General features: G+C 71.8%; 50 protein-coding genes, 1 tRNA gene and 1 pseudogene (1 of these 52 running past the window's edge). 24 read left to right on the forward strand and 28 right to left on the reverse strand.

What is annotated here, in order from left to right; genetic code table 11:
• Positions 1-257: homocysteine S-methyltransferase family protein (locus tag ACIP89_RS31190; RefSeq protein WP_402117830.1), on the reverse strand; the 257-nt coding region annotated here is incomplete at its 3' end.
• Positions 258-496: 239 nt separating this feature from the next.
• Here ACIP89_RS31190 and ACIP89_RS31195 point away from each other — a divergent pair.
• From ACIP89_RS31195 to ACIP89_RS31215, 5 genes are all read left to right on the forward strand, one after another.
• Positions 497-1,261 carry an IclR family transcriptional regulator gene (locus ACIP89_RS31195; RefSeq protein WP_401930780.1) on the forward strand — a complete coding sequence of 255 codons (765 nt, stop codon included), beginning with the start codon at positions 497-499 and terminating at the stop codon, positions 1,259-1,261.
• A 237-nt stretch (positions 1,262-1,498) separates the two neighbouring features.
• Positions 1,499-2,290, forward strand: coding sequence for an MIP/aquaporin family protein (locus ACIP89_RS31200; RefSeq protein ID WP_402117832.1), 792 nt, complete (start codon positions 1,499-1,501; stop codon positions 2,288-2,290).
• 56 nt (positions 2,291-2,346) lie between these two features.
• Complete coding sequence (gene glpK, locus ACIP89_RS31205) at positions 2,347-3,888, forward strand: glycerol kinase GlpK (protein ID WP_401930775.1); 1,542 nt, start codon at positions 2,347-2,349, stop codon at positions 3,886-3,888.
• A gap of 5 nt (positions 3,889-3,893) precedes the next feature.
• Complete coding sequence (locus ACIP89_RS31210; RefSeq protein ID WP_402117834.1) at positions 3,894-5,507, forward strand: FAD-dependent oxidoreductase; 1,614 nt, start codon at positions 3,894-3,896, stop codon at positions 5,505-5,507.
• A 205-nt stretch (positions 5,508-5,712) separates the two neighbouring features.
• Positions 5,713-6,384, forward strand: a complete 672-nt coding sequence (locus ACIP89_RS31215) for a FadR/GntR family transcriptional regulator (RefSeq protein WP_207315104.1) — start codon at positions 5,713-5,715, stop codon at positions 6,382-6,384.
• 99 nt (positions 6,385-6,483) lie between these two features.
• Here the strand turns inward: ACIP89_RS31215 and ACIP89_RS31220 are convergent, their stop codons facing one another.
• The 5 genes from ACIP89_RS31220 to ACIP89_RS31240 form a co-directional block, all read right to left on the reverse strand.
• Positions 6,484-7,536, reverse strand: coding sequence for an ABC transporter permease (locus ACIP89_RS31220; RefSeq protein ID WP_401930742.1), 1,053 nt, complete (start codon positions 7,534-7,536; stop codon positions 6,484-6,486).
• Entirely contained in the window at positions 7,533-9,053 is a 1,521-nt protein-coding gene (locus tag ACIP89_RS31225; protein WP_401930739.1) for a sugar ABC transporter ATP-binding protein, read from the reverse strand. Before ACIP89_RS31225 ends, ACIP89_RS31220 begins: the two co-directional genes overlap by 4 nt.
• Before the next feature lie 2 nt (positions 9,054-9,055).
• Positions 9,056-10,096 carry a sugar ABC transporter substrate-binding protein gene (locus ACIP89_RS31230; RefSeq protein WP_390092743.1) on the reverse strand — a complete coding sequence of 347 codons (1,041 nt, stop codon included), beginning with the start codon at positions 10,094-10,096 and terminating at the stop codon, positions 9,056-9,058.
• 115 nt (positions 10,097-10,211) lie between these two features.
• On the reverse strand, positions 10,212-10,991 hold the full coding sequence (locus ACIP89_RS31235; RefSeq protein WP_401930735.1) for an SDR family NAD(P)-dependent oxidoreductase: 780 nt from the start codon (positions 10,989-10,991) through the stop codon (positions 10,212-10,214).
• On the reverse strand, positions 10,988-12,325 hold the full coding sequence (locus ACIP89_RS31240; protein ID WP_402117835.1) for an L-fuconate dehydratase: 1,338 nt from the start codon (positions 12,323-12,325) through the stop codon (positions 10,988-10,990). The genes ACIP89_RS31235 and ACIP89_RS31240 overlap by 4 nt, the downstream gene beginning before the upstream one ends.
• Before the next feature lie 257 nt (positions 12,326-12,582).
• Between ACIP89_RS31240 and ACIP89_RS31245 the strand changes: the two genes are divergently transcribed.
• The gene (locus tag ACIP89_RS31245; RefSeq protein WP_402117837.1) at positions 12,583-13,695 is read left to right on the forward strand and encodes a PAC2 family protein; all 1,113 of its coding nucleotides are present in this window, start codon (positions 12,583-12,585) and stop codon (positions 13,693-13,695) included.
• Positions 13,696-13,770: 75 nt separating this feature from the next.
• Here ACIP89_RS31245 and ACIP89_RS31250 read toward each other — a convergent pair whose 3' ends face one another.
• The 5 genes from ACIP89_RS31250 to ACIP89_RS31270 all read right to left on the reverse strand — a co-directional run bounded on the left by ACIP89_RS31250 (position 13,771) and on the right by ACIP89_RS31270 (position 20,544).
• Positions 13,771-16,815, reverse strand: coding sequence for an NPCBM/NEW2 domain-containing protein (locus ACIP89_RS31250; protein ID WP_402117838.1), 3,045 nt, complete (start codon positions 16,813-16,815; stop codon positions 13,771-13,773).
• Between the two features lie 109 nt (positions 16,816-16,924).
• Entirely contained in the window at positions 16,925-18,154 is a 1,230-nt protein-coding gene (mshC, locus tag ACIP89_RS31255) for a cysteine--1-D-myo-inosityl 2-amino-2-deoxy-alpha-D-glucopyranoside ligase (RefSeq protein ID WP_402117839.1), read from the reverse strand.
• 178 nt (positions 18,155-18,332) lie between these two features.
• Positions 18,333-19,172 (reverse strand): SCO1664 family protein, encoded by an 840-nt coding sequence (locus tag ACIP89_RS31260; RefSeq protein WP_402117841.1) that lies wholly within the window; start codon positions 19,170-19,172, stop codon positions 18,333-18,335.
• Positions 19,136-19,726: a DUF3090 domain-containing protein gene (locus ACIP89_RS31265; protein WP_123528141.1), complete on the reverse strand. Its 591-nt coding sequence runs from the start codon at positions 19,724-19,726 to the stop codon at positions 19,136-19,138. Before ACIP89_RS31265 ends, ACIP89_RS31260 begins: the two co-directional genes overlap by 37 nt.
• A gap of 107 nt (positions 19,727-19,833) precedes the next feature.
• Positions 19,834-20,544, reverse strand: coding sequence for a histidine phosphatase family protein (locus ACIP89_RS31270; protein ID WP_402117842.1), 711 nt, complete (start codon positions 20,542-20,544; stop codon positions 19,834-19,836).
• A 60-nt stretch (positions 20,545-20,604) separates the two neighbouring features.
• On the opposite strand from ACIP89_RS31270, the gene corA reads away from it, so the two are divergent.
• Positions 20,605-21,600, forward strand: a complete 996-nt coding sequence (corA, locus tag ACIP89_RS31275; RefSeq protein WP_401930808.1) for a magnesium/cobalt transporter CorA — start codon at positions 20,605-20,607, stop codon at positions 21,598-21,600.
• A 13-nt stretch (positions 21,601-21,613) separates the two neighbouring features.
• Here corA and ACIP89_RS31280 read toward each other — a convergent pair whose 3' ends face one another.
• Together ACIP89_RS31280 and ACIP89_RS31285 are read right to left on the reverse strand one after the other, a co-directional pair.
• Positions 21,614-22,402: a ferritin-like domain-containing protein gene (locus ACIP89_RS31280; RefSeq protein ID WP_402117843.1), complete on the reverse strand. Its 789-nt coding sequence runs from the start codon at positions 22,400-22,402 to the stop codon at positions 21,614-21,616.
• 245 nt (positions 22,403-22,647) lie between these two features.
• Positions 22,648-23,697 carry an LLM class F420-dependent oxidoreductase gene (locus ACIP89_RS31285; RefSeq protein ID WP_401930714.1) on the reverse strand — a complete coding sequence of 350 codons (1,050 nt, stop codon included), beginning with the start codon at positions 23,695-23,697 and terminating at the stop codon, positions 22,648-22,650.
• Between the two features lie 140 nt (positions 23,698-23,837).
• Between ACIP89_RS31285 and ACIP89_RS31290 the strand changes: the two genes are divergently transcribed.
• Together ACIP89_RS31290 and ACIP89_RS31295 are read left to right on the forward strand one after the other, a co-directional pair.
• On the forward strand, positions 23,838-24,821 hold the full coding sequence (locus tag ACIP89_RS31290; RefSeq protein ID WP_401930711.1) for an aldo/keto reductase: 984 nt from the start codon (positions 23,838-23,840) through the stop codon (positions 24,819-24,821).
• Positions 24,818-27,133, forward strand: coding sequence for an ATP-dependent RecD-like DNA helicase (locus ACIP89_RS31295; RefSeq protein ID WP_402117844.1), 2,316 nt, complete (start codon positions 24,818-24,820; stop codon positions 27,131-27,133). Before ACIP89_RS31290 ends, ACIP89_RS31295 begins: the two co-directional genes overlap by 4 nt.
• A gap of 65 nt (positions 27,134-27,198) precedes the next feature.
• Here the strand turns inward: ACIP89_RS31295 and ACIP89_RS31300 are convergent, their stop codons facing one another.
• Complete coding sequence (locus ACIP89_RS31300; protein WP_402117846.1) at positions 27,199-27,858, reverse strand: hypothetical protein; 660 nt, start codon at positions 27,856-27,858, stop codon at positions 27,199-27,201.
• A 47-nt stretch (positions 27,859-27,905) separates the two neighbouring features.
• Here ACIP89_RS31300 and ACIP89_RS31305 point away from each other — a divergent pair, with 47 nt between their 5' ends.
• Positions 27,906-28,094, forward strand: a complete 189-nt coding sequence (locus ACIP89_RS31305) for a DUF5703 family protein (protein ID WP_024493806.1) — start codon at positions 27,906-27,908, stop codon at positions 28,092-28,094.
• Positions 28,095-28,160: 66 nt separating this feature from the next.
• Here ACIP89_RS31305 and ACIP89_RS31310 read toward each other — a convergent pair whose 3' ends face one another.
• From ACIP89_RS31310 to ACIP89_RS31320, 3 genes are all read right to left on the reverse strand, one after another.
• Positions 28,161-28,970 (reverse strand): chaplin, encoded by an 810-nt coding sequence (locus ACIP89_RS31310; RefSeq protein WP_402117847.1) that lies wholly within the window; start codon positions 28,968-28,970, stop codon positions 28,161-28,163.
• Positions 28,971-29,108: 138 nt separating this feature from the next.
• Positions 29,109-29,342 (reverse strand): chaplin, encoded by a 234-nt coding sequence (locus ACIP89_RS31315; protein ID WP_401930701.1) that lies wholly within the window; start codon positions 29,340-29,342, stop codon positions 29,109-29,111.
• A 141-nt stretch (positions 29,343-29,483) separates the two neighbouring features.
• Positions 29,484-30,818 (reverse strand): M20/M25/M40 family metallo-hydrolase, encoded by a 1,335-nt coding sequence (locus tag ACIP89_RS31320; RefSeq protein ID WP_401930699.1) that lies wholly within the window; start codon positions 30,816-30,818, stop codon positions 29,484-29,486.
• A gap of 183 nt (positions 30,819-31,001) precedes the next feature.
• On the opposite strand from ACIP89_RS31320, the gene ACIP89_RS31325 reads away from it, so the two are divergent.
• A tRNA-Leu gene (locus ACIP89_RS31325) sits at positions 31,002-31,089 on the forward strand.
• A 155-nt stretch (positions 31,090-31,244) separates the two neighbouring features.
• Here the strand turns inward: ACIP89_RS31325 and ACIP89_RS31330 are convergent.
• Together ACIP89_RS31330 and ACIP89_RS31335 are read right to left on the reverse strand one after the other, a co-directional pair.
• Complete coding sequence (locus tag ACIP89_RS31330; RefSeq protein ID WP_402117849.1) at positions 31,245-35,207, reverse strand: AAA domain-containing protein; 3,963 nt, start codon at positions 35,205-35,207, stop codon at positions 31,245-31,247.
• A gap of 292 nt (positions 35,208-35,499) precedes the next feature.
• A pseudogene (locus tag ACIP89_RS31335) lies at positions 35,500-36,231 on the reverse strand (dienelactone hydrolase family protein); the annotation flags it as partial.
• Positions 36,232-36,639: 408 nt separating this feature from the next.
• On the opposite strand from ACIP89_RS31335, the gene ACIP89_RS31340 reads away from it, so the two are divergent.
• From ACIP89_RS31340 to ACIP89_RS31350, 3 genes are all read left to right on the forward strand, one after another.
• Complete coding sequence (locus ACIP89_RS31340) at positions 36,640-37,707, forward strand: hypothetical protein (RefSeq protein ID WP_402117850.1); 1,068 nt, start codon at positions 36,640-36,642, stop codon at positions 37,705-37,707.
• The gene (locus ACIP89_RS31345; RefSeq protein ID WP_402117852.1) at positions 37,704-38,873 is read left to right on the forward strand and encodes a hypothetical protein; all 1,170 of its coding nucleotides are present in this window, start codon (positions 37,704-37,706) and stop codon (positions 38,871-38,873) included. The genes ACIP89_RS31340 and ACIP89_RS31345 overlap by 4 nt, the downstream gene beginning before the upstream one ends.
• Positions 38,874-39,027: 154 nt before the next feature.
• Entirely contained in the window at positions 39,028-39,963 is a 936-nt protein-coding gene (locus ACIP89_RS31350; RefSeq protein ID WP_402117853.1) for a pseudouridine synthase, read from the forward strand.
• 7 nt (positions 39,964-39,970) lie between these two features.
• Here the strand turns inward: ACIP89_RS31350 and ACIP89_RS31355 are convergent, their stop codons facing one another.
• The 3 genes from ACIP89_RS31355 to ACIP89_RS31365 all read right to left on the reverse strand — a co-directional run bounded on the left by ACIP89_RS31355 (position 39,971) and on the right by ACIP89_RS31365 (position 42,514).
• On the reverse strand, positions 39,971-40,600 hold the full coding sequence (locus ACIP89_RS31355) for an MBL fold metallo-hydrolase (protein WP_402117855.1): 630 nt from the start codon (positions 40,598-40,600) through the stop codon (positions 39,971-39,973).
• On the reverse strand, positions 40,600-41,685 hold the full coding sequence (locus tag ACIP89_RS31360; RefSeq protein WP_401930682.1) for an S-(hydroxymethyl)mycothiol dehydrogenase: 1,086 nt from the start codon (positions 41,683-41,685) through the stop codon (positions 40,600-40,602). Before ACIP89_RS31360 ends, ACIP89_RS31355 begins: the two co-directional genes overlap by 1 nt.
• A gap of 127 nt (positions 41,686-41,812) precedes the next feature.
• Positions 41,813-42,514 carry a FadR/GntR family transcriptional regulator gene (locus tag ACIP89_RS31365; protein WP_401930679.1) on the reverse strand — a complete coding sequence of 234 codons (702 nt, stop codon included), beginning with the start codon at positions 42,512-42,514 and terminating at the stop codon, positions 41,813-41,815.
• A gap of 143 nt (positions 42,515-42,657) precedes the next feature.
• On the opposite strand from ACIP89_RS31365, the gene ACIP89_RS31370 reads away from it, so the two are divergent.
• Both ACIP89_RS31370 and ACIP89_RS31375 read left to right on the forward strand, forming a co-directional pair.
• Positions 42,658-43,167 carry a gluconokinase gene (locus ACIP89_RS31370; protein WP_401931965.1) on the forward strand — a complete coding sequence of 170 codons (510 nt, stop codon included), beginning with the start codon at positions 42,658-42,660 and terminating at the stop codon, positions 43,165-43,167.
• Positions 43,168-43,178: 11 nt separating this feature from the next.
• Positions 43,179-44,576: a gluconate:H+ symporter gene (locus ACIP89_RS31375; protein WP_401930674.1), complete on the forward strand. Its 1,398-nt coding sequence runs from the start codon at positions 43,179-43,181 to the stop codon at positions 44,574-44,576.
• Positions 44,577-44,596: 20 nt separating this feature from the next.
• Here ACIP89_RS31375 and ACIP89_RS31380 read toward each other — a convergent pair whose 3' ends face one another.
• Both ACIP89_RS31380 and ACIP89_RS31385 read right to left on the reverse strand, forming a co-directional pair.
• A complete protein-coding gene (locus tag ACIP89_RS31380) occupies positions 44,597-45,298 on the reverse strand; it encodes a cytochrome b/b6 domain-containing protein (RefSeq protein WP_401931962.1) in 702 nt (233 codons plus the stop codon).
• Positions 45,240-45,905, reverse strand: a complete 666-nt coding sequence (locus tag ACIP89_RS31385) for a molybdopterin-dependent oxidoreductase (RefSeq protein WP_402117916.1) — start codon at positions 45,903-45,905, stop codon at positions 45,240-45,242. The genes ACIP89_RS31380 and ACIP89_RS31385 overlap by 59 nt, the downstream gene beginning before the upstream one ends.
• A 188-nt stretch (positions 45,906-46,093) precedes the next feature.
• Here ACIP89_RS31385 and ACIP89_RS31390 point away from each other — a divergent pair, with 188 nt between their 5' ends.
• Positions 46,094-46,537, forward strand: a complete 444-nt coding sequence (locus ACIP89_RS31390; RefSeq protein ID WP_401930668.1) for an ASCH domain-containing protein — start codon at positions 46,094-46,096, stop codon at positions 46,535-46,537.
• Positions 46,538-46,558: 21 nt separating this feature from the next.
• On the opposite strand, the gene ACIP89_RS31395 is transcribed toward ACIP89_RS31390, so the two are convergent.
• Both ACIP89_RS31395 and ACIP89_RS31400 read right to left on the reverse strand, forming a co-directional pair.
• Positions 46,559-47,809 carry an aromatic acid exporter family protein gene (locus tag ACIP89_RS31395; RefSeq protein ID WP_401930665.1) on the reverse strand — a complete coding sequence of 417 codons (1,251 nt, stop codon included), beginning with the start codon at positions 47,807-47,809 and terminating at the stop codon, positions 46,559-46,561.
• 102 nt (positions 47,810-47,911) lie between these two features.
• Positions 47,912-49,567, reverse strand: a complete 1,656-nt coding sequence (locus ACIP89_RS31400; protein WP_401930662.1) for an FAD-binding dehydrogenase — start codon at positions 49,565-49,567, stop codon at positions 47,912-47,914.
• Between the two features lie 216 nt (positions 49,568-49,783).
• Here ACIP89_RS31400 and ACIP89_RS31405 point away from each other — a divergent pair, with 216 nt between their 5' ends.
• From ACIP89_RS31405 to ACIP89_RS31430, 6 genes are all read left to right on the forward strand, one after another.
• The gene (locus tag ACIP89_RS31405; RefSeq protein ID WP_401930660.1) at positions 49,784-50,677 is read left to right on the forward strand and encodes a DMT family transporter; all 894 of its coding nucleotides are present in this window, start codon (positions 49,784-49,786) and stop codon (positions 50,675-50,677) included.
• 110 nt (positions 50,678-50,787) lie between these two features.
• The gene (locus tag ACIP89_RS31410) at positions 50,788-51,417 is read left to right on the forward strand and encodes a TetR/AcrR family transcriptional regulator (protein WP_402117857.1); all 630 of its coding nucleotides are present in this window, start codon (positions 50,788-50,790) and stop codon (positions 51,415-51,417) included.
• Positions 51,418-51,462: 45 nt separating this feature from the next.
• Positions 51,463-52,236 (forward strand): glucose 1-dehydrogenase, encoded by a 774-nt coding sequence (locus ACIP89_RS31415; protein WP_401930654.1) that lies wholly within the window; start codon positions 51,463-51,465, stop codon positions 52,234-52,236.
• A gap of 34 nt (positions 52,237-52,270) precedes the next feature.
• On the forward strand, positions 52,271-52,783 hold the full coding sequence (locus ACIP89_RS31420; protein ID WP_402117859.1) for an NUDIX hydrolase: 513 nt from the start codon (positions 52,271-52,273) through the stop codon (positions 52,781-52,783).
• A gap of 33 nt (positions 52,784-52,816) precedes the next feature.
• Positions 52,817-53,212, forward strand: a complete 396-nt coding sequence (locus ACIP89_RS31425; protein WP_123528100.1) for a YidH family protein — start codon at positions 52,817-52,819, stop codon at positions 53,210-53,212.
• Positions 53,209-53,520: a DUF202 domain-containing protein gene (locus ACIP89_RS31430; protein ID WP_401930650.1), complete on the forward strand. Its 312-nt coding sequence runs from the start codon at positions 53,209-53,211 to the stop codon at positions 53,518-53,520. Before ACIP89_RS31425 ends, ACIP89_RS31430 begins: the two co-directional genes overlap by 4 nt.
• Positions 53,521-53,567: 47 nt before the next feature.
• Here ACIP89_RS31430 and ACIP89_RS31435 read toward each other — a convergent pair whose 3' ends face one another.
• Together ACIP89_RS31435 and ACIP89_RS31440 are read right to left on the reverse strand one after the other, a co-directional pair.
• Positions 53,568-54,503, reverse strand: coding sequence for an NADP-dependent oxidoreductase (locus tag ACIP89_RS31435; protein ID WP_401930647.1), 936 nt, complete (start codon positions 54,501-54,503; stop codon positions 53,568-53,570).
• A 58-nt stretch (positions 54,504-54,561) separates the two neighbouring features.
• Positions 54,562-55,851 (reverse strand): glucarate dehydratase family protein, encoded by a 1,290-nt coding sequence (locus ACIP89_RS31440; protein WP_401930644.1) that lies wholly within the window; start codon positions 55,849-55,851, stop codon positions 54,562-54,564.
• A gap of 155 nt (positions 55,852-56,006) precedes the next feature.
• On the opposite strand from ACIP89_RS31440, the gene ACIP89_RS31445 reads away from it, so the two are divergent.
• A protein-coding gene (locus ACIP89_RS31445; protein WP_402117860.1) for a phosphotransferase family protein crosses the window boundary here: on the forward strand, positions 56,007-56,180 show its 5' portion. 855 nt of this gene lie beyond the right edge of the window; 174 of the gene's 1,029 nt are visible here — the first part of the coding sequence; it begins with the start codon at positions 56,007-56,009; its stop codon lies off the right edge, out of view.

Here is a 56,180-nt window from a genome sequence, read left to right on the forward strand (position 1 = left end):
CCGAAGGTGTTCGTCTCCACGCAGTCCACGCCGACCGCGAAGTACTCCTCGTGCACGGAGCGCACGATGTCCGGCCGGGTGAGGTTCAGGATCTCATTGCAGCCCTCAAGGTTCTCGAAGTCCTCAAGCGTCGGGTCCTGGGCCTGGAGCATGGTGCCCATGGCACCGTCGGCCACCACCACCCGGGTGGCGAGCGCCTCACGGAGTGCTGCGGATCGGGTCCTGCTGTCGGCGGAAGGGGTCGGCGACGGGGCCATGGATGTACTCCCTGGGATGCGACGGCTGTCGGCTTTGCGGCTTCGGCGGAAGGCGCACCTGGCCAGCCTAGCCGGGCGGCGTCCTGAGCCGTCACTCTGTCCCACGAATCGGACTGCATGCTGTTCCGGGGGCTGTCCGGACCGGCGGGGTGCCGCAGACTTCTCCTGCGATCGAGCACCGGTCGGCATCGACCGATAGTGTTCAGCATTGTCGAACCACAGTGGAGGAGTACGGCGCGATGGCCAAGAACATCCAGTCGCTGGAGCGGGCGGCCGCGATGCTGCGGCTGCTGGCGGGCGGCGAGCGGCGACTGGGACTCTCCGACATCGCCTCCTCGCTGGGCCTGGCCAAGGGCACCGCCCACGGCATCCTGCGCACGCTCCAGCACGAGGGCTTCGTCGAGCAGGACGACACCTCCGGCCGCTACCAGCTCGGCGCCGAGCTGCTGCGGCTCGGCAACAGCTATCTGGACGTCCACGAGCTGCGGGCCCGCGCCCTGGTCTGGACGGACGACCTGGCCCGGTCCAGCGGCGAGAGCGCCCATCTGGGCGTACTGCACCAGCAGGGCGTCCTCGTCGTCCACCACGTCTTCCGCCCCGACGACAGCCGGCAGGTCCTGGAGGTCGGGGCCATGCAGCCGCTGCACTCCACGGCCCTGGGGAAGGTGCTGTGCGCCTACGACCCCGTCGCCCACACGGAGGCCATGGAGTCCGAGCGGCAGTCGTTCACGCCCCGCACCGTCACCGATCCGGAGGAGTTCGAGTCGATGCTCGACCTGATCCGGGCGCGCGGCTGGGCGGCCGACATGGAGGAGACGTGGGAGGGCGTGGCCTCGGTGGCCGCCCCGATCCACGACCGGCGCCGGATGCCGGTCGGCGCGGTGGCCGTGACCGGTGCGGTGGAGCGGGTCTGCGCTGACGGCGACCTGCGGCCCGACCTGATCGCGGCGGTGCGCGACTGCGCCCGTGCGGTCTCCCGGGATCTGGGCGCCAGGCGCTTCTGAGCCGCGTACGCGATCATCGGATACGGGTCACCGATCGAGTTGTAGGCCACAGACCCCTTGACGCCCCCTTCACCTGGGGGAACACTGCCGTGCATCGGTCGGCATTGTCGAACGTCTAACGGAAACAAGCGTTAGGGTGTGACAGTGCTCAGGGCCGGCAACGCCCTCACATGAGGGCGCGGACCACCGGAGGGACCCGGGGTTCGGCTTCCTGGACGAAGGACAAAGGAGTCGCGGGTGTCCAGCTCCGACATCTTCATCGGCGAGACCATCGGTACCGCCGTACTCATTCTGCTCGGCGCCGGCGTCTGTGCCGCCGTCACCCTCAAGCACTCGAAGGCACAGAACGCCGGCTGGCTGGCGATCACGTTCGGCTGGGGTTTCGCGGTCCTGACCGGCGCGTATATCGCGGGCGGCGTCTCCGGTGCCCACCTCAACCCGGCGGTCACCATCGGTCTGGCGATCGAGGGAGGCACCAAGTGGAGCGACGTACCGCTCTACCTGGCGTCCCAGCTCCTCGGCGCGATGATCGGTGCGGTGCTGGTCTGGCTGACGTACTACGGCCAGTTCCGGGCGCATCTGACGGATCCGGCGGTCCTGAAGGCGCATCTGGGTGACGAGGGCATGGTCGACCAGGCTTCGGCCCCCAAGGCCGGACCGGTTCTCGGCGTGTTCTCGACCGGTCCCGAGATCCGCAACGCGGTGCAGAACGTCGTCACCGAGATCATCGGAACGGTCGTTCTGGTCCTGGCGATCCTGACCCAGGGCCTCAATGACAACGGCAACGGCCTCGGCGCGCTCGGCGCACTGATCACCGCTCTGGTCGTCGTCGCCATCGGCCTCTCGCTCGGCGGGCCGACGGGTTACGCGATCAACCCGGTTCGCGACCTCGGTCCGCGTATCGTGCACGCGCTGCTTCCGCTGCCGAACAAGGGCGGTTCCGACTGGGGCTACGCATGGATCCCGGTCGTCGGCCCCCTCGTCGGCGGCGCGCTCGCGGGCGGGCTCTACAACCTCGCCTTCGCGTGAGACACCGGGCCCAGAGCCGTAACCCCAAGACCCCCACAGACCTCCGGGAGCACACCGTGACCGACGCACCTACCACCGGCACCCACGGAACCGGGCCGTTCATCGCGGCCATCGACCAGGGCACCACGTCCAGCCGCTGCATCGTCTTCGACAAGGACGGCCGGATCGTCTCGGTCGACCAGAAGGAGCACGAGCAGATCCTGCCGAGGCCGGGCTGGGTCGAGCACGACGCGACCGAGATCTGGGAGAACGTCCAAGAGGTCGTGGCCGGTGCCATCGTCAAGGCCGGCATCACCGCCGCGGACGTGAAGGCCATCGGCATCACCAACCAGCGCGAGACCACCCTGCTCTGGGACAAGAACACCGGTGAGCCCGTCCACAACGCCCTCGTCTGGCAGGACACCCGCACCGACGCGCTCTGCAGGGAGCTCGGCCGCAACGTGGGCCAGGACCGCTTCCGCCGCGAGACGGGACTGCCGCTCGCCTCGTACTTCGCCGGGCCCAAGGTCCGCTGGCTGCTCGACAACGTCGAGGGGCTGCGCGAGCGGGCCGAGCGCGGCGACATCCTCTTCGGCACCATGGACTCCTGGGTCATCTGGAACCTGACCGGCGGCACCGAGGGCGGTGTGCACGTCACCGACGTCACCAACGCCTCGCGCACCCTCCTGATGAACCTGCACCGCATGGAGTGGGACGACAAGATCCTCTCGTCCATCGGCATCCCGGCCGCGGTGCTGCCCGAGATCCGGTCCTCGGCCGAGGTCTACGGCCACACCAAGGGCGGGGTGCTCGACGGCGTGCCGGTCGCCTCCGCGCTCGGTGACCAGCAGGCCGCGCTGTTCGGCCAGACGTGTTACGCCAAGGGCGAGGCCAAGTCCACGTACGGCACCGGCACCTTCATGCTGATGAACACCGGCGAGACGCCCGTCAACTCCTACAACGGGCTGCTGACCACGGTCGGCTACCAGATCGGCGACCAGAAGCCGGTCTACGCCCTGGAGGGGTCGATCGCCGTCACCGGTTCGCTGGTGCAGTGGATGCGCGACCAGATGGGCCTGATCCAGTCCGCGGCCGAGATCGAGACCCTGGCCCTGTCGGTCGAGGACAACGGCGGCGCGTACTTCGTGCCCGCCTTCTCCGGACTGTTCGCCCCGTACTGGCGCCCCGACGCCCGCGGTGTCATCGCCGGTCTCACCCGCTACGTCACCAAGGCGCACATCGCCCGTGCCGTACTGGAGGCCACCGCCTGGCAGACCCGCGAGATCAGCGACGCCATGACCAAGGACTCCGGCGTCGAGCTGACCGCGCTGAAGGTCGACGGCGGCATGACCTCCAACAACCTGCTGATGCAGACCCTCGCCGACTTCCTGGACGCACCCGTGGTGCGGCCCATGGTCGCCGAGACCACCTGCCTCGGCGCCGCCTACGCCGCCGGCCTCGCCGTCGGCTTCTGGCCGGACACCGACGCGCTGCGCGCCAACTGGCGCCGGGCCGCCGAGTGGACCCCCCGCATGGACGCGGACACCCGCGACCGCGAGTACAAGAGCTGGCTCAAGGCCGTACAGCGGACCATGGACTGGCTCGAAGACGAGGAGTAGAGAACATGACCACCCTGCAGAGCGTCCCCGCCCTCGGGACGCATCCGGCCTCCGGCTCCCTTCTGAGCCGCGCCGAGACCCGGGAGCAGCTTTCCAAGGCGACGTACGACCTCCTGGTGATCGGCGGCGGCATCCTGGGCATCTCCACCGCCTGGCACGCCGCGCAGTCCGGACTGCGGGTGGCTCTGGTGGACGCCGGCGACTTCGCCGGCGCCACCTCCTCCGCCTCCTCCAAGCTGCTCCACGGCGGTCTGCGCTACCTGCAGACCGGCGCGGTGAAGCTGGTCGCGGAGAACCACTTCGAGCGGCGTGCGGTGTCCCGTCAGGTGGCCCCGCACCTCGCCAACCCGCTCACCTTCTACCTGCCCGTCTACAAGGGCGGGCCGCACGGCGCCGCCAAGCTCGGCGCGGGCGTGTTCGCGTACTCGGCGCTCTCCGCCTTCGGTGACGGCGTCGGCCACGTGATCAGCCCGGCGAAGGCGCGGCGCGACGTCCCGGAGCTGCGGACCGACAACCTGAAGGCCGTCGCGGTCTACGGCGACGACCAGATGAACGACGCGCGGATGGCGCTGATGACGGTCCGCGCGGCCGTGGAGGCGGGCGCCGCCGTGCTCAACCACGCCGCCGTGACCGGCCTCCGCTTCACCAGGGGCCGGGTGACCGGTGCCGATCTGCGGGACGCCGTGGACGGTACGGAGTTCGGGATCAACGCCCGTCTGGTGCTGAACGCCACCGGGCCGTGGGTCGACCACCTGCGCAGGATGGAGAACCCGGACGCGGCGCCTTCCATACGCCTGTCCAAGGGCGCGCACCTGGTGCTCAAGCGGACCCGGCCGTGGAAGGCCGCGCTCGCCACCCCGATCGACAAGTACCGCATCACGTTCGCCCTGCCGTGGGAGGACATGCTGCTGCTCGGTACGACGGACGAGGAGTACGAGGGCGATCCGGCGGATGTCGCGGTGACCGAGAAGGACACCGCGCAGATCCTGGACGAGGCGGCGTTCTCGGTCCGGGACCAGCAGCTGTCGCGGGATCTGATCACGTACTCCTTCGCGGGTCTGCGGGTGCTGCCGGGCGGTCCCGGCGGCACGGCCAAGGCCAAGCGCGAGACCGTCGTGACGGAGGGCCGCGGCGGGATGCTGTCGGTCGCGGGCGGCAAGTGGACGACGTTCCGTCACATCGGCCGGACGGTGATGAACAAGCTGGCCGCGCTCCCCGGCCACCCGTTGGCCGAGGACATGGAGCCGATGGCCCGGCTGCCGAAGAAGCTGCCGCTGCCGGGGATCGCCAACCCCAACGCGGTCGCGCACCGGCTGCTGGCCGACGGCGGCGTGCCGGGTCCGCGGATGTCCGCCGACACGGCACGGCACCTGGCCACGCACTACGGTTCGCTGTCCTTCGACATCGCCCGGCTGGCCGACGAGGACCCGGTGCTCGCCGAGCGCATCCACCCGGACGCGCCGGAGATCTGGGCGCAGGTCGCCTACGCACGCGACCACGAGTGGGCCGAGACGGCGGACGACGTGCTGCGGCGCCGGACGACGCTGACCATCAGGGGTCTGGCCACGGACGAGATCCGGGCCGGCGTCGAGTCCGTGCTCGGCGACCGCAGGAGCTGACCGGCCGGGAGGGGGCGGCGTCCATCCGTGGACGCCGCCCCCTCCCGCATGCGCACGAAGCTCACGCGCACGAGGCTCATGCGGACGAAACCGGGCTAATCCCCGCGCCTCGGGGCCGGGCGTCGCACCGGTTGTCCCGAAGGGCCGGTGGGCCGCCGTCGGGGACGCATAATGGAGCGATACATCGGATGTCTGGAGGTCGCCCATGGCTGTCACTGACGAGGCCATCGAGAAGATCAAGGGAATGATCGTCTCGGGTGCGCTACGGCCCGGCGATCGTCTCCCCAAGGAGAGCGAACTCGCCGCGGAGCTCGGCCTGTCCCGCAACTCACTGCGGGAGGCGGTGCGCGCCCTGTCGCTCATCCGCATTCTCGACGTGCGCCAGGGCGACGGCACCTACGTCACCAGTCTGGATCCGCAGCTGCTGCTGGAGGCGCTGAGCTTCGTGGTGGACTTCCACCGCGACGACACGGTGCTGGAGTTCCTGGCGGTCCGCCGGATCCTGGAGCCGGCCGCGACCGCGATGGCGGCGAGCCGGATCACCGAGGAGCAACTGGACCTGCTGAGCTCCCAGCTGGACGCCCTGGGCAGCCGCCCCTCGGTCGAGGAGCTGGTGGCCTGCGATCTGGAGTTCCACCGGGGCATCGTGCAGTCGTCCGGCAACTCGGTGCTCTGCTCACTGCTCGACGGGCTCTCGGGCCCGACGACTCGGGCCCGGGTCTGGCGCGGTCTGACCCAGGAGGACGCGGTGAGCCGCACGCTGCACGAGCACCGGGCGATCGTCTCGGCACTGCGGGACCGCGACGCGGAGGCCGCGCGGGCGTGGGCGACGGTGCATGTGGCGAGCGTGGAGCAGTGGCTGCGGTCGACGCTTTAGCCGGGGCGCGGGTCCGGGGCGCCGCCCCGGACCCGGGTACTCGAACGCCGGCGGGGCTGGAAAGATCAGCCCCGCCGGCGTTCTCTGGACGTGCGACGCTCAGTCCTGCTTCTCACCGCTCGCGAAGCGGGAGATGACCAGGGCGACGATGATGATCGCGCCGTTGAGGAACTGGTTCCAGAGGGCCGGGACGCCGCCGAGGGTCATCACGTTGACCACCAGCTGGAGCGTCAGGACACCGGTCAGCGCACCGAACAGGGTGCCTCGGCCGCCCTTGAGGCTGATACCGCCGATCACCGCCGCCGCGAACACCTGGAAGATCCAGCCGTTGCCCTGCGTCGCGGCGACCGCGCCGTAGTGGCCGGTGTAGAGGATGCCCGCGAAGGCCGCCAGCAGGCCGCCGATGGCGAGCACGATCCAGGTGACCCGGTCGACCCGGATACCGGCGGCGCGCGCCGCTTCCGGGTTGCCGCCGATCGCGTACAGCGAGCGTCCGTGGCGCAGCCAGGCCAGGGCCGCGCCGCCGACCGCGAAGAGGAACAGGCAGATCCAGACCGCGGCCGGCGCACCGAGCCATGAGGTCTTGCCGAGGTAGCGGAAGGACTCCGGGACGTCGGTGATGGACTTGCCCTCGGTGATGCCGATGTGGAGTCCGCGCAGCATGGTCAGCATGCCGAGCGTGGCGATGAAGCCGTTGACCCGCAGTTTCAGCATCAGGAAGCCGTTGATCGCGCCGATGACGAGACCCACCAGCAGGCAGAGCGGAATCGCCATCCAGGTGGGGAGGATTCCCAGGCCGGCGAAGCGGCCGTCGTCGCCGGGCAGCACCAGCCACATGGCGACGACGGGCGCGATGCCGATCGTCGACTCCAGCGACAGGTCCATCCGCCCGCAGATCAGGATCAGGGCCTGGCCCAGGACCAGCAGACTGAGTTCGGAGGACTGCTGGACGACGCTGATCAGGTTGTCCGAGGTGAGGAAGACCGGCGACACGATGAAGCCGATCACCATCAGCACCAGGATCACCGGTACCAGCGAGAAGTCGCTCCACCGGATCAGCTTGAGCCGGCTCAGCGGGCTGCCGTCCCGGAGTCCGCCCTTCGGTCCCGCCTCGATGTCGTCGGCCGTGGACGGCCGTATCGTGCCGGTCATTCCCTTTCCCCCACACCTTCCATGGCGGCGACGAGTTCCCCGTCGGTCCACCCGCTTGCGAACGTGGCGACCACTCGCCCGTGGAACAGGGCCAGCACCCGGTCGCAGACCCGCAGATCATCCAGCTCGTCGGAGACGACGACCGCGGCGTTGCCCTCGTCGGCCACCCGCCGGACGACCCCGAGGAGCGAGTCCTTGGACTTGACGTCCACGCCCGCGGTGGGCCGGACCGCCACCAGCACGCTGGGCCTGCGGGCCAGCGCGCGGGCAACGACCACCTTCTGCTGGTTGCCGCCGGAGAGCCCGGCGACGGGCTGCTCGGGGCCCTGGGTCTTGATGTCCAGTGAGTCGATCATGCCCCGGGCGAACTCCCGCGTACGGGAGGGCAGTACGGTCCCCCACGGTCCGAGCTGGTCGGCGACCGTGAGGGTGGCGTTCTCCGCGACGCTGCGCTGCAGGACCAGTCCCTGGTCGTGCCGGTCCTCCGGGATGTAGCCGATCCCGGCGGCCAGCGCGTGCGGCACGCTCCCCGGGCGCACGGTCTCGCCGTGCACCCGGACCGTGCCGCCGCCCTGTTTGCGCATTCCCGCCAGCACCTCGCCCAGCGCGGTGTTGCCGCTGGCCGCGGAGCCGGCCAGGCCGAGCACCTCGCCGGGGCGCACCTGGAGGTCCAGCGGTTCGAACCGGTCCTCCAGGGTGAGCCCCTCGACGCTCAGGACGGGCTCCGCGGCGGCGTCGGGCGGTGTGGTGGTGCCGGCCGCGTGCCAGGCGACGGCGCCGCCGGACTTCTCGCCCGTCATCGCCGCCACCAGCTCCGTCTTCACCACGTCCGCCACCGGGGCGGTCAGTACGTGCCGGGCGTCGCGGTAGACGGTGACCGCGGTGCAGAGCTCGTACACCTCCTGGAGGTGGTGGGAGATGAAGAGGAACGCCACTCCCTGGCTCTGCAGTTCCCGGAGCTTGTCGAAGAGCCGCCCGATACCGCGGGCGTCGAGCTGGGCGGTCGGCTCGTCGAGGATGATCAGCCGCGCGCCGAAGGACAGCGCGCGGGCGATCTCGACGAACTGCCGCTGCTCGACGGCGAGATCGCGGGCCCGGGTGTCCGGGTCGACCTGGACGCCGTAGTCGGCCAGGAGCCGCTCCGCGCGCTTGCGCAGCCGCCCCCAGCTGATCCAGCGGGCGTTGTCGTCGAACCGGTTGAGGAAGAGGTTCTCCGCGACGGTCAGGTCGGGGACGACCATGGACTTCTGGTAGACGCAGGCGACCTTCGACTGCCAGGCCGTGGTGTCCCCGAAGGCGGGCGCGGGCTCCCCGCCGAAGGTGACCGTGCCCGCGTCCGCCTTGTGGAGTCCGGTCAACACGCTGACCAGGGTCGACTTGCCCGCGCCGTTGCGGCCGACGAGCGCGTGCGACTCGCCCGGCTGCACGGTGAGCTTCACCCCGTCGAGCGCGACGGTCGGTCCGAAGCGTTTGACGACGCCTTCCGCCTGTACGGCAGGTGGTGGTGCCTGGTCCATGACTACTTCTTCTTCTCCAGCTGGTTGGCCCACAGCTTCGGGTCGTCGACGTTGTCCTTGGTCACCAGCGGGGCGGGCAGCTGGTCCTCGAAGCCGTTCGGGATCTTGATGATGGTGGAGTCGTGGTCGGTCGGGCCCTCCTTGAAGGTCTTCCCGTCCAGCGCCGCCTTGGCGTAGTACAGCGCGTACTTCGCGTACAGGTCGGCGGGCTGGGAGATCGTCGCGTCGATCTTCCCGGCCTTGATCGCGTCGAACTCCTCCGGGATGCCGTCGTTGGAGATGATGGTGATGTGGCCCGGCGAACCGGCCGGCTTCAGCAGCTTCTTCTGCTCCAGGAGCGCGAGGGTCGGCTGCAGGAAGACACCGCCGGCCTGCATGTAGATGCCGTTGATGTCGGGGTGCGCGGCCAGCGTCGACTGGAGCTTCGCGGAGGCGACGTCGCCCTTCCAGTCGGTGGCCAGCTCGAACACCTTGATGCCCGGGAAGTCCTTGTCCATGCAGGACTTGAAGGCCTCGGAGCGGTCGCGGCCGTTGATCGAGGACAGGTCGCCCTGGAACTCGACGACCTTGCCCTTGCCCTTCAGCTGCTCGCCGAGGTACTTGCAGGCGTTCGTCCCGTACGCCTTGTTGTCGGCGCGCACCACCATGTAGATGTCGCCCTTGTCCGGGCGGGTGTCGACGCTGATGACCGGGATCTTCTTCTCGTTCAGCGTGTTCAGCGACTCGGCTATCGCGCCGGTGTCCTGCGGGGCCATCACCACGGCCTTGGCGCCCTGGTCGGCGAAGGTCTGGACGTTGGCGACCAGCTTGCCGATGTCGTTCTGCGAGTTGGTCAGCGGCAGCGCCTTGACCTCGCCGCCCTTGACCCCCTTCTGGATGTAGTTCTGGTAGGAGTTCCAGAAGTCGCTGTCGCTGCGCGGCAGGTCGATGCCGACCTTCCCGCCACCCGCCCCGTCGTCCGACGATTCTCGGTTGCAGCCCGCGAGGGCAGTGACGGCCAGCAGTACGGCGCAGGCTGCCGCACTCGTCGTACGCACTCTCATTGGTGTCCCGTTCCTTTGTGGAGTACCGGCTCGTAGATCTCTTGGCATGTGCTGGGGTGCGGGTGGTACGGGGCGGGCGGCCCCGGTGGTCCGGCTCGGGCCGCCCGTCCTGCGGTCAGCTCCCGGCGGGGCGCAGGCGCAGGCCCTGCATTCCGCCGTCGACGGCCAGCGCGGTGCCCGTCACGGAGGCGGCGGCCGGGCTGGCGAGGTACACGATCGCGGCGGCCACTTCGTCGGCGGAGACCAGCCGGCCCAGCGGCTGCCGGGCGTTGAGGGCCGCGCGTTCGGCGGCCGGGTCGCCGGCCTGGCCGAGCAGCCGCCCGATCCACGGGGTGTCCGCGGTGCCGGGGTTGACGCAGTTGACGCGGACGCCCTCGCGGACGTGGTCGGCGGCCATCGCCAGGGTCAGCGAGAGGACCGCGCCCTTGCTCGCGCTGTACAGGGCGCGCTGCGGCAGCCCGGCGGTCGCGGCGATCGAACAGGTCTGGGTGATCGAGACGGCGCCGGGGCGCTCGGCGGCGGCGCGCCGCAGGTGCGGCAGGGCGTGCCGGGCGGTGCGGACCATGCCGAGGACGTTGATGTCCAGGACCCGGGTCCACTCGTCGTCGTCGTTGTCCTCGACGGAGCCGATGGACCCGATGCCCGCGTTCGAGACGAGCGTGTGCAGGGAGCCCAGTTCGGCCGCCGCCCGGTCGACCGCCTCGCGCACGGCCGCGTCGTCGGTGACGTCCGCCTTGACGGCGAGGGTGCCCGCCGGGGCGCCGGCGGTCTCCCGGTCGAGGACGGCCACCCGGGCGCCCCGCTCCAGGAGCATGGTCGCGACGGCGGCCCCGATGCCGGAGGCGCCGCCCGTCACCAGAGCGTTCATCCCCTCGAAGTCGCGTGTGCCGGTCATCGGCTGTCCTCCTCAGTGGTGCGGCGGGCCTGCCATACGGGGCCCTCCGGATAACGGTGTGCGGCGATCGACTCGGGAAGCATCCGGGCGGAGAAGCCCGGGGAGGCCGGGGCCCGGTAGCGGCCCGATTCGATCACGGTGGGGTCCGCGAAGTGTTCGTGCAGATGGTCGACGTACTCGATCACCCGGTCCTCCCAAGTCCCGGAGACCGCCACATAGTCGAACATCGAGAGGTGCTGCACCAGCTCGCACAGGCCGACGCCGCCCGCGTGCGGGCAGACCGGTACGCCGTACTTGGCGGCGAGCAGCAGGATCGCCAGGTTCTCGTTGACGCCCGCGACCCGTGCGGCGTCGATCTGGACGAAGTCGACCGCGCCGGCCTGGAGCAGCTGCTTGAACACGACCCGGTTGGCGACGTGTTCACCGGTGGCGACCTTGACCGGCTGTCCGGCCCGCACGGCGGCGTGGCCGAGGATGTCGTCGGGGCTGGTCGGCTCCTCGATCCAGTGCGGGTCGTACGGTGCGAGCGCGTTCATCCAATCGACCGCGTCCGCGACGTCCCAGCGCTGGTTGGCGTCGACCGCGATCCGCACATCGGCGCCGACCGCCTGCCGGGCGAGCCCGAGCCTGCGGACATCGTCGGCGAGATCGCCGCCGACCTTCAGCTTGATCTGGGTGAAGCCGTCCGCGACGGCCTCCTTCGCCAGTCCGACCAGCTTGTCGTCGGAGTAGCCGAGCCAGCCGGGCGAGGTGGTGTAGGCGGGGTATCCCTCGGCGCGCAGCCGCTCGGCCCGCTCGGCCCGGCCCGGTTCGGCGGCGCGCAGGATCGCGAGCGCCTCCTCGGGGGTGAGGGCATCGCTGAGGTAGCGGAAGTCGACGAGGGAGACGAGCTCCTCTGGCGTCATCTCGGCCAGGAACTGCCAGACGGGTCTGTCCGCCCGCTTCGCCGCCAGGTCCCAGGCCGCGTTGACGACCGCGCCGGCCGCCATGTGCATCACGCCCTTCTCGGGCCCCAGCCAGCGCAGTTGGGAGTCATGGGTGAGGTCCCGGTACAGCGCGCCCAGGTCGGCCGCGGTGCGGGGTACGGGACGGCCCACGACATAGGGCCGCAACGCCTGGATGGCGGCCGCCATCACCTCGTTGCCGCGCCCGATGGTGAAACAGAAGCCATGCCCCTCGATACCGCCGCCGTCATGGTCCGCGGCGTCGGTGCGCAGTACGACATAGGCGGCCGAGTAGTCGGGATCGGGGTTCATGGCGTCCGAGCCGTCCAGTTGCTCCGAGGTCGGAAAACGGATGTCGTGAACCTCGAAGTCCGTGACGGTCTGACTCATGTGCGCCCCCAGGGGTAATAACATCGGACCTCTGCTCTGGTCATCCGATGTATAGCGTCCCGAAGGGGCCAACGTCCAGGGTTGAGCCGAAATTGCCCCCACACAGCTCGGATGTATGACGGGCTCGATGCCCTGATTCGACCGGTGATGCACCCCCGTGGCCCGGGTTCGCCCGGCCGTGCGCGGGGGCTGCGGCGAGAGCGGCCGGACGCCGTAAGGTTGTTCCGTACGCAAGGGAACTTCGGAAGGAGGCCTGGGTGATCGAGCTCGACGGGGTTCCCGAGCTGGTCGACCCGGTCATGGTGGCCGCGTTCGAGGGGTGGAACGACGCGGGTGACGCGGCTTCCACGGCGGTCGCGCACCTGGACCGGGAGTGGAAGGGAGAGGTGTTCGCGGCGCTGGACGCCGAGGACTACTACGACTTCCAGGTCAACCGCCCGACCGTCTTCCTGGAAGGCGGGGCACGCAAGATCACCTGGCCGACGACCCGGCTCTCCGTGGTCCGCGTCGGCGGGGACAAGCCCCGCGATCTCGTCCTGGTCCGGGGCATCGAGCCGTCGATGCGCTGGCGCTCGTTCTGCAACGAGATCCTGGGCTTCGCCCACGAACTGGGCGTCGAGATGGTGGTGGTGCTCGGGGCGCTGCTCGGCGACACCCCGCACACCCGTCCGGTGCCGGTCAGCGGTGTGACCTCCGATCCGGACCTGGCACGGACCATGGACCTGGAGGAGACCAGGTACGAGGGGCCGACCGGCATCGTCGGCATCCTCCAGGAGGCGTGCACCCACGCGGGCGTGCCCGCGGTGAGCCTGTGGGCGGCGGTGCCGCACTACGTGTCGCAGCCGCCCAACCCGAAGGCCACCCTGGCCCTGCTGAACCGGCTGGAGGACCTGATCGGGCTGCGCATCCCGCTGGGCGAACTGGCCGAGGACGCACGTGCCTGGCAGCTCGGGGTGGACCAGCTGGCCGCGGAGGACAGCGAGGTCGCGGAGTACGTGCAGACGCTGGAGGAGGCCCGCGACACCGCGGAGCTTCCCGAGGCCAGCGGTGAGGCCATCGCCCGGGAGTTCGAGCGCTATCTGCGGCGCCGGGACCCGGGTCCGGCCGGCGGACCCGGTGGACACGCGACGGAGAGCGGCGACAGCTCGTACCTGCGCGATACGTCGAGCGGCCGGACCAGGCCGCCGAAGCCGCCCCGGCCGGATACCGGTCCGGGTCCGGTGAGCGGGTCCGCCGGCGGTCCCGCACGCGGCACGGGTCCGGGCTCCGGTTCGGGTCCGAAGCCGGGCGAGGCGCCGAAGGACACCCCCAGGGACGCTCCGGGGGACGACGCGCCGGGCGATTCATCGGAGGATTCGTCGGAGGACTGATCCGGACAGCCGGGAGCCGGGCGGGTGGACACCCGCCCGGCTCCCGGCTTTCGCCGCTGACGCCGCCGCTGCGACTCAGGAGCAGGTGAAGCGCGCGGCACCCCAGTCGGCGTGGTCGCCGGTCTTGGACCCGTTGGTGTCCGTGACCTTCAGCCGCACATGGCGCGCGCCGTCCAGCGGTACGTCGACCGGTACGGCCGCCGACGCGCCGGTCACCTTCGGCGAGGTCCAGAGCACCTTGCCGTCGGCCTCGACGGAGAACGCCACCTCGCCGTATCCGTCGATCTCGTCATCGATCCCGGCGTCCGCGGTGAACTTCGAGCACTGTCCGCCGGTGTAGAACTCGATGTCGGAGTCGGCGTGGGTGCCGATCCCCTTCTCGTACGTCTTCCCGGCCAGCGTGAGGGGCTTGCCGTCCTCCGCGCCCGACTCGCCGTTGCTGCGGTCGCGTTCCGCCGGACCGTAGCCGTTGACCGAGCTCAGCCACTCCAGATCGCTCGCCCAGGCCTCACCGGCGGGCGGCGGCGGCATCACGGAGACGGCGATCCGCTGGGCCGCCGTACGGGATTCGCCCGCCGAGCGGTAGCGGGCCAGCGCGGTGATCCGCGCCTCGCCCACGGTCGCGTCCTTCGACGGGGTCACCGACACCTCGACCCGCCGGGTGGTGCCCGCCGGGATGCGGCGCACGGCGGCTGCCGGGGTGGCCTTCCAGCCCTGGGGGACGTCGAGCGAGACGGCCGCGTCCGTGATGTCGCTCCGGCCCGCGGTGACATCGACGGCGACGGTGGCCGGGGCGCCCGCCCCGGTCTCCTGGCCCCGGGGGGCGGAGACGGCGGCCGTGGCACCCGGGTTCCGTCCGCCGACCGCGCTGGCGTTCTCCAGCTTCACGGAGAACTTCTTGCCCGTGGACAGCGGAGCGGTCTTGATCTTCACCACGCCGCCCCGGTCGTCGCGGTCGTACCACCAGCCCTGCTTCGCCCTGTCGTACGCGGCGGCAGAGCCGAGCCGGGGCAGCTTGCCGGTGAGCTTCACCGCGCTCGGCTCAGAGCCGGTGTGCACGCTGAACTCGTACGGGCGGCTGCTCTGCTTGCCGGTGAACTTCCCCTTGCTCGCGCCGATGTCCACGGTGATGTCACCCGCGCCCCTGGCCGGTGCGCGGACTTCGGCGGTCTGGGTGGCGTACGCGCCGTCGCGGTGCTCGCGGGTCACGCCGTCGTCCTCGTAGAGCGTGAACGAGGAGGTGCCCTGCGGGTAGATGTCCCAGGCGAGCGGGGAGCCGGCCGTGCGGTCCTTGTACGAGCGGATGCCCGGCCACATCGGCACGCCGGCGCCGCCCCTGACGAACAGCGGCAGGGTGTCGAGCGGGGCACTGTAGTCGTCGACGGTCGTCGGGCCCTGGTAGGTCCGCCCGGTCCAGTAGTCGGTCCAGGTGCCCTTCGGCAGGTAGATGCCGTCGCGCTCGGTGCTGTCCTGGTAGACCGGGGCGACGAGGAAGTCCTCGCCGGACATGAACTCGTACTTCGCCGCGTCCGTCGCGGCCTTCGGGTCGTCCGGGTACTCCAGCACCAGCGGGCGGACCATGCCGACGCCGGTCTTCGTCGCCTCGTGCGCGTAGGAGTACTGGTAGGGCAGCAGCGACTCCTTGAGCTTCAGGTAGTCGCGGTTGATGGAGGTGTACGGCTCCCCGTAGCGGAAGGGCTGCTTGTCGCTGGCCGCCCAGCCGTCCATGGTCATCGTGGTCCCCAGGAACATCTTCCACTGGAGGTCACGGGTGTACGTCTTGGCGCTGCCGCCGAAGATGCCGTCGACGTCGCCCGTGGTGTAGGCGAGGCCGGACATCGTGGCGCCCGCGTAGGTCGGGATCTGCCAGCGGATGTAGTCCCAGGTGCCGGACTGGTCGCCGGACCACTGGACTCCGCAGCGCTGGGCGCCCGACCAGCTCTCGGGGGCGTAGGTGAAGCCCCGGGCGTCGCTGTTGTCCTCGATTCCCTTGTAGGCGTCCTTGCAGCCGTCCAGGGCGAACTTGTAGCCGTCGCCGACCCAGGCCACGTCCAGCTTGGCGACGCGCTGGCCCGCCTTGACCTGGTCACCGAGCTTGTCGATGCCGTCCTCCGTCCACAGTCCGAGCTGCATGTCGCGGTCCTGGAGGCCCTTGGCGGTCTCCGCGAGGTCCTCGTAGCCGCAGCCGTAGCCGTCGTTGACGAGCATCCAGCCGTTCGGCATGTCGTTCTCGACGTAGCCGTCCGCGACCTTCAGCGAGTCCTTGGTGCGGCGCTCGCCGCGGTTGGCGTTGTGCAGGTAGCAGTCGGAGTCGCCGATCTCCATGCCGTACACCGGCGGCAGGAACGGCTTGCCGGTGAGCTCGGTGTACTGGCCTATGACGTCCTTGGCGTCGCCCGCGAAGTAGTAGGCGTCGAAGCGCTGTTCCTCGGCGCTGGTGGTCACCGGCTCGTTGAAGGCGTAGGTGTTCGGCGCGAAGGTGTTGCGGAACACGCCGTAGCCTGCCGAGGAGAGGTAGAAAGGCACCGAGTTGGGGTGCCCGCCGTCGTCCCAGTTGTAGTCGACGCCGACCTCGACGGTCTTGCCCCGGTGCGAGGTGTTGCCGCGGCCGTTCTGCATTCCGGCGCCGTAGAACTGCTCGTCGCCGCCGCGCGCGAGGGTCTGGGTGGTCTTCTCGCCGTCCCAGCTGAGCCCCTTCGCCTCCGACCACACCCGGGTGCCGTCGGCCCGGTACAGGGCGAACCGCAGGGGCGACTTGTAGGCACGCAGCGTGACATCGCCGGTGGAGAGGTCGTAACGGTCGCTCCGCTCCTTCCAGTGGGTGCGGGGCGGGGTTCCCTGGGGCAGCACGATGGCGTCGCCCGCCGGGTCGGTGAACGTGCCGTCCGGGGCGAGTTCGATCCGGAAGGTCTCGTCGGACACGAAGCTGACCCGGGCCTGTGCGGTGCCCGCCCGCAGGTGGTAGACGGATCCGTCGGCCGAGAAGCCGGTGAGATCGCCGACCGTCGACTCGGTGGGGGCGGCCGAATCCGCCTGGGCACCACCCGGTCCCGAGACGACGGCGAACAGTCCCAGCAGCGCTGCAACTACTGCCGCTCTGATGCGCGTTGATGATTGCATAGAGCGCTTTTAGCGCAGCACCAAGCATTTGACCATGGACAAAACGGAACCGGCCCCGAACTTCATCAAGAAGTTCGGGGCCGGTGAACGGACGTAACGCGGCGGGCAGTTACAGCGCGACACCGAGGAGCGCGTCGACGGTGCGCGAGACGAGTCCCGGCGCCCCCTCGTCCTGGCCGCCCGCGGCGCTCTGCCGCTCGGCCCAGCGGTCCACGGCGGCCAGGGCGGCCGGGGTGTCCAGATCGTCCGCGAGGGCCTCGCGGACCTCCTCGACCAGCGCGTCGGCCGCGAGCCCGTCGGGGCGCGAGACGGCGGCGCGCCAGCGGGCGAGCCGCTCCACCGCGTCGGCGAGAACCTGGTCGGTCCACTCCCAGTCGGAGCGGTAGTGGTGCGAGAGCAGGGCCAGGCGGATCGCCGCCGGGTCCACGCCGTCGCGGCGGAGCGCCGAGACGAAGACCAGGTTCCCCTTGGACTTGGACATCTTCTCGCCGTCCAGGCCGACCATTCCGGCGTGCACGTACGCCTGGGCGAACGGATGCTCGCCGGTCAGCACCTGGGCGTGCGAGGCGCCCATCTCGTGGTGCGGGAAGGCGAGGTCGGAGCCGCCGCCCTGGACGTCGAAGCCCATGCCGAGGTGGTCCAGGGCGATGGCGACGCACTCGATGTGCCAGCCGGGCCGGCCGGCGCCGAGCGAGGCGCCGTCCCAGCTCGGCTCGCCCTCGCGGGCGGCCATCCAGAGCATCGGGTCGAGGGGGTTCTTCTTGCCGGGGCGCTCCGGGTCCCCGCCGCGCTCGGCGGAGAGCAGCCGCATCGCCTTCGCGTCCAGGTTGGAGACCTGTCCGAAGTGCGGGTCGGTGTCGACGGAGAAGTACACGTCGCCGTCGAGGTCGTAGGCGGCGCCCGCGTCCCGGAGACGTTCGACGAGCGGCACGATGCCGGGTATCGCCTCGACGGCTCCGATGTAGTGCTGCGGCGGGAGCATGCGCAGGGCGGTCATGTCCTCACGGAACAGGGCCGTCTCGCGCTCGGCGAGCTCGGTCCAGTCCTGACCGTCGCGCACGGCCCGCTCCAGCAGCGGGTCGTCCACGTCCGTCACGTTCTGGACATAGTGAACCTGCCGCTTGGTGTCGAGCCACACGCGCTGGACGAGGTCGAACGCGTTGTAGGTCGCCGCATGACCCATGTGGGTCGCGTCGTACGGCGTGATGCCGCAGACATAGATGCGGGCGACGGGACCGGGGTCAAGGGTGATCCGTCCGCCGGTCGCGGTGTCGTGGATCCGAAGGTCGCGGCCCTTGCCAGGAAGGGCGGGGACCTCAGAAGCGGGCCAGGCATGCATGCGACGAGCGTAACCGGACGCGGCTTCCGGATACGAACCGGAGGGCCGATCCTGTCCGAAGAGGCGCTCTTGCGCCCGGCTCCGGAAAGTGCTCGCGCCCCGGACGCGGACACCGGAACCGGACCCGGGCGGGCGCGGTCCGGGCGGCCGGGCCGGGGCGCCGCCCGCCGGGCCCCGCCTACACCGGCGGCCACGGAATGGCCGGCCAGCCCCCGCTCGGCTCCCGGTGGAGCCCGGTGGACCGCAGCCCCGCCACCCGGGCCCGCAGCGCCTCGATCTCGGCCGCGGTGATCAGTTCCTCCAGCCGGGTGACCAGGGCCGCCCCCGGCTCCAGCTCCCCGGCCAGCCGGTCCAGCACCTCGACCGCCTCTGCGGGCAGCGGCTCGCCCGCCCAGCCCCAGAGCAGGGTGCGCAGCTTGTCCTCTGCGTTGAAGGTCACACCGTGGTCGATGCCGTACAGCCGGCCGTCGGGCGCGGGCAGCAGGTGGCCGCCCTTGCGGTCGCCGTTGTTGATCACCGCGTCGAGCACGGCGAGCCGCCGCAGCCGGGGGTCGTCCGCGTGCACCAGCAGCGCGGTCTTCCCCTCCGCCACCTCGGCGAGGGCCACGGCCTTCCAGCCCTCGCCCGGCTCCTCGTCCTCGACGAGCGCGAGCAGTCCCGGATCGTCCTCGCCCTGCGGAGCCGCCTCGATCCACAGCTGGCACATGCCCTGGCCGTACGGACCGTCCCGCAGCACGGTCGGCGGCACCAGGCCCCACCCGGTCGCCTCCGAGACCTCGTAGGCGGCCACCTCGCGCTGGGCGAGCGTGCCGTCGGGGAAGTCCCACAGGGGCTGCTCACCCGCGACCGGCTTGTACACGCAGTGCGCCTCTTCGCCCTCGTACGCGACCGAGCAGTACAGCACCGCGTTGGATGCTCCGCGGACCTGTCCGAGGACGGTGAGCTCGCCCTTGCCGAGCAGGGCCAGCCGCCCGGCGTCGGTCAGGCCCCGCGGCGGTATCCGTTCTGGCGCGGGCATACGTGTCCTTCCGGATCGAGCGGGAGGCTGCACAGCGGGCACGGCGGGCGGCCGGCGTTCACGACATCCAGGGCCCGTTTGGCGAAGGCGCGGGCCTGGGCTCCGCTGAGCCGGACCCGGAGCATCGGCGGGCCGTTCTCCTCGTCCTGGAGCAGCCGCTCCTCGGCCTCCGCGAGATCCTCGACGGATTCCGCGTCCAGCTCGACCAGGGCCTGCGCCTCGACGATCATGCGCTGTTCCTCGCCGTCCCAGGCGAGTGCCATCGTGCCGACCCGGAACTCCTCCTCGACGGGGACGTCGAGCGGAGCGGTGTCGGTGACGTCCATCGGGGCCACGGCCGGCACCGGGGAATTGCCCCCGGTGCGGCGGACCACTTCGTCGAGCAGTTCGTCCACCCGCTCTGCGAGTGCGGCGACTTGGGTCTTCTCCAGGGCAACGCTGGTGACACGTCCGCCTGAGGATGCCTGCAGGAAGAACGTACGACGTCCAGGCAGCCCGACCGTACCGGCCACGAAACGGTCCGGGGGGTCGTAGAGGAACACCTGACGGGACACGTCCTGTCTCCCTTGTGATTTGACGCGGATGAGGGGTCGGCCGGGGCCCGGGAGAGAGTCCTCCCGGTACGGCGCCTACGGCGCGTCCACCCTACTGCGCGGAGCGATCACGGCGCCCCAGCGCCGCCCCCGACCGCGGCATCGGCGCCCGTACCGGCCGCCTTCGTCTCGTCGGGAGACGGTTCGCGCGGCGCCAGCGGGGCGAGATCGCCGGTGTCGCCCAGCCTCAGCAGGAAGGGCCGCAGCCTGGTGTAACGGATCGCGGTGACCGAGCACGGGTCGGCGTGCACCCGCTGGAAGAGGTCCAGGTGCATGCCGAGCGCGTCGGCCACAAGGGACTTGATGATGTCCCCGTGCGAGCACATCAGGTAGACGGCGCTCTCGCCGTGCTCCGCCTCGATCCTCGCGTTCCACTCCCGGACCGCGTCGACGGCGCGTGCCTGCATCGCCCGCATGGACTCGCCGCCGGGGAAGGCCGCCGCCGACGGGTGCTGCTGCACGACCGTCATCAGCGGCTCGTCGGTGAGCTCGGCGAGCTTGCGGCCGGCCCAGTCACCGTAGTCGCACTCGCTGATGCGCTCCTCGGTGTGCAGCGGCAGTTCCGGCCGCGCGTCGAGCAGGGGGCGCAGGGTCTCGCGGCAGCGCTGGAGGGGACTGCTGACGGCCGCGACGAGCGGCAGCGAGGCCAGCCTGCCGGGGAGCGCGGCGGCCTGCTCGGTGCCGCGCTCGTCGAGCGCGACGCCGGGGGTCCGGCCCGCGAGCACCCCGGCCGTGTTGGCGGTGGAACGTCCGTGGCGTACGAGGATCAGGGTGGGCATACCGGCCAGGGTAGGCCGACGCCCCGGCAAAGGTGCGCCCGGGACCCGGAGCAGGGCACAATACGCGCCGTGATTGTGGACTGCGCCATCTACCGGGACGGGCACCGCACCGACGGCCCCGCCGACTTCTCCGACGCCCTCGACGAGGCGCGGGCCAGCGGCGACGCGTTCCTGTGGATCGGTCTGCACGAGCCCACCGAGAAGGAGTTCGCGCTGGTCAGCAGCGAGTTCGGGCTGCACCCGCTAGCGGTGGAGGACGCGCTGGCCGCGCACCAGCGGCCGAAGCTGGAGGTGTACGACGACTCGCTGTTCGCGGTCATAAAGCCGGTCGTGTACGACCACGAGAGCGACACGGTCTCCGCGGACGAGCTGATGGTCTTCATAGGCGACTCGTTCGTCGTGACGGTCAGGCACGGCGAGGGTGCTCCGCTCGCCGCCGTACGCCGTCGGCTGGAGGCCGAGACCGATGTGCTCAAGCACGGTCCGACCGCGGTGCTGTACGCGATCAGCGACGCGATCGTGGACCACTACATCGATGTCGCGGGCGAGCTCCAGGTCGACCTGGAGGAGCTGGAGACCGAGGTCTTCGCCCCGACCGCGAACGGCGACTCGAAGAACACCGCGGCCCGCATCTACACCTTCAAGCGCCAGGTGCTGGAGTTCCGCAGGGCGACCGTTCCGCTGGGCGCTCCGATGGCCCGGCTGGCGAGCGCTGGGGTGCCCTTCGTCTATGAACAGTCGCAGCCCTTCTTCCGGGACGTCCAGGACCACCTGACGCGCGCCAACGAGCAGGTGGAGGGCCTCGACCGGCTGCTCTCCGACATCCTGTCCGCGCATCTCGCGCAGATGGGGGTGCGGCAGAACGACGACATGCGCAAGATCTCGGCCTGGGCGGCGATGGCGGCGGTGCCGACCATGGTCGCGGGGATCTACGGCATGAACTTCGAGCACATGCCGGAGCTGAAGTGGGTGTGGGCGTATCCGGCGGTGATCCTGCTGATGGCGGGCGCGGTCCTCGGCCTGTACCGCCAGTTCAAGCGGCGCGGCTGGCTCTGACCGGTCTCTCCGCTCAGCCGTACTCGGGCGCCGGGACGGCCGGACCGCCCAGCGCGTCCCGCCGCTCCGGCGGCGCCAGACTGACCATCCGCCGCCAGCCCACGAGGCGCTCGTACGCGTAGACGGCGTGGATTCCGGCGGCCAGGAGCGCGGCCTTGGCCCTCGGCCAGCCCAGGATGCGGCCCATGTGGTCCATCACGGCGAGGCTGACGTCGCGGTAGACCCGGATCTCCCCGAGCGCGCACTCGCGCAGGACGCTCTGGATCGTGCGGCCGTGTCCGGACCGGGCGAGGCGCAGCAGTTCCTCGTGGCAGTACGCCAGGTGGTTGTCCTCGTCGTCCGAGATCATCCTGACCGCGCGGCCCAGCTCCGGATGGTCCGCGAAGTACTTCCGCAGCAGCCGCATCTGCTCGGAGGCGCGCTGTTCGGTCACCCGGCTGTGGGCGAGGTAGGTGATGATGTCGCGCTCGGCGAGCGGCTCCTCGCGCCCCAGCTGCTCATGGGGGAGGCCGATGCCGTACCGCTCCAGCAGCATCGTGTAGTCGGTCTCGCGGGGGACCTCGACGGGGGTCAGACCGCGCTTCCTCAGGAGGGCGTCGAAGATCCGGCCGTGCTTGTCCTCGTCGGCCCCGTGCCGGGCGATCTTGGGGGCCAGGGCGCGCTGGCTCACGGGGACGAGGGCCGCGATGCGGCCGTTCTCCCAGCCTCCCTGAGACTCTCCGCCGGCGGCGATGGAGCAGAACAGCCGGAACGACTCGTCGTCGTCGAGGATCTCCTGGAACAGGTTCTTTGCCGAGAGCATCACTGCCACCTCCGTGCCGGCATCCGCCGAGCGACAGTCAAATGCTCCCGGCCCCGGCGGGCAACACGAAGGGCCCCGTACTGGGCCGAACGTGCGCCCCGCGCGGGCCCGACAGCGACCCCGGCGAACCGTTTCCGCACAGGCCCCGTAACCCAACCGTCCCGGCCGCGTTGTTCCGCGTGACGGCCGTGGCGGGGAGGCCCCCGAGCCCCCACCACGGCCGTAGTGCTGCCCGGACGGGGCCGCTACGCGAGCCCGGAGCGCTCCAGGGCGTCCGTACCGGCGCGCAGCGCGGCGATCCGCTCGTCGAGCGTGAAACCGGCCGGGGCCAGGGTCAGGGTGGTGACGCCCGCGGCCGCGTAGGCCTGCATCCGGTCGGAGATCCGCTCCACCGGGCCGAGCAGCGTGGTCTGGTCGATCAGCTGGTGCGGAACGGCGGTGGCGGCACCGCTCTTGTCGCCGGACAGGTACTTCTCCTGGATCTCGGCGGCTTCCTTCTCGTACCCCATGCGCTGGGCGAGCTGGTTGTAGAAGTTCTGCTTGGGGCTGCCCATGCCGCCGACGTACAGCGCGGTGTACGGCCGGAACATGTCGGCGAGGCCCTTGACGTCGTCGCCGACCGCGAGCGGCAGGGTCGGACAGACGTCGAAGCCCTCCATGGTCTTGCCGGCCTTCTCCCGGCCGGCCCGCAGGTGCCTGACCGCGGTGTCCTCCAGGTGGTCCGCGGAGGGGAAGATCAGCAGCGCCCCGTCGGCGATCTCACCGGTCTGCTCCAGGTTCTTCGGACCGATCGCGGCGATGTACACCGGAATGTGCTCGCGCTCCGGGTGGATGGTCAGCTTGATCGGCTTGCCCGGCCCGTCCGGCAGCGGGAGCGTCCAGTGCTGTCCCTCGTACGACAGCCGCTCGCGGGTCATCGCCTTGCGGACGATCTCGACGTACTCGCGGGTGCGGGCCAGCGGCTTGTCGAACTTGACGCCGTACCAGCCCTCGGAGACCTGCGGCCCCGACACCCCGAGACCGAGCCGGAAGCGGCCGCCGGAGAGCGAGTCGAGGGTGGCGGCCGTCATCGCCGTCATGGCGGGCTGACGGGCCGGGATCTGCATGATCGCGGAGCCGATGTCGATGGACTCGGTCTGCGCGGCCACCCAGCTCAGCACGGTCGGGGCGTCGGAGCCGTAGGCCTCGGCCGCCCAGCAGACGTCGTAGCCGAGCCGGTCGGCCTCCTGCGCGACGGCGAGGTTGTCCCCGTCCATGCCCGCGCCCCAGTAGCCGAGATTGATGCCGAGCCGCATAACCGCTCCTCTTACTGATCAGTAACGTCCCTGTGCTCCGGACTCTAGCGCGCGGGAACACGATCCGGCAGGGGTGAGCCGGGCCCCGGTTGTCCACAGCCCGGCACCGAGTGGAGCCGTGGCCAGTAATCTCAGCGCCCATGGAGCAGAGGCATCTCGGCCGCACCGGCCTTCGAGTGTCCAGGATCGGGCTCGGCACCCTCACCTGGGGCCGGGACACCGACGAGCACGACGCTGCCGAGCAGCTCAAGGCCTTCTGGGAGGTGGGCGGCACCCTGGTCGACACGGCGGACGTGTACGGCGGCGGCGAGTCCGAGTACCTGCTCGGGCGCCTCGTCGAGGGGCTGGTGCCGAGGCGCGATCTGATCATCGCCACCAAGGCCGGCAGTGTGCCCGACCCGTACCGCAGGTTCGACGGTTCGCGCGGGCATCTGCTGGCCGCCCTCGACGCCTCGCTGGCCCGGCTCGGCACGGATTACGTGGACCTGTGGCAGGTGCACGCCTTCGACCCGGTGACGCCGCTGGACGAGACGCTCCAGGCACTGGACCTGGCGGTGTCCAGCGGACGCGCCCGCTACGCGGGAGTGTCGAACTTCTGCGGCTGGCAGCTGGCCAAGGCCGCGACCTGGCAGCTGGCCGCGCCGGGCGTGCGGACCCGGCTGGCCAGTACGCAGATGGAGTACTCGCTGCTGCAACGGGGCGTGGAGCGCGAGGTGTTGCCGGCGGCGCTCGACCTCGGGGTGGGGCTGCTGCCGTCCTCGCCGCTGGGCCGGGGCGTGCTGACCGCCAAGTACCGCACCGGCACCCCGGCGGACTCGCGCGGCGCCTCCGAACTGCTGGCCCCGTTCGTGGAGCCGTACCTGGACGACTCGGCGAGCCGCATCGTGGACGCCGTGGCGACCGCCGCCGACGGGCTGGCCACCACGCCGCTGCAGGTGGCGCTCGCCTGGGTGCGGGACCGTCCGGGCGTGGTCGCCCCGATCGTCGGCGCGCGCAACGCGCACCAGCTCACGGAGGCGTTGTCAGTGGAAACGCTTAGTCTTCCTGACGAGATCTGCCGCGCGCTCGACGATGTGTCGGCGCCCGTGCACCGCTATCCCGACCAGGACTGGAGCACGCTGTGACTGCGCTTCCCCGGGGGGAAACCCCCGGCTCCCCGGCCACCGACGACGAAGACGTCGTCGCGGACGTCTCCGCCCCCTCCCCCGCCGAGGAGGCCGCCGCCGGGACCGAAGAAGCGACCGAAGGCGCGGCCGACGACCCGGCCGACGAGGCCCCCGGCGGCGCGGCTGACGACTCGACGGCCGCGACGGCCGGCGAACCGGCCGACGACGGTACCGACAGCGGGCCGGCCGACGACGAGGGAACGGCCGCCGGGGCTGACGCGAGCGCCGGGGGCGGCACCGCCGCCGCCCCGGTCCTCTCCGAGGCGGAGGCGGAGCTGGCGGCCCAGCGCGAGCTGCTGGAGCGGATCGAGAGGCGCAAGGCCGAGAAGGACGGCCCCATCCCCGCCGGTACGAAGCTGAGCGGACCGGCCGCCGACCTGCTGGCGGCCGTACGCGCCGTGGAGAGCGGCGAGAAGCCCGGAGCAGCGTTCTTCGACGCCCCCGCGCCCGCCGCCCCCCGCAAGCCCGCCCCCGCCCCGGTCCGGGAGCGGGCCCCCGAGCCCGTCGGCGCGGACCGGGAGGCCGCCCCAGAGGCGGTCGCCGCCGTGGCCGCCGTACTAGCCGCCGGCGGCGCCCCCGGGAGCCTGGCCGCCCCGGCGGCCGGCACGCTCGGCGCGCACGCGGCCGACACCCTGCGCGCGGACCCCTGGCAGCTGCTCGCCCTCCCCGGCGTCGCTCCCGAGCAGGCCGACGGCTTCGCACGGGCGCTGCTGGGCGCGGAGTGCGGCCCGGACGACGAGCGGCGCACCGACGCCCTGATCGGCTGGCTGCTGGAGCGCGCGGCGTTGCAGGGGCACACCGCGCTGGACGCCGCGGAGGTGCGGGCCGCGCTCACCGGACGGGCGGTGACCGACCCGGACGCCGCCGTACAGCACGCCGTCGCCGAGGGCGTCGTCCTGGTCTTCCAGGACGGCGCGGAGGACGGGACGGAGGAGGAAGCGCGGGAGGAGGCGCCGGAAGCCGCCGACGCGCCCGCCGAGGACCGGGAGGAGGGCCCGCGGGAGCCGGTGCGGGTGTTCCTCGGCCTCGACCGCTACGCCCTGGCGGAGGAGAGCCTCGCGGACGGGCTGGCCCGGCTGGTGAACGCGGTCGGGAAGGACGCCGACTGGTCGGAGGCCGCCGCCTCCGCACCCTCCTCCTCGGCCGGAGAGCTGATCCGTGTCGCCGCGGCCCACGGACTCGTCGCGCACACCGGCGGCGAGGCGGCGAGGGCCGAGCCCGCCGCACTGATCGCCGCGGCGGGCGGCCTCGGCCTGCGGGCCCTGGGCACCGCCCACAGCGCGGACGGCGCACGGCGGCTGGCCGAGGCGTTGGGCGACCCCTCCGCAGCCGTCACGCTGGCCGGGCTGCTCTCCGGCGCCGAGGGCCCGGGACGGGACGAGGAGGGGGCCCTCGCCGTCGACCTGCTCGTCGTGCTGGACGCCCCGCAGGTCGACGTCGAGACCGGCGCCATGCTGGTGGAGGCCCTCGCGGACGGGACCCGGCTGGTGCTCAGCGGCGATCCGGGCGTGCTGGGCTCGGCGGGTGCGGGCCGGGTGTTCGCCGATGTGCTGGCCGCCCGCGCCTGCCCGCAGGTCGTCTCCCGTACGCCGGATCCCGGTCCGATCGGGGAGCTGGTCTCCGGCATCGGCATCGGGGAGCTGAACCAGGTGGCGGCGCCGGGCAGGGAAGTGGTGATCGTGCCCGTGCGGGACGCGGGCGAGGCGGTACACCGCACGGTTCAGCTGGTGGCCGACTCGGTGCCGCGCGCCATCGGCGTCCCGTCGTCCGACACCCAGGTGATCACCGTGGGCCACGGCGGCTCCGCGGGCACCCGGGCACTGAACGAAGCGCTCAAACAGCGGCTCAACCCCGGCCCCGGCCGGTTCGGCGGCTTCGATCCCGGCGACCGGGTCGCCCATGTCCCCGCACCGGGCAGGACGGTGCCGGGCGTGGTCGTCTCGGCCGACGCGGAGGGCCTGCACCTGGACTGTGCGGGGAGCCCGGTCGTCGTGCCGCAGGAGCGGGTGGAGGCGTCCGTGCGCCACGCCTGGGCGCTCAGCGCCCACCAGGCGGCCGGTATGCGGTGGCCCGCGGTGGTCGTCGTACTGCCGGGTGACGCCGCGCAGGGGCTCAGCCGCCCCTGGGTCTACACCGCCTTCGGCCGGGGCGAGCGGCATCTGTCCGTGGTGCACGGGGTGGATCAGGCGCTGCCACGCGCGGTCGCCCAGTCCCCCGCGCAGGAGCGCAGCACCCGGCTGCGCACCCTGCTGGAGGCGTCAGAGGGGTGAGACTCGGCGGGGGCCTGGCGGACGCGTGACGCGTCCGCCAGGCCCCCGGGCACGGGACGGACCGGTCAGGAGCCGTCCCGCGCCAGACCGTCGAGTTCGCCGCCCAGCTCGTCCTCGTCGAAGACGGCACTGACGTCGAACCGGCAGACCACCAGTTCCGGATCCGCGTCGTCGAAGGGCGCGCCCAGCCACTCCCCCGGCTCCGGCAGTTCCTCCGCCGCCGCGACCCAGAGGGTCGAGTCGCCCTCCTCAAGACCGAATTCCATGTGCCGGGACGCGATCTCGTCCGCCTCGTACTCCCCGAAGAGCACCCCGAGCGCCGCGTGGACGCTGCTGCCGGCCGCGGCCGTGCTCTCGCTGTCGCGGGCGTCCGGGTCCAGGTCGGCGAGGCGCTGTGCCTGGGCGAGCAGCCGCTGCGGCTCCACCACCGCGTAGTCGCGGCGGATCAGCACGCTGAGCGCGTTCGGCTCCTCCGGACCGCTGTAGGGCGGCAGGGAGTCCCCCGCGCCCGGAATCTCGAAGGGGGTGACCTCGTCGTGGCGGTCGTAGAGGAGTTCGTCATAGACCTCGGCCGCAGCGGCCAGTGCGTTGAACGCGTCGTAGACAGCGGGGTCGTCGTCCCCGGACCGGCGTTCGACCGCGTCGAGGTGACGGTCGAGCGCGACCTTGACCGCATCAGCGGCGGCGCGTACCTCGGCAGCGGATGGCTGCGCAGCATCAGACATAGAGCAGACGCTATCCGTACCGGGGGTCTGCCCGCACAATAGATGCGATGCCGGAATACGAATTTGTCGACGTGTACGTGCCTCGCGGGCTGTCCCGGAAGGAGACGACCCGCCTGCTGACCGACCATGCCGAGTACGGGCACTGGGAGTTGGACCGACTGACGCTGCGCCTGGACGGCAGCCGCCGGGTGCGGCTGCGCCGGCGGATCATCCGCCAGCTACGGGCCACCTGGTGAAACGAAAACGGGCCCCGCTGCTCGCGGGGCCCGCTCTCCGATCCAGCCTGATCCAGACGAAAGAACCTAGGCGGCGGCCTTGGCGCGGCGGTACAGCACCGTGCCCGCGCCTGCGAGCAGCAGTCCCGCGCCGGCCGGGATCAGCAGGTCGAGCCCGCCCGATCCGGTGTGTGCGAGCTGCGGAGTGCCCTCGGGCATGCTCTGCGGCTCCGGCGCGTTCGGGATGGTGCGGGGTCCGGGTGCCGGCGGTGCCTCGTGGTGGGTGACCGGTGGAGTCACCGGCGGCTTGACCGGCGGGGTGACCTGCGGCGTGCTCTCGTTCTCGCAGTCGTTGCCGAAGCTGGGGTTCAGCAGCCCGACGACGTCGATGCTGTTCCCGCAGACGTTCACCGGGATGTCGATGGGGGCCTGAATCTGGTTGCCCGAGAGCAGACCGGGCGAGCCCTGCGCGTAGCCCTGTGCCGTTGCCCCGCCCCCGTTGGCCGTGGGGACGGCACGGTGCTTGCCCGTGCCCGTCGGGGCCCCCTGGCTGCGGTCCTGCGACGCGCGGCTGCCGGAGGCCCGGCTGTCCGCGGCGTGGCTGCCCGACGCCGTACCCGTGGACGATCCGGTCCGGCCTGCGGCCGCACCCCCAGAACCGTTTCCGCAGGCGTTCCCGAAGGTCGGGTTGATCAGTCCGACGACGCTCACGGAGTTACCGCAGACGTTCACCGGAACCTCGACCGGGATCTGTACCGAATTCCCTGAAAGCACCCCCGGGGAATTCGAGGCACCGCCGGACGCTCCCGCGTCGGCGTGCGCGTAACCGCCACTGAGCGCGAGTACGCCGCCCGCGGCCGCCATGGTGATCAGGCCTTTACGCGTGACCTGTCGCATAGGTTATTTCCTGCCTTCTACCTTCCGGAATACCCCCGGACTTGAGCGTGCGGAGGCAAAGGACCCGGCGGCCCCGGAGCACATGGCGCGCACTCCGAGGCCGACCGGGCTCAAACCCTTGCGGGTTGACGTGCAACGTCAGGCGTTGACGCAGGTGTTGCCGAAGGACGGGTTCAGCAGACCGATGACGTTAACGGTGTTGCCGCAGAGGTTGACCGGGACGTGGACCGGAACCTGGACGACGTTGCCCGAGAGCACGCCGGGGCTGCCGATGGCGGCACCCTGGGCGCCCGAGTCGGCGACGGCCATACCGGCGCCCGCGAGCACCAGACCACCGGTGACAGCCGCAGCGGCGGCAATCTTCTTGATCATTGTTCCTCCTAGTTGGCAAATGCGGTCCCAGCCGCGGACCGCATCACCTGTAACGAGGAGAAGGCAATCGGGCTACGAGCAGAAAGCCCCTTTCACTCGTTCCGGTCTGTGCGTACACGCTGTCGAATTACTCGGCTCGGGTCAGCTGTTGTCGATGAAACGGTCGAGAACCCGGACGCCGAACTTCAGGCCGTCGACCGGTACCCGCTCGTCCACGCCGTGGAACATGCCCGCGAAATCCAGCTCCGGGGGGAGCTTCAGCGGGGCGAACCCGAAGCAGCGGATGCCCAGGTCGTCGAAGGACTTGGCGTCCGTACCGCCCGAGAGCATGTACGGGACCGCGCGGGCGATCGGGTCCTCCGCCTTGAGCGCGATCTGCATCGCGTCCACCAGGGAGCCGTCGAAGTCGGTCTCCAGCGCCTTGTCGCCGTGCACGTCCTCGCGCCTGACGCGCGGGCCGAGGATCCGGTCGAGGTCGGCCAGGAACTCCTGCTCGTACCCCGGCAGGAAGCGGCCGTCGACATGCGCGGTGGCCTGCCCGGGGATCACGTTCACCTTGTAGCCCGCGCCCAGCATGGTGGGGGCGGCGGAGTTGCGCAGGGTGGCGCCGACCATCTTGGCGATGCCGCCCAGCTTGGCCAGCGTGGCGTCCATGTCCTCGGGGTCCAGCGGAGTGCCGAGCGCGTCGGACAGCTCGTCCAGGAAGGACCGCACGGTCTTGGTCACCCGTACCGGCCACGTGTGCCGCCCGAGCCGCCCGACCGCCTCGCACAGCTCGGTGATCGCGTTGTCGTCGTTGGTCATGGACCCGTGCCCGGCCGTGCCGTCCACGGTCAGCCGCATCCAGTGCATGCCCTTCTGCGCGGTCTCCACGAGGTAGAGGCGCAGGTTCTCGTTGACCGTGAAGGAGAAGCCGCCGACCTCGCCGATCGCCTCGGTGACGCCCTCGAACAGGTCGGGGTGCTTGTCGACGAGATACCGGGCCCCGTAGGTGCCGCCCGCCTCCTCGTCCGCGAGGAAGGCGAGCACGATGTCCCGCGGGGGCTTGCGGCCGCTGCGCATCCGCTCGCGCACGACCGCGAGGGTCATCGCGTCCATGTCCTTCATGTCGACCGCGCCGCGGCCCCACACGCAGCCGTCCGCGATCTCGCCCGAGAAGGGGTGGTGCGTCCAGTCGTCGGCGTTCGCCGGGACGACGTCGGTGTGGCCGTGGATCAGCAGGGCCGGCTTGGAGGAGTCCTCGCCCTCGATCCGCGCCACCGTGGAGGCACGGCCCTTGTGGGACTCGAAGATCTGCGGCTCCAGCCCGACCTCCGCGAGCTTCTCGGCCACGTACTCGGCGGCCAGCCGCTCACCTGGCCCCGAGTGGTCCCCGTAGTTACTGGTGTCGATCCGGATCAGATCGCGACAGAGGTCCACGACCTCGTTCTCGGCGGTCTCACCCGAGCCCGTCCGGGCCGCATTGGTCTCGCTCACGCTGGTTCCTTCCACTGTCGCTGTGGTGCTCCCCCTCATCCTCCCGCGCCGGGCCCGCACACCCAAGGCCCCCCACCCCTCGTCATCCGCCCTTCACACAGACCGGGGCGTGATCGAGCACCTCCCAATGTTTGCTATGGTTTTCCACGTCGGAACGGGCCGGGCCCGCGAGACAGACACCTTGTCCGGGTGGCGGAATGGCAGACGCGCTAGCTTGAGGTGCTAGTGCCCTTTATCGGGCGTGGGGGTTCAAGTCCCCCCTCGGACACCATGGTCGATCGACCGAACAGAGCCGGTGAAAGCGATGCGATGTCGCTTTGACCGGCTCTGTTGTGTGCACCGGACCGTGATCCTCGGTTCGCCGGCGTCGGTTCCGTTCGTGCTGCTCAGAGATCCGTGCTGCTCGGAGATGAGGGCCGGCGCCGGTCACTCTCCGTCCGGCGGCCAGGTCGCGCGGTCACTGACGTAGTCGAATTCCGCCAGTTCGCGAGCGAGGACGTCGAAGTGGGCGAGTGGGGCCCACAGACCCCGCTCACCGATGACGTAGAGGCGGCGCTTGGCGCGGCTCGCGGCCACGTTGAGCAGGTGGGGGCTGTTGGCCGCCCACTCGCGTGCTCCGCGACGGCCGCCGCCGAGCACGAGGACGACGACATCGGCTTCCCTGCCCTGAGCCCGGTGGACAGTGGCGCAGCGTTCGTCCAGGAGTTCAGCGGTCCAGCCCTCGCGGCCGCGGCAGACCTTCTTGCACTCGGCGACGAGGGCACGGAACGGGGCGATGACCCGTATGCGCTCGACGCCGACGCCGTGCCGCTCCAGGTGATCGAGGACGAACTCGAACGCACGGCGGTCGCGTACCCCCCACGGGGCGTCGGCCGGGCGGCCGGGGTCATCGGTGTTGAGCCAGCGGCTGGGCAGCAGCCCGTTCCGTTCGGCGTCGGGGAACGGCTGTCGCGCGGTGCCGTGGACCATGAGACCGCCGTACGCGACCTCGTTGCTGACGGTGAACATCGGCTCCTCGCAGCGGCGGTGGACGCGCAGCGGTGAACCCACCCAGACGTGGCCGTCGTCGCTGTCCGGTGCCGGCAGGTAGGTGCCGTAGCGGTTGGTCCGGTCGGCCACCGCCTGGGCCGAGGTGGCGGAGGGCAGCCACCGCTCGTCGACGCCGTAGGCGCGCAGCAGCCGGCGTTGCAGGGCCGCGGGCATGGTGACGACGGGCTCCAGCTGGAGCGGATCGCCGACCAGCACGGCACGGCGGGCACGCCACAGCGCGCCCACGGCGGCCTGTGGCGTGGCCTGCCCGGCCTCGTCGACGAGCAGCCAGCCGATCGACTCCCGGCCGAGGCGCGCGAACATGCTGCCTACGGAGGAGAACGTGGTGGACACTACGGGCACCACGAGGAAGAGGGTCTGCCAGGCGTGCTCGACCTCCTCGTCGGGCAGTGGTCCGTTGGTGCCCGCCATCAGCTCCATGAGTACCTGGAGATTGCCGCGGACCTTCTGCGCGGCCCCGGCCACGAAGGCGCGGTGCAGGTCGAGAGCGCGCAGGAACAGGTCGCTGCGGGCGGTGGACCACGCCTCGTCCGACCAAGGGGAGCCGAGTTCCTGGGCGGCCTCGTCGTCATGCTGCCAGCCGAGCGGCAGTGAGGGCAGAGCCGAGGCCGCCCGTCGCAAGGCGTTGTGGCGCCGGTTGAGCCCGGTCGTGGCGGCCCGCAGTTCGTCAAGGGCTGTGGAGACGGCCTGCCGGGCCTGCCGCAGGGCGGTGTCCGCAGCGGCCTGCCGGGCGCGTGCGGTCCGTTCACGCTCGCGGGCGGCGCTGAGACCGGCGGCCGCCTCGTCGGCCGCGGCGGCGGACCGCGAGATCCGGCCTGCGGCCAGGGACTCGGCGTGGACGGCTGCGGCGACCTGCGCGACGGAGTCGTCGAGGGCGGCGCGGTGCTGGACGAGCAGTTCCGTGATCTCGGCCTGGGTACGCTCCTGCCGGCGTTGGGCGGCCTGCCGGTCGGCAGAGCTCTGGAGCAGGCGCCGCAGCCCGCCTCGCAGGCCCGGCTCGACGGTCTGTGGTGCGTCCTGGCGGGAAGTGAGCGCGGTGACGTAGTCGCGGTGGTGCGCGGCCAGTTCGCGGGCGGCCGACACATCAGCACGGGCAGCGCCCAGCTCCTGCCGGGCTCGTGGCACGTGCTCGGTGGCCGCCCGGTGCCGGGCCTCGGCGGCCCCGGTGGCCCGCCGGGCTTCTTCGGTGACGGCGGCGGCCCGCTCCACGGCGGTCGTCGCGGCGGTGACCTGCCGGTCCGCGCGGGGTACGGCGGCTTCCAGGTCTGCGATCCGCCGCCCGGCCGCCGGGGAGTCGACGGCTGCCAGTTCCGAGGCCAGCCGGGCACGCTCGGCACGCAGGCGCTCGACCTCGGTCCGGGCGGTGCGGAACGCGGCGACGGCGTCGGACCACAACGGCACAGGCTCGGCGGTCCCGCCCGGTGCACCTGCGTCCGCCGGGCCGGCCGGGCGCCGGCCGGCGGGCGGTGTCCTCTGCGGGATCCAGTCGGTCAGAACAGCCCGCATACCGCGCAGTGGCGGCTGTCCTGCCGCGGACCGGGCCTCGGCCTCCCTCTCGGGGAGCCTGCCCCACCAGAACCGGTCGCCGAACTCCTTGCGGTTGGTCTTGTTTCCGAGCACCGCCGCGACCAACCCCCACGCGGGGCCGCCGAGGAGGGCCGAGGCGAGGTCGGAGAAGTGGTCGGGTCCGCCGTGCCAGTGCTCATCGAGCGCGCTGACGCCGGGCAGTTCAGCGGTGATGTTCTCGACCGCACCGTTGTTGGAGGAGGCGACCACGATCTCGAATCCGGTCAGCCGGGGGTCGAGCCGCGACACGAACCGCGGGTGCGCACCCTGGCGGTCCTTGCCCCGCCACGCCGGGCCGGAAAATGCCTGTGCGGGCCGGTCGAACGTCGCCAGCACCGCCGCCCGCTCGACCACCAGCGCGGCGACCAGGTCACGCAGCATTGTCGTCTTGCCCGTGCCGGGCGGGCCGTTCACGGAGAACATCCCGCCCCCGGTACCCGCGCGGTCCGCGAGCATCCGGTCGACCGCGAACTGCTGGCTCAGCGCGAGCGGGAACCGCGCCGGTGAGGGCCACCGCCCCGACGGAACCAGCTCCGGATCCACCCCGGCCAGGACGGCCCCGCGGTCCTGGCGCACATCCGTCCGCGCTCCCACCGCAAGGCCATCGTGGTCGGTCAGATACGCGTCCAGAGCCGGGCCGATCCCCTTGCTGACCGCCCCGGCCACCCGGTCGAGATCAGGGGGAAGCAGGCTGTTCAGGAACGGGGCCGCGGCGGCCACCTTCGTCTGTGGGTCCCTGGGCCGGCGGACAAGCCTGCTGCGCACCCGGACCACATCGGCCGGCAGGCGGTCCCGCACCCCGCACAGGTCGGCGATCTGCGCGGTCAGGGCAACGAGATCGGCGACCCCGAGCGCGCGGGGACCGGACCCGTCCTCGTGTGTATCCGGTGTGCCCGCGTTCCCGGCCCGCGCCGGCCCGGAAACGGTTCCCTCCGGATCCCCGGGGCCCCCTCCGTTCGCTGCCAGCCGACGGGCCGCCGCCCAGTCGGCGGCGCGACTCACCAGGGGTTCGGCCGCGCTCTGCACGGCGGCGCCGACGACCTCGCCGAACAGCGCCTCGACCGCGCCGACGGCGGCGCCGCCCAGGATTTCGCCGAGCAGCCGCTGCCAGCTCCGGCCATCGGCTCCGGCCGCGGTCCCCGTCGCCCGGCCGGAGCCGGGCCACTGCCCGCCCGCCGTGCCAGGGGGTGGGACGGCCTGGCCGTAGGGAATCGAGGTGGCCGTCAGTTCGTCGATCGCCGCGCCGAACGCGTCGTCGAGATCCTCGAAGCCGTCCAGCCAACCCCGTGCGGAGGGCCCCGGGTCGAAGAGGCGGCCGGTCGCCCAGGCGCAGGCGGAGATCACGGACGTGTCCTCGACCGGTCGCCCCTCGTCGTCCAGGATCAGGGCGAACATCGCGCTCTGGCCCGACAGCGTCAGCTCGGACTGCGGCACACCGGGGTCCGGATCGGTTCCCGGGGGCAGTACCGCGATCATGGCCTGCCGGAGCAGTTCCAGTTCGAAGACCCCGCAGTAGATCTCGTGACGCCACATCCGGCCGTGGGGCGCCCTGCGCGCACCCGTGTCCGGATGACGGCCGTCCCACGGCAGGAGCGGGGGTGCCTCTCCCGGCCGCGGTGTCAGATCGACGATGTACTCGTCGGCCGGCCCGGACCGTGCGGCGGAGCGCCGTCGGGGCAGTGCCGGAATGCTCGGCGGGCCGAACAGCTCGATGGCGCGCCAGCACTCCAGCAGCGCTTCCCGCCGGCGGTCCCGCCCCTGTCGGCTCCGCACCCTGTCCCCCCTGTCACGCACGGCCTCCGGCCGCTCCCGTCGCCGACCGGCTGTCGGCTGGCGGCTGTCGGCTGTCGGCTGGCGGCTGGCGGCTGGCGGCTGTCGGCTGGCGGCTGGCGGCTGTCGGCTGTCGGCTGTCGGCTGTCGGCTGTCGGCTGTCGGCTGTCGGCTGTCGGCTGTCGGCTGTCGGCTGTCGGCCGAATCTACCGGACCCCAGCAGGCCGGGTCCCGGTACGCGCGTGGCGCGGCCAACCACGCGAAGCAGCCGTGCCACACGCATACCGGAGACCCAGCCGACGGTCAGGGCGCGGCGCAGGAGGGGCAGCAGGCGGTCCCAGTGGCGCCGCAGCCCGGAGGCGTTGAACGCGTCGGTGTCGGACATGGTGAAGCCGTGGACGGTGCCCGGGTAGATCTCGGAGGTGAAGCCGACTCCCGCGGCGTCCAGGGACTGGTTCAGCTCGACCAGGCCTTCGGGCGTGAGGTCGCCCTCGGCGTGGCCGAAGTGGACCTGAGCGGTGACCGTGGAGAAGAGTCCCGGACCGTCGGCGCCCACGGGGGCGTGGAATCCGGCGACGGCGGCCACCCTGTCCGGGTGGGCCGCTGCGGTGCGCATCGCGAGCAGACCGCCTATGCAGTATCCGGTCACCGCGACCGGGCCGTCACTCACCTCGGGGCGGCCGGTGAGGTACCCCAGGTAGGCGCCGGCGTCGCTCCGGACGCGTTCGGCGGTGTGCGCCCCGATCAGGGGCATCACCTGGGCCATGAGCAGGGAGCGGGCCTCTTCCCCGATGTGCTCGGGGAGTTCGATGACGGGCGTGGGGCCGTGGCGGTAGAAGATGTTGGGGACGAGCACGTAGTACCCGTGTCCGGCCAGTTCGACTGCCATGTCCCGCAGCACGGGCCGGATGCCGAATCCGTCGGGGTACATCAGCACCCCGGGGTGCCGCCGGCCGTCGTCGGGGAAGGCGGCGAAGGCGTCGGCCAGTCCGTCCGCGGTGGGAATCCGGAGCACGGTGGTGGGCATGAGTTCTCCTGTCGTGGTTGGCATGTCGAGCGGTGAACAGCACGACAGGAGGCGGGGCCCGCGCGGCAGCGCCGGGTTCCCGGTCGGACGGCGGGCCGGCAGTGGCCCATACGGCGCTCAGAGGGGCGCCGGGCAAACGATCCGTGTCTGGCGCGAGGCCGTCCCGGTAGTCATGGCCGCAGCCTAGCGGGACGCCACTTGTTGAGAGGCATCACGTCTCGTTGACGTCCGTCGGACGGGCGGGCCGGGCGGCGTCCTCGCGACCGAACGCGAAGGCGCGGCCCGCACGTCGGTCCCTGACCGGTTTCTTCGGCGTCCCCCTTCCCAACCCCCTTGCCGGTCAGGGCCGGTGACGACGTAGCATCATGCGTTCGCCGTGGTCTTCGTGGTTCGCAAGGGGGAATTGTCATGGTCAGCGGGGGCAAACGGCGGGTCGCCGTCTGGGCCGGGGTCGTCGCCGGCGCGGTGCTGGTGTCCGGCATCGGACTGTGGGCGACGGACAGTTGGCCGTTCCGTGCCTCCTACTGCTGGGGCGCCTGGGAGCAGAACAGCGGCGCGTCGTTCCTCGGCGACGAAGCGCTCGGCAAGTCCGGCTCCGAGCGGCGGGCCACCGAGCCCGCACCGCCCTCGGCCGGCCGGCCGCACGGCACCTGCACACTGGCGGTGACCTCGGAGGCCGAGGACGGCGACGCGGACCAGCCGCTCACCCTCAAGGAGCAGATCACCCTGGAATACGGGCCGGTACCCGCGGGCGCCGAGGAGCGCCGGGCCTGGATCGCCCAGTACTTCCACGGTTCGGCCTCGCCGCTCCCGGACGGGCTCGACGGGCTGGTCGCCGCCGACCGGGCCATGCTGGTGCTGCCCGGCAAGTGCGACGCGGACGGACGGCCGTCGGCAGTGACGATCCGGAGCGGGAGCACGGGCGGCGGCCATCTCGGCAAGGTGGCCATGCCGTTCGCGATCGGTAATACCGCCGAGGTCGGACGGATGCTGCTCGATGCCGCCAACACCACTATGAAGAAGGCCGGTTGCGCACCGGGCGAGCCGTTGCGCATGACGTCGCCCCTGGTGACGGTGGCGGAGGACGACGAGCGGGCGGGAAATCCGCTGTGCCGGATACCCGGGATGTCCTTCGACTTCGGTCAGGGTTCGCGCTACCAGCAGCAGGTGGGCACGGTCACCGGCCGGCTCCAGACGTGTTCGGTGGTGTGGCAGACACCGCGAGCGCCCGACGAACCGTCGGCGCAGTATGTGATGGCCCGCCAGCCGCGCCTGGTCGCACTCTTCGACGGCCTGCCCACCGGCTCGGCCCACGGCCTGCTGCGCGCCACCTGCGGTGGACGTGCGACGGTGTTCTACGGACACGTCGAGACCGGTCTCCAGGGCCGGGGCAGGCCCAGCGACCGGCGGGTCTTCGACCGCTTCGCGGAGTCCGTCGGCAAGCGCCTCGGCTGCGGGGAGGGTGAGGACGCGTGAGCGAGGACCAGCCCGTCCCGGTCGAGGACGCCGAGAGCCCCGCGAGCGCCGGGGACGCCGGCGGCGGCCGCCCGTCCTTCGTGCGCCGCCTGCTCAGGAGCCGTACCGCCCGTGCGGTCACCGCCGCCGGACTGGCCGGCGCCCTGCTCGGCGCCGGTGCGGTCGCCTGGCGCACCGACACCCTGCCGCTGCTCGGGCCCGCTCCCTGCTGGAATTCACTCGGGGACGCCAGTGTGTCCGGGCTCTTCGGTGACCGCAGGATCGAGGTCGACGAACAGTCGCTGCACAACAGCCGGCAGGGTGACGGGCTGTCGTACGGGCAGTGCCGCATCACCAGTTTCAAGGACGACCGGGCCCTGCGTCAGGTGACCGTCAACGTGCACCAGCTGGACGGACTGCGGGGGACCGACTCGACGCGGTGGCCCCAGGAGTTCCTGGCGGCCGGCATGGTGTCGCTGGGCGGGGAACTCCCCGGCATGGTGTCCGCGTCGCGCGGCTGGCTGGCGCTGCCGCAGGGCTGCACGGGGCGCGGCAACTTCTCCGGGCCCACCGTGGTGGAGATCGGCATGGGACGGGCGGGCCTCGACTTCCCCTCGGACCTCGCGACGGAGGACCGCGACGCCCTCACCGATGCCCTGGTGGACGCGGCCAACGGGGTCATCCGGTCCTTCGGCTGCTCGGGCAGCTACCCGTCGCCGCGGACGCTTCCCCCCATCGGCACCTGGCAGGACGGCGACGCGGCCGCGCTCTGCGGCACCAAGGGGTTCGCCCTGCCCGCGGCCTACCGCAAGGAGCTGTCCCGCACCCGGACCGGTGCCGGCGCCGCCGGGCCGGCCCGGGTGTGCGAGGTCGGCGGCGACTACCGCGAACCGGTGCTGCGGCTGACGACGGTGGTGGACCCGGCGCTGGCCGAGATCTTCTCCTGGGACTCACTGCGGACCGGCGCCTCCGTGAAGGGCACCACGGGCTACGGAAAGACGACCGGGGGCCGGGCGGTGTACCGGGCGCGCTGCCAGACCGGGCCCGTGGTGTTCGTGGTGGAGCAACTGCGGCAGACGGCGAAGGGCGGCTTCACACTCACCGATGAGCTACTGCCCGGCTACGTCGCGGCGGAGGCGGAGCGCATCGGCTGCGGCCCCCAGAAGCTGACGCTCCCGTCCGCCTGAGAGGCGGCGCACCGGCCGGGCCCCGGCGGCACGCGGGGCCCGGCCGCACGCGGGGCCCGGCCGCACCCGGGCCCCGGCGGCGCGCGGGGCCCGGCCGCTGTGGAAGGATTCTCCGCACCATGAGAACCAGCACCCGGGCGCCGGGCGGCCCCCGGTGAGGGGGCGCTCGAAGCCGCCGCCGTCACCGTTGCCGCAGCGCGACGGGATCGATCCGGTCCGGGTGCGGCTCCCCGACGACCCCGGCGGGCGGTGGACCACGGTGCGTGATCACCTGCTGGAGCGGTTCGGCGGCGCGATCGGTGCGGACCGGCTCGACGCCATGCTCGCGGCAGACCGGTTCGTCTCGGCGCGGGGCCCGGTCACGGGCCAGGAGCCGTACGCGGCGGGCCGGTACCTCTGGTTCCACCGGGACTTCGCGCCCGAGGAGCCGGTGCCGTTCCCGGTCGGTGTCGTGCACCGCGACGAACACCTGGTCGTCGCGGACAAGCCGCACTTCCTGGCGACGACGCCGCGCGGCCGGCACATCACCCAGACGGCGGTGGCCCGGCTCCGCCGCGAGCTGGGCCTCCCGCTGCTCCAGCCGGCGCACCGGCTGGACCGGCTGACGGCGGGGCTCGTGCTGTTCGTCGTGCGGCCGGAGGAACGGGGCGCCTACCAGACGCTGTTCCGGGACCGCCTGGTGCGCAAGGAGTACGAGGCGGTGGCGCCCTACGACGCGCGGCTCGCCTTCCCACGCACCGTGCGCAGCCTGATCGTCAAGGAGCGCGGGGTGATCGCCGCCCGCGAGGAGCCGGGCGAGCCGAACAGCGAGAGCCGGATCGAGCTGCTGGAGCACCGGGAGGGCCTCGGGCGCTACCGGCTGCTGCCCGCCACCGGGCGGACGCATCAGCTTCGGGTCCATATGAACGGCCTGGGACTGCCGCTCGTCCATGACCCGGTCTATCCCGTGGTCGAGCCGGAGAGGGCGCCGGACGACTGGTCGCGCCCGCTCCAACTGCTGGCGCGGGTGCTGGAGTTCACCGACCCGGTCACGGGAGGGCCGCGCCGCTTCGAGAGCGGGCTGCGGCTCTCCGCGTGGCCGCGGGGGTAACGCGCCCTCAGTGGCCGCGGGCGATCCATTCGTCCAGGTGCGGGGCCTCCGCGCCGATGGTCGTGGAGTCGCCGTGCCCGGTGCGGACGGCGGTGTCCGGGTCCAGGGCGAGCAGCCGGTCCCTGATCGAGGCGACGATCGTCGGGAAGTGCGAGAACGACCGGCCGGTGGCGCCGGGCCCGCCCTGGAAGAGCGTGTCACCGGTGAAGACGGTGGCCAGCCCGGGGGCGTACAGGCAGACGGCGCCCGGGGCGTGCCCCGGCGTGTGCAGCACCTTGAGGGCCGTACCGGCGACCGTCAGCTCCTGACCGTCGGTCAGTTCGCCGTCGGGGGCCCGGTCCGGGTGGGTCTGCTTCCACAGCGGCAGGTCGTCGGGGTGCAGCAGGATCGGCGCGCCGGTGGCGTCGGCGAGCGCCGGGGCCGCGTCGATGTGGTCGTTGTGCGCGTGGGTGCAGATGATGGCGCGCAGCGTACGCCCGTTCAGCGCGGCCTCGATGGCGGCGGCGTCGTGGGCGGCGTCGATGACGACCGCCTCCGTGTCGTCACCGACGATCCAGACGTTGTTGTCGACATCCCATTCGCCGCCGTCGAGGGCGAAGGTGCCGGAGGTGACCAGGTGGTCGATGCGGGCGGTCATCAGAACACCACCACCGAGCGCAGGACGTCGCCGTCGTGCATCCGGGCGAAGGCCTGTTCGATGTCCCCGAGCGCGATGGTCTCGGTGACGAACGCGCCGAGGTCGATCCGGCCCTGCTGGTGGAGGTCGATGAGCATCGGGAAGTCGCGCGAGGGCAGGCAGTCGCCGTACCAGGAGGACTTGAGCGAGCCGCCCCGGCCGAAGACGTCCAGGAGCGGGAGTTCGAGCTGCATCTCCGGGGTGGGGACGCCGACCAGGACGACGGTGCCGGCGAGGTCGCGGGCGTAGAACGCCTGCTTGTACGTCTCCGGGCGGCCGACCGCCTCGATGACGACGTCGGCGCCGTTGCCGCCGGTGAGGGCGCGGATGGCCTCGACCGGGTCCTGGGTGCGGGAGTTGACGGAGTGCGTGGCACCCATCTTCTTCGCCGTCTCCAGCTTGCGGTCGTCGATGTCCACCGCGATGATCTTCGCCGCTCCGGCGAGCCGGGCGCCGGCGACCGCCGCGTCACCGACGCCGCCGCAGCCGATGACGGCGACCGAGTCGCCCCGGCCGACCTGACCGGTGTTGATGGCGGCGCCGATGCCCGCCATCACGCCGCAGCCGAGGAGTCCGGCGACGGCCGGGGCGACCTCGGGGTCGACCTTGGTGCACTGGCCGGAGGCGACCAGGGTCTTCTCCGCGAAGGCGCCGATGCCGAGTGCGGGCGACAGCTCGGTGCCGTCCAGCAGGGTCATCTTCTGCTTGGCGTTGTGGGTGTCGAAGCAGTACCAGGGGCGGCCGCGCAGACAGGCGCGGCACTGCCCGCACACCGCGCGCCAGTTGAGGACGACGAAGTCGCCCGGCTCGACGTCCGTGACGCCTTCGCCGACGGACTCCACGACACCCGCGGCCTCGTGGCCGAGGAGGAAGGGGAACTCGTCGTTGATGCCGCCCTGTTTGTAGTGCAGATCGGTGTGGCAGACGCCGCACGCCTGGATCTTCACCACGGCCTCGCCGGGGCCGGGGTCCGGGATGACGATCGTCTCGACCCGTACCGGCTCGTTCTTTCCCGGTGCGATGACCCCTTGTACGTGCTGCGCCATTCCCGTGGACTCCTTTTCCCGACGTTCCCGAAGACCGATCACGCCCCTGGGAGCGATGTGTTCCCGGGGATCGATCACGGACAACGGTACGCCGTGCGGGGTGCGGCGGGGCCGGGCGCGGCCGCCTTCAGGGCGCGAGTACGTCCAGCTCGTGCAGGGCGCCCACGGCGATCTCCTTCGTCAGCCGCTCCGCCTGCGCCGCGTCGCCCTCGCGCACCGCTTCGGCGAGCCGGACGTGGAGGGTGACGGCCGCCGGGTCGGGGTCCTCGAACATCACCTGGTGGTGGGTGCGTCCCGCCAGGACCTCCGCGACCACGTCTCCGAGGCGGGCGAACATCTCGTTGCCGGAGGCGTTGAGGACGATGCGGTGGAAGGCGATGTCGTGTTCCAGGTACCCCTCCAGCTGCTGGCCGCGCGAGGTGGCGACCATGCCGAGGGCCCGCTCGGTGAGCTGGGCGCACTGCTCCGGGGTGGCGTGCCGGGCGGCGAGCGAGGCGGCGACGGGCTCGATCGCCGAGCGCAGCACCGTGAGTGAGCGCAGCTGGCGCGGCCGGTCGGCACCGGCCAGCCGCCACCGGATGACCTGCGGGTCGTAGACGTTCCACTCCGCCGCCGGCCGCACGGTCACGCCGACCCGGCGCCGGGACTCGACGAGGTGCATGGACTCCAGGACGCGGACGACCTCGCGGACGACCGTGCGGGAGACGTCGAAGCGCCGGGCCAGCTCGTCGGTGCGCAGCACCTGGCCGGGCGGGGGCTCTCCCGCGGCGATCTCCAGGCCCAGGGTGTCGAGCACATGTGTATGCAGCCCCTGGGCAGGTGTGGTCATGGACCAAGGGTACGGGGCTCCTCCCGGGAACATTAAGTACGACGTTTACGTCACAACATCTTGAATAAGTCGTACGTATGGGTTTCAGTAGCGCGACGGCCCGATGTCGAGGAAGACATCGAAGAGAACAGCGAGGCACCGCAATGAGCACCCCCCACGTCGTCGTGGTGATGGGCGTGGCAGGGACCGGCAAGACCACGATCGGCCCCCTGCTCGCCGCCGCACTGGGCGTTCCGTACGCCGAGGGCGACGACTTCCACCCCCCGGCGAACATCGCCAAGATGTCGGCCGGCACTCCGCTGGAGGACGCCGACCGGTGGCCCTGGCTCGACGCGATCGGCCAGTGGGCGCACGGCCGGGCCGGGCTCGGCGGCGTGGTCAGCAGCTCGGCGCTGAAGCGGGCCTACCGCGACCGGCTGCGTGCGGAGGCTCCCGGTGCCCTGTTCCTGCATCTGACCGGAGACCGGTCCCTCATCGAGGAGCGGATGGCGGACCGCAAGGGCCACTTCATGCCGGCCGCGCTCCTCGACTCGCAGTTCGCCACCCTCCAGCCGCTGGCGGACGACGAGGCCGGGGTCGCCGTGGATGTGGCCGGCACCCCGGAGGAAATCACCCAGCGAGCCGTCGCCGCGCTGCGCCGGCTCGAAGACTAAGGATCATCACCGTGACCAGTCTCAGCGTCGAGACGCTGGCAGCGGACGCCGTCGAACCGATCACCTCGGCCGGCAACGCCCAGTTGGGCATTGCCGTCCTGGCGGGCATCGCCGTCATCGTCCTGCTCATCACCAAGTTCAAGATGCACGCGTTCCTCGCGCTGACCATCGGCTCGCTGGCGCTCGGCTCGTTCGCCGGCGCCGCGCCGGAGAAGACGATCGCGAGCTTCACCGCGGGCCTCGGCTCGACCGTCGCGGGCGTCGGTGTCCTGATCGCCCTCGGCGCGATCCTGGGCAAGCTGCTCGCCGACTCCGGCGGTGCGGACCAGATCGTCGACACCATCCTCGCGCGGACGAGCAACCGGGCCATGCCCTGGGCGATGGTCCTGATCGCCTCGATCGTGGGACTGCCGCTGTTCTTCGAGGTCGGGATCGTGCTGATGATCCCGGTGGTGCTGCTCGTCGCCAAGCGCGGCAACTACTCCCTGATGCGGATCGGCATCCCGGCCCTGGCCGGCCTCTCCGTGATGCACGGGCTGATCCCCCCGCACCCCGGCCCGCTCGTCGCGATCGACGCCCTCGGCGCCAACCTCGGCGTCACGCTGGCCCTCGGTGTGGTGGTCGCGATCCCGACGGTGATCCTCGCGGGTCCGGTCTTCTCGCGCTACGCCGCCCGCTGGGTGGACATCAAGGCGCCGGAGAAGATGATCCCGGAGCGCCCGTCGGAGGACCTGGACCGCCGGCCCAGCTTCGGCGCCACGCTGGCGACGATCCTGCTGCCCGTCGTCCTGATGCTGGTCAAGGCGCTCGTGGACATCGTCGTGGACGACCCCGAGCAGGGTCTCCAGCGGGTGACCGACGTGATCGGCTCGCCGCTGATCGCACTGCTGGCGGCCGTCATCGTCGCCATGTTCACGCTGGGCCGGGCCGCCGGGTTCACCAAGGGCCGGCTCTCCTCCACCGTCGAGAAGTCCCTCGCGCCGATCGCGGGCGTGCTGCTGATCGTCGGCGCGGGCGGCGGGTTCAAGCAGACCCTGGTCGACGCCGGCGTCGGCCAGATGATCCTGGACATCTCCGAGAGCTGGTCGATCCCCGCCCTGCTGCTCGGCTGGCTGATCGCCGTGGCGATCCGGCTCGCGACCGGCTCCGCGACCGTCGCCACCATCTCGGCGGCCGGTCTGGTCGCCCCGCTCGCGGCCGACATGCCGACCTCCCACGTCGCACTGCTGGTGCTGGCCGTGGGTGCCGGCTCGCTCTTCTTCAGCCATGTCAACGACGCCGGGTTCTGGCTGGTGAAGGAGTACTTCGGGATGGACGTCGGCCAGACGGTGAAGACCTGGTCGGTCATGGAGACCATCATCTCCGTGGTCTCACTGGTCTTCATCCTGCTGCTGTCGCTGATCCTCTAGGGCGTGCCGTGGCGCTGCCGTCACCGCCCGGAGGACGGCCCGGCGGCAGGCCCTGGCGGCTCGTCCGGCGCCCGCCAGAGCGGGTGCTCACGGCGGGCCCACTCCCGCCCCACCGACCCGGAGCGCATGCCGCGGCGTGCCTCCGGGTCGGCGTACGCCCTCGCGATGTGACCGGCCAGCACGATGCCCACCGCCAGCGCCAGCCAGTCGTGGACGAAGGTCGCCCCGGTCCGCCACATCAGCGGGGCCAGCCCGGTGAACCACATCAGCAGCCCGGTCCCCGCCATCACCAGCACCGCCCCCGCGATCCAGGCCGCGTACAGCTTCTGCCCCGCGTTGAACTTCCCGGCGGGCCGCGACTCCGGCCGCCGGTCCCGCCGGCGCACCGCCCGCAGCCACTGCCGGTCGTGCGGCCCGAAGCGGTTGAGCCGGCCCAGATCGGCGCGCAGGGACCGCGTCGCCAGTCCCGCCAGCAGCGGTACGGGAATGAGCAGCCCGGACCACTCGTGCACGGTGACCACCAGATGGCGGCGGCCGACGAGTTCGGCGAACTGCGGCAGGTACAGGCAGGCGGCCGACGCCACGCAGAGCAGCATCAGTGCCGCGGTGGTGCGGTGCACCCAGCGCACCGGCCGGCCGAACCGCCGTACCCGGCCGGACGCCTCAGGCCGTGGGGGCGTCGTCACGGCCGTTGGACCGGCCGACCCAGGCGTCGACGTCATAGCCGAGCTCCTCCCAGTATCCGGGGCGTACGGAGTCCGTGACGGTGATCCCGGAGAGCCATTTCGCCGATTTGTAGAAGTACATCGGGGCCACGTAGAGCCGGACCGGGCCGCCGTGGGAGTGGGGCACCGGCCCGTCCTGCATGCGCAGGGCGACCAGCACGTCGGCGCGGCGGGCCTGGGCGAGGGTGAGGCTCTCGCTGTAGGTGCCGTCGAAGCAGGTGAAACGGACCGCCTTCGCGCCCGCCCTGACCCCCGCCGCGTCCAGCAGCGCCGAGAGCCGTACGCCCTCGAACGGGGTCTCGGGCACCCGCCAGCCGGTGACGCACTGGACGTCCCGCACCATTCGCGTCTGCGGCAGCCGCTTCAGCGCGTCCAGGGTGTACGTGACCGGGTGGTCGACCAGCCCGTCGACGGTCAGCCGGTAGTCGGCCGGGCCCTTCGACGGTACGGAGGAGGCCACCGAGTAGTACCGGAAGCCGCCGCCGTTGGGCAGCAGGCCGGTCAGCCCGGTGGGGTCCTTGTCCGCGACCGCGCCCAGGCCCGATTCCAGGGTCCGTTGCAGGACCGGCGCGGCGACCAGCCCGGCGGCGCCGAGGCCGAGCATCGTCAGGACCAGTCGGCGGCCGACAGGAGCGCCGACGGCGTCCGGATCGGGGCCGGCGCCGGGAGGGGGACTGTTCACCCCTCGATTCGAGCACTCCGGGCCGCCGGACGCCAGGGGCTGCGCCCCGACGTCACCGAGCCGTCAGAATCTCCGCGCGGCGGGCGCGGAACGGATGCCAGACTTGCGCCATGCCGAACCGCGAAGCGCTCAAGCCGTTCCTGCTCGCCTTCCCCGGCCCGCTGCGCGACCAGCTGGTCGCCGCGGTCCTGGACGGGCGCAAGGTGTCCACCTCCGGCCTGCTCGTGGAGTACGAGATCGAGGACGAGGAGCTGCCTCCCGTAGGTGAGCGGTCCGCCCTCATCGACTCGGACGGCCAGGAGGTCGCGGTGCTCGAAGTGACCGGGGTGCGGGTGCTGCGGCTGGCCGATGTCGGACTCCAGCACGCGCTGGACGAGGGCGAGGGCTACGCGTCCGTCGCCGAGTGGCGGGCGGGTCACGAGCGGTTCTGGCACAGCGAGGAGATGCGGGACGCGCTCGGCGACCCGGAGTTCACCGTGGACGACGACACGATGATCGTCGCCGAGCGGTTCCGGGTCGTCGAGCTCATCGGCCCCGACGCGGCACAGGGCTGAGCGGGCGCGGCGGGCCGAGGCTCACCGCACCTCGGGCTCGGTCCTCTTCTCCCGGCCCGCGCCCTTCACGAGGCCCAGCCGGCGCCGGAACGTGAGCAGCCGGGGGTACCGCTCGTGCAGGTCGGCCGAACGGCGGTCGAGTTCCTGGCCCAGGCGCTCGGCGCGCTTCTCGATGTCCAGCTCGTCCAGGATGCGGTCCACCTCGGCGAGCAGGGCCCCGTGCAGCTGCCACTTCCTGGGGTGTTCCTGGACGGCGGCCAGCAGCATGTCCGCCACCAGGTCGCGGGTCGCCCGGCTGGTGGTGAGCGCGTCGGCGAGCCGTTCCTCCGCCTCCTCCGCGCTGGCGGCCATCGGGGTGGTGATGAGTACGGAGAAGCTTTCGATGGCCCCCGCCATCTGTTCGAACAGTTCCGTGATGTGGGCGGCGACCTCGGCGGGGAACAGGGGTTCGTCGATCCGGTCCTTGGCGAGGTCGGTCAGTGTCCTGGACAGCACCCGTACGACCACCGCGCAGATCTCCAGCGTGTCCAGACCGGTGCGCAGCACCACCCGGTGCAGCAGCCCCTGCCGCACTCTCGGGTTGAGCATGAGGCTTTCCTCGGCCTGCCGCAGGGAGGCGTCCACCTCCACGATGTCGTGGTCGAGACGGCGGGCCCGGTGCAGCCGGTCCGCCGCCTCCGGGACGGTGACCGGACGGGCGAGGCCGCTTCCCAGGTCGCGGAACATCTGCCCCATCTCGCGGGCCAGTCCGTCGATGGACGTGCCCGCGGTCTGCACCCAGACGGGCGGGGCGAACAGCAGGTTGAACAGCAGGCCCACGCCCGCGCCGATCAGCGTCTCGAACACACGCTCCCAGGCCATGTTCGTTCTCGCGGACACCGAGGTGACGCCGAGGACCAGCATGGCGCTGATCGCCACCTCGGGGACGAACTCGTCGACCCGGACCAGTCTGCCGATGATCAGCGCGGTGAAGATGGTCAGCCCCAGGCTCCACCAGGACAGTCCGACCAGGGCGCTGAAGCCGCTCGCGATGAGGACGCCGACGACCACGGCGGTCACCCTCTTGACCGACATGTTGACGGTGGCGTAGAGGGTGACCTGGACGACGAGCAGCGCGGTCAGCGGTGCGGTCAGGGGTGCGGGTTCGGCCAGCGTCGCGGTCGCCACGGCGAAGGCGATCACCGCCGCGCCCGTGGAGCGCAGGGTCTGCGCCGCCACGGGCTCGGTGGTGCGCCGGACGAGGTTGATCACGGGCTCGGCTACTCCAGGCATGTTCTTCCTCTGCCCGAATCCGGGGCCCGCGCACGGTCCCGGGCTCCGAACCCCACCGGACGGACGTGCGACCGCGGCGCGCGGAGCCCGGTGGGACAGCCGTCAGCCGACCGCCCGGGCCGCGGCCCGGCCCGCGGCGCGGCCGGAGAAGACGCAGCCGCCGAGGAAGGTGCCCTCCAGCGACCGGTAGCCGTGCACCCCGCCGCCGCCGAAGCCGGCCGCCTCGCCGGCCGCGTAGACCCCGGCCAGCGGGGTGCCGTCCGCGGTGAGGACCCGGGAGGACAGGTCCGTCTCCAGTCCGCCGAGCGATTTGCGGGTGAGGATGTTCAGCCGTACGGCGATCAGCGGCCCGGCCTTGGGGTCGAGGATGCGGTGCGGGGCGGCGGTCCGGATCAGCTTGTCGCCCAGGTAGGCGCGGGCCCCCCGGATCGCGGTGATCTGGAGGTCCTTGGTGAAGGGGTTGGCGATCTCGCGGTCGCGGGCGGTGATCTCGCGGCGCAGGTCGTCCTCGTCGATGAGCCCGTCGCCGGTGAGCGCGTTCATGCCGCGGACCAGGGCGCCGAGGTCGTTCTCGACGACGAAGTCCGCCCCGTTGTCCATGAACGCCTTCACCGGACCGGGCACGTCCGCGCGCGCCCGGCCGATCACGCCCCGGACGGACTTGCCGGTCAGGTCGGGGTTCTGCTCGGAGCCGGAGAGCGCGAACTCCTTGCCGATGATCTTCTGGTCCAGCACGAACCAGGTGTAGTCGTGGCCGGTGCGCATGATGTGTTCGAGGGTGCCGAGCGTGTCGAAACCGGGGAAGAGCGGGACGGGCAGCCGCTTGCCGCGGGCGTCCAGCCAGAGCGAGGACGGTCCGGGCAGGATGCGGATGGCGTGCTTGGCCCAGATCGGGTTCCAGTTCTCGATGCCCTCGGTGTAGTGCCACATCCGGTCGCGGTTGATGTGGTGGGCGCCCGCCTCCTCCGCGATGCCGAGCATCAGCCCGTCCACGTGGGCGGGGACGCCGGAGAGCATCCTGTCGGGCGGGGTGCCGAGCCGCTCCGGCCACTGCTTGCGCACGAGGTCGTGGTTGCCGCCGATGCCGCCGGAGGTGACGATCACCGCCTGGGCGCGCAGCTCGAAGGCACCGGTCGCCTCGCGGCTGCTCGCGGTCCCGCGCGCCGCGCCGCTCGGCTCCAGGATCTCGCCGCTGACGGTGTCGACGGCGCCCCCGGTGCGGCCGAGACCGGTGACCCGGTGGCGGAAGCGGAGGGTGACCAGTCCCTTGGCTATGCCCTCGCGGACCCGGCGCTCGAACGGGGCGACGACGCCGGGGCCGGTGCCCCAGGTGATGTGGAAGCGGGGGACGGAGTTGCCGTGGCCGTTCGCGTCGTACCCGCCGCGCTCGGCCCAGCCGACGACGGGGAAGAACCGCATGCCCTGCTGGTGCAGCCAGGAACGCTTCTCACCGGCCGCGAAGTCGACGTACGCCTCGGCCCACTTCCTCGGCCAGTGGTCCTCCTCGCGGTCGAAGCCCGCCGTGCCCAGCCAGTCCTGGAGGGCCAGTTCCCGGCTGTCCTTGATCCGCATCCGGCGCTGTTCGGGTGAGTCGACGAGGAAGAGACCGCCGAAGGACCAGTGCGCCTGGCCGCCGAGCGACTGCTCGGGCTCCTGGTCGAGCAGGATCACCGAGCGGCCCGCGTCGGCCAGCTCGGCGGTGGCGACCAGCCCGGCGAGTCCCGCCCCGATCACGATCACATCAGCGTCGTACGCCATGGGTTCCATCCTTGTCGGGGCGATCCGGACACGGTCCGGCGGAAGGCCGCACCTGCCCGTGAGGTTCCTCGCGAAGTTACTGGTGCGTCAGATCTTCGGCACCGGCCGCCCCGGCGTCAACCGCCCGGTCGGCGGCACTCCGGCCGCACCGGTGGCGTCCAGGCGCTATCGTCGAAACAATTCACTCTCTTCCGGCCTGACTTGGGGTAGAGAAGCGTGTCGGTGCTGGTTCTCGTGCTCGCCGTGAGCGCGGCCTGCTGCCTGGGCTTCGGCTTCGTGCTCCAGCAGGCCGCCGCCAGCCACGCCCCGAAGAGCGACTATCTGTCGTTCCGGCTGCTGCTGGACCTGATGCGGGTACGCAGCTGGCTGGCCGGAATCGGACTGATGGTCTGCGGCATGGTGCTGGGCGCGCTGGCGCTGGGCAAGGGCGAGGTCTCCGTCGTCGAGCCGCTGCTGGCCACCAATCTGCTCTTCGCGATGACCCTGTCCCGCCACCGCACCGGCCAGCGCCTGGGCCGGCAGGGCTGGGCCGGGCTCTGGCTGCTGGCCTGCGGGGTCGCGGCGTTCCTGCTGGCGGGCGAGCCGACGGGCGGCTCGGCGGTGTCGAGCCCGCTGCGGCACTGGCTGGTGATCGGAGTGGTGGCGGGCATCGCGCTGGCGCTCACCACGTACGCGGCACGCTCGCGCTCCGTCGCGGCCCCGGCGCTCCTCGCGGTGGCGGCCGGACTGCTGTACGGGCTCCAGGACGCGCTGACCCGGGTGAGCGGCCAGCTGATCGGGGACGACGGCTGGGCGGCGCTGGTGATGAGCTGGCAGCCGTACGCGGTGCTGGTGCTGGGGGTGACGGGGCTGCTCCTGGTGCAGAGCGCGTTCGAGACCGGACCGCTGCGGATGTCGCTGCCCGCGCTCACCGCGGCCCAGCCGCTGGCCGGGATCGCCTGCGGCATCGGTTTCCTCGGTGACCAGGTGCGCACCGACACCGGCGCGCTGGCCTGGCAGGCGGCCGGGCTCGCGGCGATCGTGACCGGGATCGTGCTGCTGGGGCTGCATCCGGCGATGCCGGAGGGGCCGGTGGGCGGGCGGCGCGCCAAGACCCTCGAACCGCGCTGAATCCGGTCGGCATGACCGTGCCCGCCCTTCAGTACCGGTGTCCCTTTTCTCACAGACGTGCGGCCGCTCCGCCCTGGCGATTAATAATGGCCAGCATTACAGTTGTGGGTATGGCGAGGACGTCAGGACAAGAGACCAGGGACAAGCTGATCCGCGCGGCCGAGGAGATCTTCGCCGCGCAGGGTACGGACGGCGCCCAGCTGCGGGACATCGTCCGGCTGGCGGGCCAGAGCAATCCGTCGGCGGTCCAGTACCACTTCGGCTCCCGCGCCGGGCTGCTCGACGCCGTGATGGCCGGCCGCCAGGCCCGCACCGAGCAGGTGGTGGCGCCGCTGCTCGACGGGCTCGACGCCGACTGCGGCGTACGGGAGCTGCTCACCGCGCTGGTGACGGCGGAGGCGAGCCTGCTCGGCGATGACCGGGGCCGGCGCTGTCTGCGGATCTCGGCCCAGCTGAGCCACGAGACCGGTCTGCGGACCGGCCCCCTCCACCCCGCCCTGGACGGCACCGCCTACGGCCGGCTGATCGGCCGGATCGGGGACCGGCTGGGCGCGCTGCCGGAGCCGGTCCGGCTGGAGCGGCTCGATCTGGCGCTCACCCTGATCGGCGCGGCGCTGGCCGACCGCGCCCGCCAGGGGCTCGACGGCACGGAGCCGCTGACCGGCCAGGAGCTCTTCCTGGCCGATCTCGTCGGGACCACCACCGCCTTCCTGCACGCCCCCGCGCCGCACGGCGCATAAACAAGCGCCCCACAGGAACCACCCGCACCACATGAAGGACATGTCATGACCGACAGGAACAACCTCACCGACCGGACCGTCGTCATCACCGGCGCCGCCCGCGGCCTCGGGGCCGAGGCCGCGCGCCTCGCCGTGGCCGGCGGCGCGAACGTGGTGATCACCGACGTGCTCGACGAGGAGGGCGCGGCCACCGCCGCGGAGCTCGGCCCGAAGGCCCGCTTCCTCCACCACGACGTGACCTCGGAGGAGGACTGGCAGCGCGTCGCCGCTTTCGCCCTCTCCGAGTTCGGCCGGATCGACGGACTGGTCAACAACGCCGGGGTCTCCACCGGGCAGCCGCTGGAGAGCGAGACGGTCGAGCACTTCCGCAAGGTCATCGACATCAACCTGACGGCCGTCTTCATCGGCATGAAGACGGTGATCCCGCTGATGAAGGAGAACGGCGGCGGCTCGATCGTCAACATCTCCTCGGCCGCCGGGCTGATGGGCCTGGCCCTGACCTCCAGCTACGGCGCGTCCAAGTGGGGCGTGCGCGGGCTGACGAAGGTCGGCGCGGTGGAGCTCGGCACGGCGAAGGTGCGGGTGAACTCGGTGCACCCCGGCATGGTCTACACCCCGATGACCGCCTCGGTCGGCATCCAGCAGGGCGAAGGCAACTACCCCAACACCCCGATGGGCCGGGTCGGTGAGGCCGGTGAGATCGCCGAGGCCGTCGTCTTCCTGCTCTCGGACGCCGCCTCCTACATCACCGGCGCCGAACTCGCCGTGGACGGCGGCTGGACCACGGGCCCGACCGTCAAGTACGTCATGGGCCAGTGATCGTCCCCGGGCGGCCTGCGGTTGGATGAGGTGCATGACACCTTCTGACGAGATCCTGGACATCGTCGACGAGAACGACGAGGTCGTCGGGCAGGCCACGCGCGGTGAGGCGACCGCGCGGGGCCTGCGCCACCGCTGCGCGTTCATCGAGGCCCGGGACTCCGACGGCCGGATCTTCGTGCACCGCAGGACCGCCACCAAGCTGGTCTTCCCGTCCCACTACGACATGTTCGTCGGCGGGGTGGTCGGTGCGGGCGAGACGTACGACGAGGCGGCGCTGCGGGAGGCCGAGGAGGAGCTCGGGGTCACCGGGCTCCCCCGGCCCGAGCCGCTCTTCAAGTTCCTCTACGAAGGCGAGGGGCACAGCTGGTGGTCGTACGTGTACCGGCTGCGGTGCGAGCTGCCGGTGAGGCCGCAGGCGGAAGAGGTCGCCTGGCACACCTTCCTCACCGACGGGGAGCTGGCGCGACGGCTCGGCGACTGGCCGTGGGTGCCGGACGGCCTGGAGGCCTACCGGCGGCTGCGGGCGTTCCGTGAAGGGTCCTGAACCGTGTACCGAAGCGGCAGATAAGGTCCGGACGTGAACGAATTCGTACAGAGTCTGCGGCTGTGGTTCGCGCCGCAGCGGATCCGCGAAGAGGGCGACACCCCCGATTACCGCTTCTCACTCGCCAACGAGCGGACCTTCCTCGCCTGGATCCGGACGGCTCTCGCGCTGATCGGCGGCGGTTTCGCGGTCGACCAGTTCCTGCCCGAACTGTCCTGGGGCGTGCGCGCCGGTCTGGCGCTGGCGCTGCTCGCGGCCGGGGTGCTCTGCGCGCTGCGGGCCGTCAACCACTGGGTGCGGTGCGAGCGGGCGATGCGGCGCGGCGAGGACCTGCCGGTGTCCCGGTTCCCGACGCTGCTGAGTCTCGCGGTCGCGGTGGTGGCCGTGGCGATGGTGGTGGTGGTCCTGTTCGGCTGGGAGGGCCGGTGACCGCGGCCGGACGCGATCCGGGGCTCCAGCCGGAGCGGACCAGGCTGGCCTGGCGGCGCACCACGCTCTCCTGCACGGTGGTGGCGCTGCTGGCGGCCAAGCAGGCGCTGCACGGCGGGGCGAGCGCGGCGGGGATCGTCGCGCTGTCGCTGAGCGTGCTCGCCTGGCTGGGGTTCCTGCGGGTGGCGAACCGCCGGGTGCAGGGCATGGGCACCGCGCGCCCGAGGCCGCTGGGCGCGCGCGCCGCGCTGACGGCGGCGGCGTGCACGGTCGCCCTGGCCGTGTTCGCGGCCGCCATGCTGTTCTGATCCGGGCCCGGCGGACACCGGTCGGTCCGGGCGGCGCGCCGGTCCCGTCAGCTCTCCCAGTCCACCGTGACGACGATCTTGCCCCGGGTGCGCCCCCGCGCGTTGAGCCGGTGCGCCTCCGCGGTCCGCTCCAGGGGGAAGACCCGGTCGACGTGGACCGTGATGATGCCCCGCTCGGCGAGTTCGGCCAGATGGGCGAGGTCCTTGGCGTCGGGCCGCACGAAGGCGTACTTGCCGCCGTACGAGAACACCTCGCTGTCCACGATGGAGGTGAGCCGCCCGTCCGGCGCGAGCGTCTCGGCGGAGGCCCGCAGCGCTTCCCCGCCCACCGTGTCGAAGGCGGCGTCGATCCCGCCCGGGGCCAGTGACCGCAGCCGGTCCACGAGCCCGTCCCCGTACTCCACGGGTTCCGCGCCGAGCTGTCGCAGGTGGTCGTGGTTGTGCGCGCTCGCGGTCCCGATGACCCGGCATCCCGCGTGGCGGGCGAGCTGGACGGCCAGTGAGCCGACACCGCCCGCCGCCGCGTGCACCAGGACGGTGTCACCGTTGCGGATCCGCAGCGACCGGTGGAGCACCTGGTAGGCCGTGAGGCCGGCCAGCGGCAGCCCGGCGGCCTCCTCGAAGCTCAGGCTCAGCGGTTTGCGGGCGAGGGTGCGCACCGGGGCGGCGACGTACTCCGCGAAGGTGCCGCGGCTGAGGAAGTCCTCCCGCACGTATCCGATGACCTCGTCGCCGACGGCGAACTCGTCGACGGCCACGCCGGGCTGCACGACGACCCCGGACACGTCCCAGCCGGGGATCACCGGGAAGACCGCGTCGAGCGCGGTGTCCAGATTCCCCTGCCGCGCCTGCCGGTCCACCGGGTTGACCGCGGCGGCCCGCACCTTCACCAGGACGGTGTCGGGGCCGACCTTGGGGTCCGGCCGCTCGCCGTACTCCAGGACGTCGGCATCGCCGTATCCGCTGTAGCTGATCGCCTTCATCCTTCGACCATCGGCGCGGGTCAGGCGCAGCGCAAATCAGGCCGTCGCGGACCCGGCCTCACCAGCGCGGGATCGACGGCGTCCGCCAGCCGGGCTCGGCCTTGCGCATCGCGGCGGCGTCGTCGCGCTCGCGCATCGTGCCGTCGTCGTCGAGCCAGCGGCGGTGCAGTGCGGCCAGCCGCTCCCGGTCCAGCTCCACGCCGAGACCGGGGGCGTCGGAGACGGTGAGCCGGCCGTCCCTGAAGACATGGCGGGCGGTGATGACGTCCTCGGTCTGCCAGGGGTAGTGGCTGTCGCAGGCGTAGTCGAGGTTGGGCACGGTGGCCGCGACGTGCGTCATGGCGGCGAGGCTGATCCCCAGGTGGGTGTTGGAGTGCATGGAGAGGCCGACGCCGAAGGTGCGGCAGATCCCGGCCAGTTCACGGGTGCGGTGCAGTCCGCCCCAGTAGTGGTGGTCGGAGAGGATGACCTGCACGGCGTCCCGGGCGAAGGCCTCGGGGACCTCCGCGAGGGTGGTGACGCACATGTTGGTGGCCAGCGGTACGTCGGTGCCGGCCGCGACGGCGGCCATCGGCGCGGTGCCGGCCGCCGGGTCCTCCAGGTATTCGAGTACGCCCTTGAGCTGCTCGGCGACGTACAGCGAGGTCTCGACGGACCAGGCGCCGTTGGGGTCCAGGCGCAGCGGCCGGCCGGGGAACGCCTCGGCCAGCGCGCGGACCGCGGCGATCTCCTGCTCGGGCGGGAAGACGCCGCCCTTCAGCTTGAACGAGGAGAAGCCGTAGTCGCGGGCGAAGCGTCGCGCCTGGGCGACGACTCCGGCCGGGTCGACGGCCGCCCCCCAGTCGTCCGGCTCGCCGCCCCCGGGGTGCCCGGCCCAGCGGTAGAAGAGGTACGCGCTGTACTCGACGGTGTCGCGGACCTTGCCGCCGAGCAGCGCGTGCACCGGCAGGCCGAGGGACTTGCCCAGCGCGTCCAGGCAGGCCACCTCGAAACCGGACACCACCGAGAGCCGGAGCTTGTCCGCGGTCTGCACGCCGCGCAGCCCGCCCGCGTCGACCCGCTCGTCGGCGGCGCGTGAATCCGCGCACACCTCGTCGGCGAGGGCGAAGAGCCCGTTCACATCGCTGACCGGGCGGCCCGGCAGGGCGGCGGCGAGCGGCTCGGCCAGTTCGAGGTACTTGCCGTCGCCGTACGTCTCCCCGATGCCGGTCACTCCGCCGCGGGTGACGACCTCCACGACGAGGCGCGGGGTGTAGGGCTGATGGACGCCCTGGGTGTTGAGGAGCGGTGGGTCGGCAATGAGGATCGGGGTCAGCCGGACTTCTTCGATCAACAACGCTGTATCCATACGTGAACTCTATTCAGAGATGAGACTGAATACCAGGGGCTGAGCAGCTGATCGCACCGGAGCGCCCGCATCCGGTTCCGGAAGTTCACTGGACGACATACCGACTGGTCGGCATGATGAACACCGACCGTCCATCCATCCCGGAGGTGCGCACGATGAGCCCAGTCCACCCGCCAGGCCTCGACCTCGACCGGTTGCGCGGCCATCTCGACCGCGAACGGCCGGGCCTGGTGAACGGACCGCTGGACGCCCGGCTCATCGAGGGCGGCCGTTCGAACCTGACCTACGCCGTCACGGACACGGACGGCACCGGCCGCTGGGTCGTCCGG

It is taken from the genome of Streptomyces sp. NPDC088730, assembly GCF_044751215.1.
Taxonomy (GTDB): Bacteria; Actinomycetota; Actinomycetes; order Streptomycetales; family Streptomycetaceae; genus Streptomyces.

Bases quoted from the DNA above. Each gene is read 5' to 3' on its own strand.
- ACIP89_RS31195 (WP_401930780.1), top strand. From the start codon at position 497: ATGGCCAAGAACATCCAGTCGCTGGAGCGGGCGGCCGCGATGCTGCGG.
- ACIP89_RS31210 (WP_402117834.1), top strand. From the start codon at position 3,894: ATGACCACCCTGCAGAGCGTCCCCGCCCTCGGGACGCATCCGGCCTCC.
- ACIP89_RS31215 (WP_207315104.1), top strand. From the start codon at position 5,713: ATGGCTGTCACTGACGAGGCCATCGAGAAGATCAAGGGAATGATCGTC.
- ACIP89_RS31220 (WP_401930742.1), bottom strand. From the start codon at position 7,536: ATGACCGGCACGATACGGCCGTCCACGGCCGACGACATCGAGGCGGGA.
- ACIP89_RS31225 (WP_401930739.1), bottom strand. From the start codon at position 9,053: ATGGACCAGGCACCACCACCTGCCGTACAGGCGGAAGGCGTCGTCAAA.
- ACIP89_RS31230 (WP_390092743.1), bottom strand. From the start codon at position 10,096: ATGAGAGTGCGTACGACGAGTGCGGCAGCCTGCGCCGTACTGCTGGCC.
- ACIP89_RS31235 (WP_401930735.1), bottom strand. From the start codon at position 10,991: ATGACCGGCACACGCGACTTCGAGGGGATGAACGCTCTGGTGACGGGC.
- ACIP89_RS31240 (WP_402117835.1), bottom strand. From the start codon at position 12,325: ATGAGTCAGACCGTCACGGACTTCGAGGTTCACGACATCCGTTTTCCG.
- ACIP89_RS31250 (WP_402117838.1), bottom strand. From the start codon at position 16,815: ATGCAATCATCAACGCGCATCAGAGCGGCAGTAGTTGCAGCGCTGCTG.
- mshC (WP_402117839.1), bottom strand. From the start codon at position 18,154: ATGCATGCCTGGCCCGCTTCTGAGGTCCCCGCCCTTCCTGGCAAGGGC.
- ACIP89_RS31260 (WP_402117841.1), bottom strand. From the start codon at position 19,172: ATGCCCGCGCCAGAACGGATACCGCCGCGGGGCCTGACCGACGCCGGG.
- ACIP89_RS31270 (WP_402117842.1), bottom strand. From the start codon at position 20,544: ATGCCCACCCTGATCCTCGTACGCCACGGACGTTCCACCGCCAACACG.
- ACIP89_RS31280 (WP_402117843.1), bottom strand. From the start codon at position 22,402: ATGCTCTCGGCAAAGAACCTGTTCCAGGAGATCCTCGACGACGACGAG.
- ACIP89_RS31285 (WP_401930714.1), bottom strand. From the start codon at position 23,697: ATGCGGCTCGGCATCAATCTCGGCTACTGGGGCGCGGGCATGGACGGG.
- ACIP89_RS31290 (WP_401930711.1), top strand. From the start codon at position 23,838: ATGGAGCAGAGGCATCTCGGCCGCACCGGCCTTCGAGTGTCCAGGATC.
- ACIP89_RS31300 (WP_402117846.1), bottom strand. From the start codon at position 27,858: ATGTCTGATGCTGCGCAGCCATCCGCTGCCGAGGTACGCGCCGCCGCT.
- ACIP89_RS31305 (WP_024493806.1), top strand. From the start codon at position 27,906: ATGCCGGAATACGAATTTGTCGACGTGTACGTGCCTCGCGGGCTGTCC.
- ACIP89_RS31310 (WP_402117847.1), bottom strand. From the start codon at position 28,970: ATGCGACAGGTCACGCGTAAAGGCCTGATCACCATGGCGGCCGCGGGC.
- ACIP89_RS31315 (WP_401930701.1), bottom strand. From the start codon at position 29,342: ATGATCAAGAAGATTGCCGCCGCTGCGGCTGTCACCGGTGGTCTGGTG.
- ACIP89_RS31340 (WP_402117850.1), top strand. From the start codon at position 36,640: ATGGTCAGCGGGGGCAAACGGCGGGTCGCCGTCTGGGCCGGGGTCGTC.
- ACIP89_RS31355 (WP_402117855.1), bottom strand. From the start codon at position 40,600: ATGACCGCCCGCATCGACCACCTGGTCACCTCCGGCACCTTCGCCCTC.
- ACIP89_RS31360 (WP_401930682.1), bottom strand. From the start codon at position 41,685: ATGGCGCAGCACGTACAAGGGGTCATCGCACCGGGAAAGAACGAGCCG.
- ACIP89_RS31365 (WP_401930679.1), bottom strand. From the start codon at position 42,514: ATGACCACACCTGCCCAGGGGCTGCATACACATGTGCTCGACACCCTG.
- ACIP89_RS31370 (WP_401931965.1), top strand. From the start codon at position 42,658: ATGAGCACCCCCCACGTCGTCGTGGTGATGGGCGTGGCAGGGACCGGC.
- ACIP89_RS31380 (WP_401931962.1), bottom strand. From the start codon at position 45,298: ATGACGTCGACGCCTGGGTCGGCCGGTCCAACGGCCGTGACGACGCCC.
- ACIP89_RS31385 (WP_402117916.1), bottom strand. From the start codon at position 45,905: ATGCTCGGCCTCGGCGCCGCCGGGCTGGTCGCCGCGCCGGTCCTGCAA.
- ACIP89_RS31390 (WP_401930668.1), top strand. From the start codon at position 46,094: ATGCCGAACCGCGAAGCGCTCAAGCCGTTCCTGCTCGCCTTCCCCGGC.
- ACIP89_RS31395 (WP_401930665.1), bottom strand. From the start codon at position 47,809: ATGCCTGGAGTAGCCGAGCCCGTGATCAACCTCGTCCGGCGCACCACC.
- ACIP89_RS31400 (WP_401930662.1), bottom strand. From the start codon at position 49,567: ATGGCGTACGACGCTGATGTGATCGTGATCGGGGCGGGACTCGCCGGG.
- ACIP89_RS31410 (WP_402117857.1), top strand. From the start codon at position 50,788: ATGGCGAGGACGTCAGGACAAGAGACCAGGGACAAGCTGATCCGCGCG.
- ACIP89_RS31415 (WP_401930654.1), top strand. From the start codon at position 51,463: ATGACCGACAGGAACAACCTCACCGACCGGACCGTCGTCATCACCGGC.
- ACIP89_RS31420 (WP_402117859.1), top strand. From the start codon at position 52,271: ATGACACCTTCTGACGAGATCCTGGACATCGTCGACGAGAACGACGAG.
- ACIP89_RS31435 (WP_401930647.1), bottom strand. From the start codon at position 54,503: ATGAAGGCGATCAGCTACAGCGGATACGGCGATGCCGACGTCCTGGAG.
- ACIP89_RS31440 (WP_401930644.1), bottom strand. From the start codon at position 55,851: ATGGATACAGCGTTGTTGATCGAAGAAGTCCGGCTGACCCCGATCCTC.